The sequence below is a fragment of the Caproicibacter fermentans genome (genome assembly GCF_009746625.1).
GTDB lineage: Bacteria > Bacillota > Clostridia > Oscillospirales > Acutalibacteraceae > Caproicibacter > Caproicibacter fermentans.
This window is the reverse complement of sequence record NZ_VWXL01000110.1, coordinates 1-55,341: the sequence shown is the minus strand read 5'-3', so window position 1 is coordinate 55,341 and position 55,341 is coordinate 1. Positions and strand designations below refer to the sequence as shown.

57 protein-coding genes and 3 pseudogenes are annotated in these 55,341 nt (G+C 52.9%); 39 read left to right on the top strand and 21 right to left on the bottom strand.

Annotated elements, in window-relative coordinates:
* Positions 1-96: 96 nt before the first annotated feature.
* The 10 genes from CAFE_RS19480 to CAFE_RS19435 all read right to left on the bottom strand — a co-directional run bounded on the left by CAFE_RS19480 (position 97) and on the right by CAFE_RS19435 (position 8,503).
* Positions 97-495: a Gp15 family bacteriophage protein gene (locus CAFE_RS19480; RefSeq protein ID WP_156991513.1), complete on the bottom strand. Its 399-nt coding sequence runs from the start codon at positions 493-495 to the stop codon at positions 97-99.
* A complete protein-coding gene (locus CAFE_RS19475) occupies positions 443-793 on the bottom strand; it encodes a hypothetical protein (RefSeq protein ID WP_066645358.1) in 351 nt (116 codons plus the stop codon). The genes CAFE_RS19480 and CAFE_RS19475 overlap by 53 nt, the downstream gene beginning before the upstream one ends.
* 81 nt (positions 794-874) lie before the next feature.
* Positions 875-1,309 (bottom strand): phage tail tube protein, encoded by a 435-nt coding sequence (locus tag CAFE_RS19470; protein ID WP_156991512.1) that lies wholly within the window; start codon positions 1,307-1,309, stop codon positions 875-877.
* 392 nt (positions 1,310-1,701) lie between these two features.
* Positions 1,702-1,977: a hypothetical protein gene (locus tag CAFE_RS19465; RefSeq protein WP_156991511.1), complete on the bottom strand. Its 276-nt coding sequence runs from the start codon at positions 1,975-1,977 to the stop codon at positions 1,702-1,704.
* Positions 1,978-1,982: 5 nt separating this feature from the next.
* A complete protein-coding gene (locus CAFE_RS19460) occupies positions 1,983-2,951 on the bottom strand; it encodes an ABC transporter ATP-binding protein (protein WP_166525194.1) in 969 nt (322 codons plus the stop codon).
* A gap of 13 nt (positions 2,952-2,964) precedes the next feature.
* Entirely contained in the window at positions 2,965-3,939 is a 975-nt protein-coding gene (locus CAFE_RS19455; protein WP_066647144.1) for an ABC transporter ATP-binding protein, read from the bottom strand.
* A gap of 16 nt (positions 3,940-3,955) precedes the next feature.
* A complete protein-coding gene (opp4C, locus tag CAFE_RS19450; protein WP_066647146.1) occupies positions 3,956-4,867 on the bottom strand; it encodes an oligopeptide ABC transporter permease in 912 nt (303 codons plus the stop codon).
* A 10-nt stretch (positions 4,868-4,877) separates the two neighbouring features.
* A complete protein-coding gene (locus CAFE_RS19445; RefSeq protein WP_066647153.1) occupies positions 4,878-5,843 on the bottom strand; it encodes an ABC transporter permease in 966 nt (321 codons plus the stop codon).
* Between the two features lie 113 nt (positions 5,844-5,956).
* Positions 5,957-7,714 carry an ABC transporter substrate-binding protein gene (locus tag CAFE_RS19440; RefSeq protein ID WP_066647155.1) on the bottom strand — a complete coding sequence of 586 codons (1,758 nt, stop codon included), beginning with the start codon at positions 7,712-7,714 and terminating at the stop codon, positions 5,957-5,959.
* A 51-nt stretch (positions 7,715-7,765) separates the two neighbouring features.
* A complete protein-coding gene (locus CAFE_RS19435) occupies positions 7,766-8,503 on the bottom strand; it encodes a FadR/GntR family transcriptional regulator (RefSeq protein ID WP_083210155.1) in 738 nt (245 codons plus the stop codon).
* Between the two features lie 504 nt (positions 8,504-9,007).
* On the opposite strand from CAFE_RS19435, the gene CAFE_RS19430 reads away from it, so the two are divergent.
* From CAFE_RS19430 to CAFE_RS20755, 10 genes and pseudogenes are all read left to right on the top strand, one after another.
* A complete protein-coding gene (locus CAFE_RS19430; protein WP_156991509.1) occupies positions 9,008-10,006 on the top strand; it encodes an ROK family protein in 999 nt (332 codons plus the stop codon).
* A complete protein-coding gene (locus tag CAFE_RS19425) occupies positions 9,990-10,637 on the top strand; it encodes a D-sedoheptulose-7-phosphate isomerase (RefSeq protein ID WP_156991508.1) in 648 nt (215 codons plus the stop codon). Before CAFE_RS19430 ends, CAFE_RS19425 begins: the two co-directional genes overlap by 17 nt.
* 32 nt (positions 10,638-10,669) lie before the next feature.
* The gene (locus CAFE_RS19420; RefSeq protein WP_166525193.1) at positions 10,670-12,286 is read left to right on the top strand and encodes a response regulator; all 1,617 of its coding nucleotides are present in this window, start codon (positions 10,670-10,672) and stop codon (positions 12,284-12,286) included.
* A gap of 13 nt (positions 12,287-12,299) precedes the next feature.
* Positions 12,300-13,337, top strand: coding sequence for a sensor histidine kinase (locus CAFE_RS19415; protein WP_156991506.1), 1,038 nt, complete (start codon positions 12,300-12,302; stop codon positions 13,335-13,337).
* A complete protein-coding gene (locus CAFE_RS19410; protein WP_156991505.1) occupies positions 13,327-14,793 on the top strand; it encodes an ATP-binding cassette domain-containing protein in 1,467 nt (488 codons plus the stop codon). The genes CAFE_RS19415 and CAFE_RS19410 overlap by 11 nt, the downstream gene beginning before the upstream one ends.
* A 177-nt stretch (positions 14,794-14,970) precedes the next feature.
* Positions 14,971-16,488 (top strand): sugar ABC transporter ATP-binding protein, encoded by a 1,518-nt coding sequence (locus CAFE_RS19405; RefSeq protein WP_330594125.1) that lies wholly within the window; start codon positions 14,971-14,973, stop codon positions 16,486-16,488.
* A 31-nt stretch (positions 16,489-16,519) separates the two neighbouring features.
* Entirely contained in the window at positions 16,520-17,554 is a 1,035-nt protein-coding gene (locus CAFE_RS19400) for an ABC transporter permease (RefSeq protein ID WP_156991504.1), read from the top strand.
* A gap of 46 nt (positions 17,555-17,600) precedes the next feature.
* The gene (locus CAFE_RS19395) at positions 17,601-18,590 is read left to right on the top strand and encodes a substrate-binding domain-containing protein (protein ID WP_156991503.1); all 990 of its coding nucleotides are present in this window, start codon (positions 17,601-17,603) and stop codon (positions 18,588-18,590) included.
* 134 nt (positions 18,591-18,724) lie between these two features.
* A pseudogene (locus CAFE_RS20760) lies at positions 18,725-19,222 on the top strand (methylated-DNA--[protein]-cysteine S-methyltransferase); the annotation flags it as partial.
* On the top strand, positions 19,196-19,654 hold the full coding sequence (locus CAFE_RS20755) for an acyl-CoA thioesterase (protein WP_267901572.1): 459 nt from the start codon (positions 19,196-19,198) through the stop codon (positions 19,652-19,654). The pseudogene CAFE_RS20760 and the gene CAFE_RS20755, both read left to right, overlap by 27 nt.
* Here the strand turns inward: CAFE_RS20755 and CAFE_RS19380 are convergent.
* Together CAFE_RS19380 and CAFE_RS19375 are read right to left on the bottom strand one after the other, a co-directional pair.
* Positions 19,599-20,000 carry a sigma-70 family RNA polymerase sigma factor gene (locus CAFE_RS19380; protein ID WP_066647189.1) on the bottom strand — a complete coding sequence of 134 codons (402 nt, stop codon included), beginning with the start codon at positions 19,998-20,000 and terminating at the stop codon, positions 19,599-19,601. The genes CAFE_RS20755 and CAFE_RS19380 overlap by 56 nt on opposite strands.
* Positions 19,997-20,200, bottom strand: coding sequence for a hypothetical protein (locus tag CAFE_RS19375; protein ID WP_066647190.1), 204 nt, complete (start codon positions 20,198-20,200; stop codon positions 19,997-19,999). Before CAFE_RS19375 ends, CAFE_RS19380 begins: the two co-directional genes overlap by 4 nt.
* A gap of 248 nt (positions 20,201-20,448) precedes the next feature.
* Between CAFE_RS19375 and CAFE_RS19370 the strand changes: the two genes are divergently transcribed.
* From CAFE_RS19370 to CAFE_RS19360, 3 genes are all read left to right on the top strand, one after another.
* Positions 20,449-20,799, top strand: a complete 351-nt coding sequence (locus CAFE_RS19370) for a helix-turn-helix domain-containing protein (RefSeq protein WP_156991502.1) — start codon at positions 20,449-20,451, stop codon at positions 20,797-20,799.
* A 17-nt stretch (positions 20,800-20,816) separates the two neighbouring features.
* The gene (locus tag CAFE_RS19365) at positions 20,817-21,260 is read left to right on the top strand and encodes an ImmA/IrrE family metallo-endopeptidase (RefSeq protein WP_066647194.1); all 444 of its coding nucleotides are present in this window, start codon (positions 20,817-20,819) and stop codon (positions 21,258-21,260) included.
* Positions 21,261-21,347: 87 nt separating this feature from the next.
* Complete coding sequence (locus CAFE_RS19360; RefSeq protein WP_330594128.1) at positions 21,348-21,665, top strand: DUF5640 domain-containing protein; 318 nt, start codon at positions 21,348-21,350, stop codon at positions 21,663-21,665.
* 52 nt (positions 21,666-21,717) lie between these two features.
* Here CAFE_RS19360 and CAFE_RS19355 read toward each other — a convergent pair whose 3' ends face one another.
* Genes CAFE_RS19355 through CAFE_RS19340 form a run of 4 tightly spaced genes read right to left on the bottom strand, consistent with a single transcriptional unit; the run spans position 21,718 to position 24,331 of the window.
* Positions 21,718-22,287: a chromate transporter gene (locus CAFE_RS19355; protein WP_156991500.1), complete on the bottom strand. Its 570-nt coding sequence runs from the start codon at positions 22,285-22,287 to the stop codon at positions 21,718-21,720.
* A complete protein-coding gene (locus CAFE_RS19350; protein WP_066647199.1) occupies positions 22,284-22,820 on the bottom strand; it encodes a chromate transporter in 537 nt (178 codons plus the stop codon). Before CAFE_RS19350 ends, CAFE_RS19355 begins: the two co-directional genes overlap by 4 nt.
* Positions 22,821-22,855: 35 nt before the next feature.
* Positions 22,856-23,305, bottom strand: coding sequence for a tRNA adenosine(34) deaminase TadA (gene tadA / locus CAFE_RS19345; protein ID WP_066647201.1), 450 nt, complete (start codon positions 23,303-23,305; stop codon positions 22,856-22,858).
* A 3-nt stretch (positions 23,306-23,308) separates the two neighbouring features.
* Entirely contained in the window at positions 23,309-24,331 is a 1,023-nt protein-coding gene (locus tag CAFE_RS19340) for a CPBP family intramembrane glutamic endopeptidase (protein ID WP_083210157.1), read from the bottom strand.
* A gap of 205 nt (positions 24,332-24,536) precedes the next feature.
* On the opposite strand from CAFE_RS19340, the gene CAFE_RS19335 reads away from it, so the two are divergent.
* A complete protein-coding gene (locus tag CAFE_RS19335; RefSeq protein ID WP_156991499.1) occupies positions 24,537-24,710 on the top strand; it encodes a hypothetical protein in 174 nt (57 codons plus the stop codon).
* Between the two features lie 214 nt (positions 24,711-24,924).
* Here the strand turns inward: CAFE_RS19335 and CAFE_RS19330 are convergent, their stop codons facing one another.
* The 4 genes from CAFE_RS19330 to CAFE_RS19315 all read right to left on the bottom strand — a co-directional run bounded on the left by CAFE_RS19330 (position 24,925) and on the right by CAFE_RS19315 (position 30,619).
* Positions 24,925-25,173: a TIGR04076 family protein gene (locus CAFE_RS19330; protein ID WP_066647207.1), complete on the bottom strand. Its 249-nt coding sequence runs from the start codon at positions 25,171-25,173 to the stop codon at positions 24,925-24,927.
* A gap of 754 nt (positions 25,174-25,927) precedes the next feature.
* On the bottom strand, positions 25,928-27,751 hold the full coding sequence (locus CAFE_RS19325; RefSeq protein ID WP_156991498.1) for a UvrD-helicase domain-containing protein: 1,824 nt from the start codon (positions 27,749-27,751) through the stop codon (positions 25,928-25,930).
* Positions 27,744-29,495 carry an ATP-dependent nuclease gene (locus tag CAFE_RS19320; protein WP_156991497.1) on the bottom strand — a complete coding sequence of 584 codons (1,752 nt, stop codon included), beginning with the start codon at positions 29,493-29,495 and terminating at the stop codon, positions 27,744-27,746. The genes CAFE_RS19325 and CAFE_RS19320 overlap by 8 nt, the downstream gene beginning before the upstream one ends.
* Positions 29,496-29,629: 134 nt before the next feature.
* Entirely contained in the window at positions 29,630-30,619 is a 990-nt protein-coding gene (locus CAFE_RS19315) for a Fic family protein (RefSeq protein WP_156991496.1), read from the bottom strand.
* 229 nt (positions 30,620-30,848) lie between these two features.
* Here CAFE_RS19315 and CAFE_RS19310 point away from each other — a divergent pair, with 229 nt between their 5' ends.
* From CAFE_RS19310 to CAFE_RS19200, 23 genes and pseudogenes are all read left to right on the top strand, one after another.
* Positions 30,849-31,670 carry a ParA family protein gene (locus CAFE_RS19310; RefSeq protein WP_156991495.1) on the top strand — a complete coding sequence of 274 codons (822 nt, stop codon included), beginning with the start codon at positions 30,849-30,851 and terminating at the stop codon, positions 31,668-31,670.
* Positions 31,627-32,556 carry a ParB/RepB/Spo0J family partition protein gene (locus CAFE_RS19305; protein ID WP_156991494.1) on the top strand — a complete coding sequence of 310 codons (930 nt, stop codon included), beginning with the start codon at positions 31,627-31,629 and terminating at the stop codon, positions 32,554-32,556. Before CAFE_RS19310 ends, CAFE_RS19305 begins: the two co-directional genes overlap by 44 nt.
* Before the next feature lie 15 nt (positions 32,557-32,571).
* Positions 32,572-32,844 carry a DUF5720 family protein gene (locus CAFE_RS19300; RefSeq protein WP_156991493.1) on the top strand — a complete coding sequence of 91 codons (273 nt, stop codon included), beginning with the start codon at positions 32,572-32,574 and terminating at the stop codon, positions 32,842-32,844.
* Between the two features lie 66 nt (positions 32,845-32,910).
* Positions 32,911-33,786 carry a DUF6017 domain-containing protein gene (locus tag CAFE_RS19295; protein ID WP_156991492.1) on the top strand — a complete coding sequence of 292 codons (876 nt, stop codon included), beginning with the start codon at positions 32,911-32,913 and terminating at the stop codon, positions 33,784-33,786.
* A gap of 46 nt (positions 33,787-33,832) precedes the next feature.
* Complete coding sequence (locus CAFE_RS19290) at positions 33,833-34,195, top strand: DUF7768 domain-containing protein (RefSeq protein WP_154468194.1); 363 nt, start codon at positions 33,833-33,835, stop codon at positions 34,193-34,195.
* Positions 34,188-34,493: a DUF5720 family protein gene (locus CAFE_RS19285; RefSeq protein WP_156991491.1), complete on the top strand. Its 306-nt coding sequence runs from the start codon at positions 34,188-34,190 to the stop codon at positions 34,491-34,493. Before CAFE_RS19290 ends, CAFE_RS19285 begins: the two co-directional genes overlap by 8 nt.
* Before the next feature lie 100 nt (positions 34,494-34,593).
* Positions 34,594-35,076, top strand: a complete 483-nt coding sequence (locus tag CAFE_RS19280; protein ID WP_057572693.1) for a PcfB family protein — start codon at positions 34,594-34,596, stop codon at positions 35,074-35,076.
* On the top strand, positions 35,073-36,866 hold the full coding sequence (locus tag CAFE_RS19275; RefSeq protein WP_156991490.1) for a VirD4-like conjugal transfer protein, CD1115 family: 1,794 nt from the start codon (positions 35,073-35,075) through the stop codon (positions 36,864-36,866). Before CAFE_RS19280 ends, CAFE_RS19275 begins: the two co-directional genes overlap by 4 nt.
* A gap of 67 nt (positions 36,867-36,933) precedes the next feature.
* Positions 36,934-37,149: a Maff2 family mobile element protein gene (locus CAFE_RS19270; RefSeq protein ID WP_021633195.1), complete on the top strand. Its 216-nt coding sequence runs from the start codon at positions 36,934-36,936 to the stop codon at positions 37,147-37,149.
* Between the two features lie 51 nt (positions 37,150-37,200).
* Positions 37,201-37,449, top strand: a complete 249-nt coding sequence (locus CAFE_RS19265) for a Maff2 family mobile element protein (RefSeq protein ID WP_156991489.1) — start codon at positions 37,201-37,203, stop codon at positions 37,447-37,449.
* 123 nt (positions 37,450-37,572) lie between these two features.
* Entirely contained in the window at positions 37,573-38,382 is an 810-nt protein-coding gene (locus tag CAFE_RS19260) for a VirB6/TrbL-like conjugal transfer protein, CD1112 family (protein ID WP_413814451.1), read from the top strand.
* Positions 38,383-38,405: 23 nt separating this feature from the next.
* Positions 38,406-38,849, top strand: coding sequence for a PrgI family protein (locus CAFE_RS19255; protein ID WP_156991487.1), 444 nt, complete (start codon positions 38,406-38,408; stop codon positions 38,847-38,849).
* On the top strand, positions 38,758-41,157 hold the full coding sequence (locus CAFE_RS19250; RefSeq protein ID WP_156991486.1) for a VirB4-like conjugal transfer ATPase, CD1110 family: 2,400 nt from the start codon (positions 38,758-38,760) through the stop codon (positions 41,155-41,157). Before CAFE_RS19255 ends, CAFE_RS19250 begins: the two co-directional genes overlap by 92 nt.
* A gap of 4 nt (positions 41,158-41,161) precedes the next feature.
* Entirely contained in the window at positions 41,162-41,500 is a 339-nt protein-coding gene (locus tag CAFE_RS19245; protein WP_057572687.1) for a DUF3851 family protein, read from the top strand.
* Positions 41,481-43,205 carry a C40 family peptidase gene (locus tag CAFE_RS19240; protein WP_233452887.1) on the top strand — a complete coding sequence of 575 codons (1,725 nt, stop codon included), beginning with the start codon at positions 41,481-41,483 and terminating at the stop codon, positions 43,203-43,205. Before CAFE_RS19245 ends, CAFE_RS19240 begins: the two co-directional genes overlap by 20 nt.
* A 15-nt stretch (positions 43,206-43,220) precedes the next feature.
* The gene (locus CAFE_RS19235) at positions 43,221-43,469 is read left to right on the top strand and encodes a DUF4315 family protein (RefSeq protein ID WP_156991483.1); all 249 of its coding nucleotides are present in this window, start codon (positions 43,221-43,223) and stop codon (positions 43,467-43,469) included.
* Positions 43,456-44,213, top strand: a pseudogene (locus tag CAFE_RS20750) (DUF4366 domain-containing protein). Before CAFE_RS19235 ends, CAFE_RS20750 begins: the two are co-directional and overlap by 14 nt.
* Positions 44,210-44,407 carry a hypothetical protein gene (locus CAFE_RS19225; RefSeq protein ID WP_156991482.1) on the top strand — a complete coding sequence of 66 codons (198 nt, stop codon included), beginning with the start codon at positions 44,210-44,212 and terminating at the stop codon, positions 44,405-44,407. Before CAFE_RS20750 ends, CAFE_RS19225 begins: the two are co-directional and overlap by 4 nt.
* Positions 44,404-46,506, top strand: a complete 2,103-nt coding sequence (locus tag CAFE_RS19220) for a DNA topoisomerase 3 (protein WP_156991481.1) — start codon at positions 44,404-44,406, stop codon at positions 46,504-46,506. Before CAFE_RS19225 ends, CAFE_RS19220 begins: the two co-directional genes overlap by 4 nt.
* A 6-nt stretch (positions 46,507-46,512) precedes the next feature.
* Positions 46,513-46,788: an immunoglobulin gene (locus CAFE_RS19215; protein ID WP_156991480.1), complete on the top strand. Its 276-nt coding sequence runs from the start codon at positions 46,513-46,515 to the stop codon at positions 46,786-46,788.
* A gap of 61 nt (positions 46,789-46,849) precedes the next feature.
* The gene (locus CAFE_RS19210; protein ID WP_156991479.1) at positions 46,850-47,686 is read left to right on the top strand and encodes a hypothetical protein; all 837 of its coding nucleotides are present in this window, start codon (positions 46,850-46,852) and stop codon (positions 47,684-47,686) included.
* 87 nt (positions 47,687-47,773) lie between these two features.
* Positions 47,774-49,969, top strand: a complete 2,196-nt coding sequence (locus CAFE_RS19205) for a YodL domain-containing protein (RefSeq protein ID WP_156991478.1) — start codon at positions 47,774-47,776, stop codon at positions 49,967-49,969.
* A 1-nt stretch (position 49,970) separates the two neighbouring features.
* Positions 49,971-50,207 carry a transposon-transfer assisting family protein gene (locus CAFE_RS19200; RefSeq protein ID WP_156991477.1) on the top strand — a complete coding sequence of 79 codons (237 nt, stop codon included), beginning with the start codon at positions 49,971-49,973 and terminating at the stop codon, positions 50,205-50,207.
* A gap of 448 nt (positions 50,208-50,655) precedes the next feature.
* On the opposite strand, the gene CAFE_RS20245 is transcribed toward CAFE_RS19200, so the two are convergent.
* On the bottom strand, positions 50,656-50,817 hold the full coding sequence (locus tag CAFE_RS20245) for a hypothetical protein (protein ID WP_166525192.1): 162 nt from the start codon (positions 50,815-50,817) through the stop codon (positions 50,656-50,658).
* Positions 50,818-50,959: 142 nt separating this feature from the next.
* On the opposite strand from CAFE_RS20245, the gene CAFE_RS20240 reads away from it, so the two are divergent.
* Together CAFE_RS20240 and CAFE_RS19195 are read left to right on the top strand one after the other, a co-directional pair.
* Positions 50,960-51,316, top strand: coding sequence for a TnpV protein (locus tag CAFE_RS20240; protein WP_166525191.1), 357 nt, complete (start codon positions 50,960-50,962; stop codon positions 51,314-51,316).
* A gap of 361 nt (positions 51,317-51,677) precedes the next feature.
* A pseudogene (locus CAFE_RS19195) lies at positions 51,678-55,214 on the top strand (SNF2-related protein); the annotation flags it as partial.
* Positions 55,215-55,341 lie beyond the last annotated feature (127 nt).

Genomic DNA, 55,341 nt, shown 5'->3' with positions numbered 1-55,341 from the left:
ACGTAATTTCCTCGGAATAGCCGATGCGGCGTTCAACTGGACGCCTGCTTTGCTATACTCTTTCTGGACCATCTGTTTTTTACCACCATCCTCATTTCAGGCTTGACTTTTAATAGTTAATCTTTCATAAAACATTGATTTCAAGGTATTTTGCAGTTGTCCGCCGTTCTCTGCCTTTTCAGCGGTTGTTGTGCGCTTGTTCAGCCAGGCATACCAATCGTCACGCAGAGTTTTCTGTGGCGCCGAAAGCCTATTCAATTCTTCTCCTTCCGCAGTACGTATCGCGATGACACGTGCAAGCTGGCTTTCCGCCGGAAGGTTTGTCAGCAGCACGCTGAATTCTTTCCAGCTCATGCGAATTTCAGGAAGTCTGAGACGAAGACCGTAAGCTGCGGCGAACGACGCACAGATTAAGTCATAATCGTATTCCGGATCAAATCCGTTATTTCTTGCCGCGGCTGCCGGTGCGAAAGGAGGGCTTTTTCTCTGTGTCAAGCTGTCCCTCCAATTCTTCCGGCTTTTTTCCGGTCATTGCCGCCATTACGGCAATTTCAAGCTTTTGAAGAACAGAAAACGGCATGGAGTGCGATAAGATTTCATCCGCGGCCGTTTCTCCTCCGATCAGCGAAAAGGCGAGAAATTGATGAATGGAGTCCGCGTCTCCTTTTAAATCAGAGGCAAAACGCTGCATGCTCAGGACCTTTTTAAAATCGCTGTCCACTTCGTAGGATTTTCCGAAAATGGTAACGCAGGGACGCATTTCATCCAGGTATTCATCGAGGTTGATGTTCATTCAGGTTCATCCTTTCATCAGTTGTCCGGGCTGTCAAAAGCCCGGACGGTCTTCGGCACAATTTGTTCCTGCCGCGCTGCGTTACGCCTGCGCAGCTTCCTGATACTCCGGTTTTCCGTCGACGGTATAAGTCCATTCCATCGAATCCATATCGGTGGAAGCGCCGCCGAACGAAGATGTGATGTCAACCAGCCCGTCGCAGACAAGCGCATCGCCGTTGGGAAACGTGATTTTTAGAACAGCCGCGCAGTCGCTTCCGGTGGAAAGCAGCTTGTTTGCAACAAAGTCGTTGCCGGCATCGCCGTAGCAGCGTTTTCCCTTAAAAGTCAGTGAGAGCGTTTTCCCTGTTACCATGTTGCGGGCCCAGCCCTTTAGCTCCATCGGGCTCCATGCTTTTGTCGTTCCTTTCAGCTTCATTTCCATACTTTCCACATTGGAGATCGTGCTGAACTGCGGTTCCCCCGTCTTTACGGACGCGCCGATTTCAATTTTGTAGTCGCTGACTGAATAAACCATCTTTTTTCCTGCCTTTCAAATTTTTAGTTGCAGAAAGCGACTGCGATATCATTGATCTGCGTATGCTGCGCGGGTTGTGATCCGCAGCGCCTCCCTGCAACTACCCCTTCCGTCTGTTGAAAATTTGTCCCATTAAGGCTAAAATTCAAAAATTAATTTTATTTTCGTTCATAGGTAACCCCTGAAAAATCAAAATTGTTTTGGCGTATAAACAAAAGAAAATCGCCCAGCCGACAAGAAGTCCGCTGGGCGATTATTTTTATTCGGGTTCACCCCGTATTTTACATACGGGGATAAAATGGGGTCCGTATTTGAAAAGCGGAACGCCTAAAATCAGGCGTTCCGCTTTTCATTCCGGAATCTCCGGCCTGCCGTAACACGACACGGCCATTTTATATTCTGGTGATTAAAAACATCAACAGGAAATACGCCAAAATTCCGACCGCGATCCATGGTAGAATCAGCTGGAACATCGCGATAATCATGGCAAGAATATCCTTGCCTTCAAAATCGGGCCTGTTTTCTCCCGTTCCCTTTCCGGCGGACTTCTCCGCCGGCTCGCTTCGGTTCTGCTGCTCCTTTTGCCCGGCTTTGCGCTTTTCTTCCTGCCTGAGCTCCTCTTCCAGAAGGTCGGGCCTCGGGCCCTGCCCAAGCTTTAAAAAGTTCACAGGTTTCATTTCGCGAAATGGCAGGCGACATAGTGTTCCTTGCCCAAATCGATAAAAGGCGGAACTTCTTTTTCGCATTTTTCGCAGGCCATCGGGCAGCGCGTGCGGAATTTGCACCCGGACGGCGGATTGGCCGGGGAGGGAATGTCTCCCTTCAAAATAATCCGCTCGCGTTTTCTGGTCGGGTCCGGCAGCGGAATCGCGGATAAAAGCGCCTGCGTGTAAGGATGGGAAGGGTGCGCGTAAAGGTCTTCCTTCGCCGCCGTTTCCACAATATTTCCAAGGTACATGACCGCAATCCGGTCGCTGATATACTCGACGACCGACAGATCATGGGAAATGAAAATATACGAGAGCTTTTTTTCCTTTTGCAGCTCGCAAAGCAAATTGATGATCTGCGACTGAATGGAAACATCCAGCGCGGAAACCGGCTCGTCACAGATGATGAAGGACGGATCCAGCGCAAGGCTGCGCGCGATGCCGATTCTCTGGCGCTGCCCTCCGGAAAATTCGTGAGGATAGCGGTTGATATAATAGGACGGCAAACCACACAGATCCATCGTCTCTTTCACTTTCTGCCGCATGCCGCTGCGGTTTGTGATATGGTGATCCATCAGAGCTTCTCCGATGATCTCTCCCACCGTCATGCGCGGGTCAAGCGAAGAATAGGGATCCTGGAACACTATCTGCATCCGGAGGCGCTGCTTGCGAAGCTGCCTTCTGGAATACTTCCCGAAGTCCTTTCCCTCAAACAGCACCTGCCCGCTTGTCATCTGATACAGGCGCATAATGCTGCGCCCCAGCGTCGACTTTCCGCACCCGGATTCGCCGACGACTCCCAGCGTTTCGCCGCGTTTCACCTTGAACGTAACGCCGTCGACCGCCTTTACCCATCCGACTGTCTTTTGAAGCACTCCGCCGCGGATTGGGAAATACTGTTTCAGGTCCTTTACTTCCAATATGTAATCTTCCATCGTCATTTCCCTTTCATTGTTCGGGTTTTACCCAGCATGCCACGGAGTGTCCGGGTTCGATCTCACGAAGAACGGGCATCTCCTCTTTACACTGCTTTGTGCAGAATTCACACCGCTCGTTAAAATAGCAGTTTTCCGGCATATCGACGGGGTTCGGTACCTGGCCGGGAATCGAATACAAACGCTTATTGTGCTCTGTTTGTCCGATGACCGGCTTGGATTTCAGCAGTCCGACGGTGTAAGGGTGGGTCGGATGGGCAAAAATATCCGCAACATTTCCTTTTTCAATGACTTTTCCGGCGTACATGACAACAACATAATCCGCCATTTCCGCCACCACGCCCAAATCGTGCGTAATCAGCAGGATGGACATGTTTAACTCGTCTTTCAGCTTGCGCATCAGGTCCAGAATCTGTGCCTGAATCGTCACATCCAGAGCCGTTGTCGGTTCGTCCGCAATCAACAAACGGGGATTGCAGATTAAGGCCATCGCAATCATGATTCTCTGGCGCATTCCTCCGGAAAGCTCATGCGGGTAGCAGTCCACAATTTCCTCCGCGCGCGGAATATTGACCAGACGGATCATTTCGATCGCTTTTTCACGCGCTTCTTTTTTCCCGATGTTCGTGTGGAACAGCAGATTTTCCATAATTTGATACCCGACCGTGTAAACCGGGTTCAGGGACGTCATCGGTTCCTGAAAGATCATCGAAATTTTATTGCCGCTGATTTGCTGCATTTCCTTGTTGCTTTTTTTCAAAAGGTCTTCTCCGTCCATCAGGATTTCGCCTTCCACAATTTTACCGGGCGGAGTCTGGACCAGATGCATGAGCGACAGCGCGGTAACGCTTTTGCCGCAGCCGGATTCGCCCACGACGCAGACGGTTTTGCCCTCCGGAATTTCAAAGCTGACGCCGTTTACAGCCTTCACAATCCCGCTTTCGGTATAAAACCAGGTACTCAGATTCTTAAATTCTATAAAGGCCATTCTAAACTTCGTCCCCTCACTTATTCATTCTCGGGTCCAATGCATCGCGCAGGCCGTCACCAAGCAGATTAATGCACAAAACGGTGATCAGAATGCAAAATCCTGCCGGCATCCACATCCACGGGTGCAGCGTGAAGTCCACCATGTTGGAACCTTCACTGACGATGTTGCCCCAGCTGGCGTAAGGCGGCAGAACGCCGACGCCTAAGAATGACATGGTCGATTCCATCAGGATCGTGTCGCCGATGGCAAGCGTTGCGGTAACGATCACGAGCGGGAACACGTTTGGAATGATATGCTTGAAAATCTTTTTAATATCGCGGATACCCATGGATTCCGTCGCAAGCATGTACTCCATTTCCCGGATCGAGAGAACCTGCCCGCGGAAGTAGCGGCAGATGCCGGCCCACCCCAGCGCGGCCAGAATAAACATGAGCAGATATATTCTGATTTTCGTATCGACGTGCAGGTCCGAAAAAACAGCGCTGATCATAATCAGAATGGGCATGGTGGGGAGAGAGAGAATGATGTCGACGACGCGCATCATCACGGTGTCAATCCATCCCCTGTAATAGCCGGCAATGCATCCGAACAAAGTGCCGATGAAAATCTCAAGCACCGTAGCGACAGCGCCGACCGTCATGGAAACTCTGCCGCCGAACATCAGGCGCGACAGAATGTCGCGGCCGCTGCGGTCCGTTCCCAGCCAGTGCTGCGGGGAAGGCGGCTGTTTCGAGTGCGCCAGATCGACCATATTGACGTCGGGATAAGGAGAAAAATAGGGGCCGAGAAAACAAACCAGGAAAATCAGGACGAGTACGCCCAACCCGACTAGAGCGAGTTTGTTCTTTTTCAGTCTGTGAAAGGCAAGGCGCCAGGGCGTCTGCTGGGTTTCCTTCTGTTTTGCCGTCTTTTTTGCTGTTGTCATTTTACCGCCCTCACTTCAACCGTATTCTTGGATCAGCCACGCTGTAAAGGATATCGGCAAGCAGATTTCCAAGCATGGTCAGCAGGGCAACAAGCATGACATAGCCCATCATGAACAAATAGTCGCGCTTGGCGATCGACTCCAGAAATATCTTTCCGATCCCCGGCCATGCGAAGACTGTTTCCGTAATCAGCGCGCCGGAAAAAAGGCCCGGCAGGCTGTTGCCGATGTAGGTGATGATCGGAATCGCCGCGTTTTTCAGCGCGTGGCGGTAAATGACGATCCGCTCCGGCAGGCCCTTGCTGCGCGCGGTGCGGATATAGTCCTGATTGATGACATCCAGCATGGATGTGCGAACAAACCGCATAGCGCCCCCGACGCTGATGGTAGTCAGGCAAATCACCGGCAGAATCATATGGGAAAGGATATCCATCAGATAAGCTCCGCCGGCCAGCGTTACGCCGACCGTGTGCATCCCGTCCATGGGAAGCATCTTCCAGTCCACCGCAAAGCCCTTTTGCAGCAGAAGGGCAAGGAAAAAGGACGGAAGGGAAATTCCCGCGAACGCCAGCACGGTAAAGAGGTTGTCGAAGAAAGAATGAATCTTTGTGGCGGACAGCACCCCGACCGGAATCGCGATGAGCAGCTCCAGCACAAAGGAAACAATCGCGAGCAGGAAAGAATTCCAGATGAAATCGTGGATGACCGTCGCAACCGGCAGATTGTATTGGGTTGAAATCCCCAGGTTCCCATGAAGGGCGTTTTTCAGCCAGTTCAAATACCGGACGCCCACCGGCTGGTTCAGTCCGAGCAGCGCCTTCATTTCGGCAATTTTCTCCGCCGGCAGACGGGAAGCGCCGAATTTCGCGTCAATCGCATCACCGGGGATCGACGCAATCAGCAGAAAGACTATGATGGAAACGCCTATCAAAATAGGAATCAGAATCAGCAGGCGGCGGGTAACGTATGTTTTCATGTTTGTAACACCGGTTTCATTATTTGTCGTCTCCTTTTCTTTAGTAACAAAAACTGGGAAAAGGGCCCGAAGGCCCTTCTCCCGCTCCCCCTACGGAAAAAGAATGCGCAGAGTTACTGCAATTCGTATTTGTAGTACTGATTATAAATCAGATTGTACGGCGCGCACGCGAAATTCTTAATGCGCGTATTAAACGCCACGCAGTCACTGCGCTGATAAATAATGAAGTTCGGCAGGTCGTTGTTGATGATCTGATATACCTTTGCGTACTGCGCTTTTCTCTGGTTATCGTCCGTCAGGGTAAGCGCGGTCTTATAGGCTTTATCCAACTCCGGATTGGAATAGGCCAGGTAGTTTTCAGAGCCGCCGGTGCAGTAGACATAGGAGTCATCGGGATCCGGCGTCAGACCCCATGCCATGAAAGCCATGTCGTAAGTCTGTTTTTCGAATTTCTGCTGCAGGGTCGGCCAGTCGACGTACTCCGCCTGCATGTTAATCCCGAGCTGTTTGTAGGCGTCAATCATCATCGGCAGCATAACGTCCGTTACGGCGTTGCCCTTTGTCGCGGAGAATGTAAACTTAAACGGTTTGCCGTCTTTTGTCAGGCTGCCGTTCGCGTCCTTGGTCCAGCCGGCTTCCTGCAGAAGGCTGGCGGCTTTTTTCAGGTCGTAATCATAGGTGTTGATGCCGTCTTCCGTGTACAGCCAGCTCTGCGCGGTCTGGTTGATGTTCTGAACATGCGCGTACTGCCCGTATACCGAGTTGACAAGGCTCTTGCGGTCCAGAGCATACAGCAGTGCCTGGCGAACCTTCTGGTCCTTGAACAAATCGTTCTTATGGTTCAGGCCAACCCAGCCGTAGCCGAGCGTAGGCTGAACCCACATGTTGACAAAACCGGCCTGCTGACCGATGGCGACCTGGTCGTCGTTGCAGGTAACCTCGTCGTCGATATCGACGTTTCCGGTCGTAACCGCCTGCATTTCCTCGCCCTCGGCGACCACCTTCACGATAATGTTCGGGATTTTCGGCGCGCCCTTGTAATAGTTCGGGTTGGCCTTCATGGTCGCGCTTTGGCCGGCCTTGTAGTCGGTCAGAGTGTAGGAGCCGTTGGTGACATAATTAATCATGGACAAATTCTTGATGCCGCTGACATCGCCCTGTTTAATCAGGCTGCCGTACTTCGCCGTGGAAATCGGGATGATAGTGCCAAGCTGATAAATCGCGCTGGCGTTCGGCGCGCTCAGTTTGAATTCAATTTTGTTGCCGTCCACTTTAATGCCGGAAATATCTTTTGCCTTGCCGTCATGATAATCCTGCGCGCCGACAAGATTATAGTTGTAAAGCGGGCTCAGCGGGCCGTCATAGCTCTTGTCGCAGATTACCTTTACGGAATTGACATAGTCCTCCGCCTTGACCGGGGACCCGTCGGAGTATTTGTCTCCGTCTTTGAGCGTAAAGGTATAGGTCAGGCCGTCGTCGGAAACCTTGTATGTAGCGGTGCCGGGAATCATTTCGCCTTTATCGTCGTTATCGAGAAGCTGCGCGCCCGAAATCGGAACGGAAACATGCCAGTCGTCCGCACTCGAGGCGTAAAGCTGATTGAAGATTCCGCTTAAATCGGCGCAGCCGACAACCAGCGTGTCTTTGCGGCCGGAAGCCGCCGCCGGAAGCTTGGACGGGTCCGTCGCGGCAATCATTTTTTCTTCGCTGTCCGCCTGGGTACCTGCCGCGCTGGAAGCATCGCTGCTTGCCGATGACGCGGGAGCGCTGTTCGCGGCTTTGCTCGCCGTGCTTCCCCCATTGCACGAAGACAGCAGCAGGCATGCAGCAAGCGCGAAGCTTGCAAACCCGGTAATTTTTCTTTTTTTCATAATTCACCCTTCTTCAAAATGTAATCTATTTTTATGAGCTTATGCTCACGGTCAAACTTTTTCCGGCTTTTTGCGCGGAGGATCGTTCTTTCTTTGCAGCTGCATCGCGGCGCGGATCTTTGCGACCTCGCCGAAATGCTGCTCCATCAAAGAGCAGCAGACCTTTTCATCCCGGTTTTTTATGGCAAGGTAAATATCGCGGTGTTCCTGCAAACATTTTGCAAGCCTTCCCGGATAAGCCAATGTCCTGACCCGCATTTCCTTCATGGTGGTCCCCAGGGAGCGGACCATTCCCGCAATCACCTGGTTTTTCGTTGCCATCGCGATGCACTGGTGAAATAAAATATCGGAATCAATTCCGGAGTCATTGTGGTCGACGCTTTCCTGCATCAGGCACAGGGTTCTTTCAATTTTCATCAGATCCAGCTCATCCGCCCGCCGGCAGGCCAGCTCCGCCACTTTGATTTCCAGAAGCTCACGCGCTTCGTAAAGGTCTTCAAACATTTCAATGTCCGGTTTTCGCGGGATATCGATCGCCTTCAGAATTGTTTCCAGGCAAAACCTGCAAAGAAACGTTCCTCCGTTTTTATGTCTTTCCACAATGCCTTTCGACTCCATCACGGACAGGGCTTCACGCACCGACGCCCTGCTGACGCCGAACTGTTTGGACAGGTCCGTCTCATTCGGCAGCCTTTGTCCTTCCGTCAGCTTTCCTTCTACAATCTGGCACTGGATCTGAGAGACAATTTGATCGCTGACGCGCATGGTTCGAATACTCTGAAACAACATATCCCCCCCGGCTCGCCTCTGCTTCTAAAAAGCAAGGCGGCTTTGATCCGATTCTGCTGAAAGAATTGCTATTGTCCGTTTGTCTTACCTACCAAATCCCGGCTTTGGCTCCTTGCCTTTCGACAGGGCTTTCAGAATCTTGCATTGAAATTTTAATGCAATTCAAGTAATTAAATTAAATAATAATTTTTAATAGTTATTATAATCCATCATTTCTTTTTTTGCAATTGCTTTTTTACTTGATTCACATTTTATTTTCTATAAATAACCAGTGCTGCCTGTTTCTTATGCCCGCTTACAAAAAAACGGAACGTCATACCACTGAGGGATTATTTTTAAGCAGCCCGCGCGCATCAGGCCCTTCCCATGGGCTTTTCCATGCCCCGTATTTCGCCGATTGCCCTGAAAAATCAGAATTGTATTGACTATCTTTGTATTACTAGATAAAATAATCTTAAATTAATTTAAACAATTTGTATACAATCATGTAGAAGGGATGTTCTTATGCTGGAAATCGGCGTTGATCTCGGCGGAACCAAATGCGCCGTCTGCCTTGGCGAAATCGTGGACGACAATGTAAAAATTCTGCATAAATGTGCCGTCCGACCAACAAAATCCGTGCCTGCGGAAAAAATGCTGAAACTTTTGTCGGACGATATCCGGTTCTGCGCACAGCGGGCGGGAGGAATCGGCGGGGTTTGCGGAATCGGCGTCAGCTGCGGCGGCCCGCTGGACAGCCGCGCGGGACTGATTCTTTCCCCGCCGAATCTGCCCGGGTGGGACCGTGTGCCGGTCACGGATTATTTCACGGAAAAAACCGGCCTGCGCGCCTGGCTCTGCAACGACGCGGACGCGTGCGCTCTGGCGGAATGGAAGCTGGGCGCCGGAAAGGGCTGTTCGAACATGATTTTTCTCACGTTCGGAACCGGCCTTGGCGCCGGCCTGATTTTAAACGGACGCCTCTACAAGGGCTCGTGTGACATGGCCGGCGAGGTCGGGCATATCCGTCTGGAAAACTGGGGTCCGTGCGGTTACGGAAAGGCAGGGTCCTTTGAGGGGTTCTGCAGCGGCGGAGGAATCGCCCAGCTTGCAAAGCTGATGATTCTGGAGCAGCTGCAGTCCGGAAAGCAGCCCGCCCTGTGCCGGGGGGAAAACGGGATGGAAGGCGTCACGGCGGCCCGTGTGGGTGAATTTGCAAAGACGGGCGACCCGCTGGCAAGAGAAATTCTGCGCAGGGTCGGCGTTCAGCTCGGCAAAGGGCTGTCCATTCTGATGGATGTGCTCAATCCGGAGCGGATCGTCATCGGCAGTATCTTCGCCCGATGTTACGACGAAATCTACCCCTTTGCAGAACAGGTGATCGAGCGCGAAGCGCTGCCCGCCGTCCGTAAAAACTGCCGGGTCGTGCCCAGCACGCTTTTGGAAAACGTCGGGGACGCGGCCGCGCTGATGACCGCCAAATACAATTATGAAACGGAGCTAGAGCATGAAGGAATCCAGTAAAAAAATTATGGAGCAGCTTTACCTGCGAAGACCCGACCTGCTGCCGGTACGCGAAAGCATCGACAGGGCATGCGCCGCTGTTCTGGACGTTTACCGCGGCGGAGGAAAGCTGCTGGTGTGCGGAAACGGCGGCAGCTGCGCCGACGGCGGGCATATTGTCGGGGAGCTGATGAAGGGCTTCCTGCTGAAACGGCCGCTGGAACAGCAAACGAAAGACCGGCTAAAGCAGGAATTTGGAAATGACGGTGAGTTTCTGGCTGAAAAACTTCAGCGCGGTTTGCCGGCGATTTCCCTGAACGCCCACGCCGCGCTGATTTCCGCTTTCGCCAACGACGCGGACCCAGCTCTGGGTTACGCTCAGCAGGTTCTGGGTTACGCACGACCGGGCGACGCCGTGCTCGGCATCAGCACCTCCGGCAACGCGGCCAACGTGGTTTACGCCCTGATGGCCGCAAAGACCGCCGGAGCGGTTGCGATCGCCCTGACCGGAAAAACGGGGGGGCGGCTCGCGAAGCTCGCCGACTGCTGCGTCGTCGCCCCGCACAAGGAAACCTATCAGATTCAGGAGGACCATCTGTCCGTTTATCATATGATCTGCGCATTTGTCGAATCCGAACTGTTCGACGAATGATTCGGCCTTCTCAAAGCAAACAAGGAGAAAAAATGATCAAGGTAATTATTGCAGACGATGAAGACAAGGTGTGCCAGCTGATCCGGAATCTGGTCGACTGGCGCGAGCTGGATATGGAAATCGCGGGAATCGCGCACAACGGGGTGGAAGCCCTCGACATGGTCCGAGAGCTTTCCCCGGACCTGATGATCACGGATATCCGCATGCCCGGCTACGACGGCATCGAAATGATCCGCCGGGCCAGGGGGCTCAGCGAGAACCTGAGCTTTATTATCATCAGCGGATACCAGCATTTTGAGTACGCGCAGGACGCGATCAAGTACGGCGTGGGCGATTATCTTCTCAAGCCGATCAAAAAGGAAGACCTGATGGCATCCCTGAACCGAATTCGCCAGAAGCACCTGCGGCGCAGCGAACGGATCAGCAAGGAAAAGATGCTTTACGACCAGCTGAAATGCGGTACGGAAAAGCTGCGCCAGAATCTGTTTGCCGATCTTCTGCCGGGGAAAGCGGTTTTGCCGGACGGAGCCGGCCCGGACGAGGTGAACCGGACCTATCGCTATTCGTTCCGCCCCGGCCTGTTTCAGGTGTGCGCGGTAAAGATCGACTGCGGATGGGAGAACGAGTACGACAGCGCCATCCGGATTTTGGAAGACAAGGCCGTCCAGATTATCAGCCGCACGCTGAAAGGCATCTGTTTCGACCTGGAAACCAGCTTTATGGACAGTACGACATGGTGCGTGCTGAATTACGCCCCCGAACAAAAAAAGGATCTGCGAAAAAGTATGAAATCCCTCCTGGATGAACTGATGCTTCAAAAGGCCGCCTTTGAAAAGTTTTCGTTCACCCTGGGAATCGGCGAGGCGGAGCCGGAGGTTGGAAAGCTCCCCCGCAGCTTTCAGTCCGCGAAATACGCGGTGGAACAGAGGCTTGTCCTGGGCTGCGACCGGCTCATCGAGCCCGCGGCTCCGCCTGTTTCGGCGGGCTGTGCGGACGGCCTGCTTTCGGACTTTGACAAAAAGCTTTCTCTGTTTCTGGAAATTCTGGACCGGGATGCCGTACAGGCGTGCATTCTGCAGCTGGGGAAAAAAATCGAAGAGGAAAAGGAGCTGAGCGGCGGGGAAATTTTTTATGTCGCTTCCCAGGCGTTCGACCTGTACCTGACGCATCTGCGCGGCCTGAAAATTCCCGTTGGGAGCAGCGGGGAACGGCGGGATGATTTCCTGACCCGGGCAAACCGCTGCGGCAGCGTTTCGCAGCTTTTCGCTTATCTTTGCTCGCGGGTCACCGGCTCCCTGGACCGGATCGCCGAAGAGAAAAGGCAAACGGACACCCGTCCCATCCGGCAGGCGAAGCAGTACATCCGGCAGAATTTCCGCGGCGCGCTGACGCTGGAGGAGGTCAGCGGCACGGTGGGATTCAGCCCGACCTATTTCAGCACGCTGTTCAAAAAAGAAACCGGCAGCAATTTTGTCGACTATCTTTCGGAAGTGCGGATGGAAGAGGCAAAGCGGCTTCTTCGGGAAACGAACCTGAATGTTGCCGCGGTTTGTGAGCAGGTGGGGTACAGCGACCAAAAGCACTTTACGAAAAGTTTCAGAAAATTCACGGGGCTCAAGCCGAACGAATACCGTAAATTGTATGCTTAGGGCGTGAAAGGGCATGAAACGGAAAAAATTCAAATACCTCTCAAGCCGGGTCACATGGCTGATCGCGGCCTGCGCGGCGTGTTTTCTTCTGTACCTGGCGGCGTGGACCGCCGTGGCCGTCCGGGAAGAGCGCCACATGGCGCTCGTGCTCGCGGGCTTCTTCCTTTTTGCCGCGGCGGCGGCCGTCTTCTGGCGGTGGATCCGCCGGCCTTATCTTGAAAACTCCAGGGCGCTGCGCCTGTTTTGCACAGGCTACACCATGAACGGCCTGTTCAGCCAGCGCACCGCGCTCAGCCCGGAAATGGAAGACGCCGTACGGAAAATCCAGGAGATCATGAACACGGACAAGCTGATCAGCGCGACAAAGAAGCAGGCGCAGTACCTTGCCCTGCAAAACCAGATCAACCCCCATTTTCTGTATAACGCGCTGGAAGGAATCCGGGGCGAGACGCTCAGCGCCGGTCTTGAAAGCGTGGCAAAGATGACGGAAGCGCTGTCCACGTTTTTCCGCTACACGATTTCAGGCTCCGAAAATCTGGTCACCCTGGAGGACGAGCTGGCGAACATCCGGAATTATTATATTATCCAACGGTATCGGTTTGGGGAAAAGCTGAACCTCAGCGTGGAATACGACGCGGACCACGAATCGGAAATCATGTCCTACTGTCTGCCCAAGCTGACGCTTCAGCCCATTGTGGAAAACGCGATTTACCACGGAATTGAACGGATCATCGGAGAAGGCCGGCTGCGGATCAAAATCGAAGTGACCACCCGCCGCCTGATCATCACCGTCTCCGACAACGGGATCGGGATGACGGAGGAACGCCTCCGCGAAATCAACAGCCGGCTGGGCGACATGACGCTCGATTATATCAATCCGGAAAAAGAGTCCCACGGCGGAATCGCGGTGGTGAACGTCAACAACCGGATCAAGCTCCTGTTCGGGGAAGAGTACGGAATCTGCATGTACAGCACGCAGAACGTGGGCACCGACGTGGAGATTACTCTCCCGCTGATTCAAAAGGACGGCAGAGGCACCTATGAAAAATGAGATACTGAGGATGGACCAGGTCACTACCTTTCAGGACGGACTGACCATGCTGGATCATTTTAATCTTCATATTTTCAAAGGCGAAATCATGGGTCTTGTCTGCCTCAATGAAAACGGAAAAGAGTCCCTGATCCGTCTGATCCGCCAAAACGCGCCCATTCATTACGGGCGCGTTTACTTTGACGAAACGCTGGTCAACAACTACCAGCACAGTCCCATGACGCCGAACCGGGTCGCCGTCATTGAGCAAAAAAGCCGCCTGGTGGAAGACCTGACCGTCTCCGATAATATTTTCGTACTGCGCCGGGGCGTAAAAAAATTCGTCATCTCCCGCCGGGTTCTGAACGAGCAGCTTCGGCTTTTCACAAGCCGGCTGGGGATCGCGGTCAGCGGCGGCGATCTGGTCGCGAACCTGTCCCGTTACGAAAAATGCATTGTCGAGCTGCTGCGCGCGCTGATGATGGGGGAAAAGCTCGTCGTTGTCAGGGACATCAGCAACTCCGTCAGCGCGGCGGATCTGATCAATCTTCACTGCCTGCTTCGGCTTTTCTGCCTAAACGGCCTGTCCGTTCTGTATATTTGCAGCCACCATGAAGAGGCGTTTAAAATCTGCGACCGCATTTCCCTGATGAGAGACGGCAAAATTCTGAAAGTACTCGACCGCGGGGAGTTTCTTCCGGAAAACATGCTTCCGTTTTACAGCAAGAGCTTCGACAATCTGCCAAAAAAAGAACCGGTTTCCCGCACGGGAGAAGAATTTCTTTCGTTCCGCGATGTCCGGACCGAAACGATGGACGGCATGTCCTTTTCCGTCGCGAAAGGAGAATGCACCGTTCTGCTGGACATCGACAACACGGTTTTGCGGGATATTATGGCTTTAATGAACGGGAGCCTGAAACCGGAAAGCGGAGAAATCATTTTCTGCGGGGCGTCCTACACGCAGCGCATGGCCCGGCGCGCCGCGGCGAACGGGGTCGCGTTCATCGACGAAAATCCCGCAAAAAGCATGATTTTTAAGGATATGAGCTACCTTGAAAACCTCTGTTTTTTGATTGGTGAAAAGCAAAACCGCCTGCCCGTCGGCAAACGGATGAAAAGACATATTGAAAAGGAGTACGCAGCGCTGGTAGGCAACGATATTTACGAGCCGAACGTCAAGGGACTGAGTCTTCCCTCCCTGTACGATCTGGTCTATTACCGGACGGTGCTCGGAAACCCGAAGATCGTATTCTGCATGCAGCCCTTTGCGGGCGCGGACATGTATCTGCGCAGGCACCTGATCGACCTGATCGGCCTGATGAAACGGAAAGGAATTACCGTCGTGATGCCGTCGGTGAATCTTGCGGATTCCATGGTCATCGCCGACCGGCTGATCCTGCTGAAAAAGGGGCGGTTCAGTCAGGAGTATGACCGGGACGAATTCTACCTGTTCCGTTCCGAAGGAATCATTTTATGATTCGTGGTTAATTTGTCTATATTTTTTATCATCAGTTCAATAATTATGTTTGGAAACATCAAAAATACCGAAAAATACCCCCCTTAAATCGAAAGGCGCTCCCCTTACCGCGAAAAGGTAATCCTGCTATACTGAAAACGGTTAAGACGGACGCAATGGAAAAGGAGAGTGAGCTTCGTGGGGGAGTACCTGGTTGAGATGGACCGCATCTGCAAAAGCTTCCCCGGCGTAAAGGCGCTGGACGACGTGTCGTTCCGGCTGAAGTCCGGGGAAGTTTTAGCTCTGCTTGGCGAAAACGGGGCCGGCAAATCAACCCTGATGAATGTTTTAAGCGGCGTCTATCAAAAGGATGAGGGCGAAATCAGGCTGTTCGGCAAAACCGTCGAAGACCTGAATCCAAAGAAAGCGCAGGAGCTGGGCATCGCGATTATTCATCAGGAGATGAACCTGTGCAGGCATCTTTCCGTGGCGGAAAACATCTTTCTCGGCCGGGAAGAGTCCCGCTGCGGCGTTCTTCAGCGAAAGGACATGAACCGGCGCGCCGCGGAAATTCTCGCCCGGCTGAATCTGGATATCGACCCCGCCGAAGCAGTGGGAAATCTGGCGGTCTCCAAACAGCAGATGGTTGAAATTGCAAAGGCCCTGTCGACGGACGCCCGGATCCTGATTATGGATGAGCCGACCAGCGCGCTCACCATGAGCGAAATCGACGAGCTGTTCCAGATCATTCGCAGGCTGAAAGGCGACGGGTGCGGCATTGTCTATATCTCGCACCGGCTGGAAGAACTGCAGAATATCGCCGACCGTGTGCAGATTATGCGGGACGGCCGCTACATCGCCTCCATGAATTTCGCGGATACCACCATGGACGAAATCATCGCCAATATGGTCGGCCGTGAAATCACGGAAAAATTCCCGCGGATTTCCTGCCCGCGCGGAGAAAAAATCCTGGAAGTCAGAAACCTGAACGCCGGAAAAATGGTGCGGGACATCAACTTTGATCTGTTCGCGGGCGAAATCGTCGGCATTGCGGGGCTTCTCGGAGCAGGCAGAACGGAAACCACCCGCGCGATCTTTGGGGCGGACCCGAAGGACTCGGGGCAGATTCTTCTGGACGGACGGGAAGTTGTCATCCGCCGCCCCATCGACGCAATCCGCGGGGGTATTATGCTGGTCCCGGAGGACCGCCGAAAAGACGGCCTCTGCATCAAGCTCAGCGTACAGAGCAATATTTCTCTGCCGAACCTTGACATGCTCAGCAACCGGTTCGGCGTCATCGACCGGAAAAAAGAAAAAAAGCTGTCGGAAAAATCCATTCAGGACCTCAATATCAAGCTTCCGTCCTCCACCGTGAATGTGGCGACGCTCTCCGGCGGCAACCAGCAGAAGGTGGTTGTGGCGAAATGGCTCGCCCGGAACTCCAGAGTCGTGATGTTCGACGAGCCGACCAGGGGAATCGACGTGGCGGCCAAGGTAGAGATTTATAATTTGATGAACGAATTGAAAAAGCAGGGCATCGGGGTGTTGTTCGTTTCCTCCGAAATGCCGGAGATTCTCGGAATCAGCGACCGGATTCTCGTCATGTGCGACGGAAAAATCACCGGAGAAATGGAGATTGGCGAAGCCTCCCAGGATCTAATCCTGAAATACGCAACCACGTTTGACACGAAATCCGGTCTTCCGGAAGCAATCTGACTGCAAACTATTGATACGGGGGCATTAGAATATGGAAACAAAAGACAGGCAAAACGCCTGGAAACGGTTTATGTCCATTCGGGGGGTCGGTCAGGTCGTCACCGTAACCGCCGGCCTGATCGTTCTCTGCATCGTCTTCAGCATGCTGAGCTCTTCCTTTTATTCCGAGCGCAACGTCGGCAACCTGCTCCGGCAGATCGCCCCGATTCTGATTATCGGCATCGGGCAGGCCTATGTGCTGATTACGGGAAACATCGACCTTTCCATCGGTTCGGTGGTCGGCATGAGCTGCATGATCTCCGCAACGCTGATGACAAAAGGGGTTGCTCCCTTTGCCGCGACGATGATTACCATCCTGATCTGTCTGGGAGTCGGGGTTTTAAACGGCACTCTGGTCGCAAAGTGCAAGGTACCGCCGTTCATTGCAACGCTGGGCACCATGACCATCGCGAGAGGGGTCGCCCAGATTGTCAACAACAATTATAACACGGACGCGATCGGCGACTCGGCGCAGGGATTCCGGAACCTGTTTTACTACGGAAAGACCCTGGGGCTGTACAACACCATCTGGATTGCGGTGATTCTGTTTCTTGCCTTTGACTTTCTCCTTGGTAAAACCAGAACCGGCCGTCATATTTACGCCATCGGCAGCAATATGGAAGCCGCAAAGCTCTCCGGCGTCAATTCGGTGAATACAACCGTCATTGTTTACGTTGTCAGCGCCTTCTGCGCGTGCGTGGTCGGCCTGATCACCTGTGCCATCGCGGGGATGGGAACCATGGACGCCGGCAACATGTATGAAATGTACGCAGTCGCGGCCGCGGCCATCGGCGGGATTTCCACCTTCGGCGGCGAGGGTCTGCTGGTCGGCACCGTGGTCGGCGCTTCCATCTGGGGCGTGCTTCAGAACGGACTCCAGTTTGCCGGCGCGCCCGTCGCAATCCGCAACATTGTCATCGGCACAATCGTCGTAATCTCCGTCCTGCTCGACGTGGTCATCCGCAAAAACAAGCCCCGCAAAAAGGCAAAGCGCGTTTTACCCGTTCAGGTCGGTTCGGCCAAATAATTTAAAGCAACCGCTTTAAATCATAAAAACAGGGAGGTTTTATTGTATGAAAAAGAAACTGTTGGCAGCTTTCTTATCCTCAGTCATGATTCTCGGCGCTGCAGCCGGCTGCAGCCAGGGGTCGCAGTCCGCTTCTGCCGCGGGCGGCGAATCGGGTTCTTCCGCGGGGGCCGCATCAAGCCAGGCCGCGGGTGAAAAAAACCACAAAGTAATTCTGATCACCATGGACAGCATCGACCAGCACTGGGTTTCGGTCGATAAGGGGTGCAAAAAAGCAGTCGCGGAGCTCAACAATGTCGACTACAAGTGGCTGGCTCCCGACAAAAAGGACGACGCACAGCAGATTGAACGCGTCAACACCGCGATTGCCGACAACGCCGACGCAATCCTGATTGCGGCCAACGGCCCGGATGCCATCACCTCCGCTCTGGAGGACGCAAAATCCAAGGGAATCAAAATCATCTACGTAGATTCCGCCGCGAAGACAGAGGGCGAAGCCACCTTTGCGACGAACAATGAGGCGGCAGGCAAACAGGCCGGCGAGCAAATGCTTGAAGCACTTCAGAAAGCCGGTAAAACGAGCGGCAAAATCGGTGTTGTGAACGTAAACTCCGCCACCGCTTCCACCGTCGCGCGTGAAAAAGGATTCCGTTCCGCCTTTGACGGCAAAGGGTATGAGCTTCTCGCAACCCAGTACAGCGAGGGCGACGCGGCGAAATCGCAGGACATCGCGGACAACTACATCACGCAGGGCGCGGTCGGGCTCTTCGGCGCCAACGAAGGCTGCACCGTCGGCGTAGGCAACGCGATCAAAGGCTCCGGCAAAAGCGACCTGGTCGGCGTTGGATTTGATAAATCCGACTCCATTTATTCGCTGATCAAGGATGGTTCCCTGCTCTGCACCATGGCGCAGAATCCGGAAGTCATGGGTTATGAAGGCATGAAAGCGGCGGTGTCCATTCTTTCCGGCCAGACGATTGAAAACAAAGATGTGGATACCGGCGTTTCCGTTCTGACAAAAGATAAAATCAGCTAAAAGGTTTCTCCCCATTTGGTTCGGGGCCGCTGCTTTCGCAGCGGCCCCGCTTTTGCACGCCGCGGCGGTTTCCAATCGTCCTGTTTTCTGCTATACTGGGGAAAAGATAAATTTTTCAGGGAGAGGTGACAAAAATGCCGGAAAGTGAAAAAAAGAAGGCCGCGCCGGTCGAATCGGGGAAAGCCTGCTGTATTTACGAGACACAGATCGGAAAAATCACCGTCGCGTCCGACGGAGACGCGATTACCACGGTCCATTTCGGCGCGTTGGATCCCGCGGAGCTTCGCCGCTCGGAGCTGACCGACCGAGCCGCCGAGGAAATCGGAGAATATCTCTCCGGAAAAAGGACCGCGTTCGACCTGCCCGTCGCGCCGGAGGGAACCGCCTTTCAAAAACGCGTCTGGGACGCCCTGCAAACCATCCCTTACGGGGAAACCCGCAGTTACCGTCAAATCGCGGAGCAGATCGGGAGCCCGAAAGCATCCCGCGCCGTGGGTATGGCAAACAATAAAAATCCGATCGCAATCCTGATTCCGTGCCATCGCGTGGTCGGGGCGGACGGCTCCCTCGTCGGCTACGCCGCGGGACTGGAAATCAAAAAGCGCCTGCTGACCCTTGAGAAAACAGATTCGCTGCCCGCCCCCGCGACCTACCTGCGCAAAGCGAATTATTACGAAACGGACAAAATGGGAATCATCCACCATTCCAATACTATCCGGTGGATGGAGGAAGCCCGCATCGATTTTCTGGAACAGATCGGCTGGGGCTACAAAAAGCTGGAGGACGACGGCCTGATGATCCCCGTGACGGAGGTCTCCTGCCGGTATAAAAGCCCGGTGCGATTCGGCGATACGGTTCGCATTTCCGTCCGGGTCTCCGCCTATCAGGGAGTCCGGATGACCATCGACTACCGCATCACGGACCTTTCAACCGGGAGTCTCCGCGCGACCGGCAGAAGCGGACACTGTTTCTGCAACCGGGAAGGAAGGCCGATCCGGCTGAAAAAATTCAGCGAAGATTTCGACCGCCTTCTGTCCGGGCTTGCGCGCGCGGAGGCTGACTGACCGCCGTTTTCCGCCCGTTTTGGGCTTTTGGCGCGGACGGGCGGTCTCCTTTCAGCGAAGGATAGCAGTACTGCAGGATTTTTTTCAGGCGAAGGCGCGCCTTCTTCAGGTGGCGGGACACCGTGGAGGGAGAAAGCTCCAATTCTTCCGCAATTTCACTCACGCCTTTCCCCTCCTCGTAACACAGGCGCACGCACTCCATCTGCCGGGCGGTCAATTCCCCCTGCGCCGCAAGCATCATGGTGCGGAGCATCCGCTTGTGCCGGCCGCCGTCGTCAGAGCCCTTTTGGCTCAAATCCAGCCTGTCCCCAAACAAATCAAGGCTTAAATTGGAACCTCGCTTCATTCTCCGTCTCCCCTTTCCAGAAGATCCCTGCCCGTGCGCCAAAGCTCCAGGTACATCTCATTGAGCATTGAAACGCGCCGGCAGAGCAGAACATAGTCCTCCCCGGAGGTGTTTTTCAGCCGCCTGCGCAAGGGCTTTAAATGTTCTTTCAGCTTCTGCGCCTGCCGCAGATACTCCATCCCCCATTTGCAATAGTCCATATACTTCCTTTCTCTACACGTTTCGTGTAGCTGCTTTGTACAGAGCTGCACCGAACGAAAACCGTTTCGGCCCGCTGCTTACTTTAGAATAGCATCTTACCAGAATCATTTCAAGACTTTTTAGAACACATGTTCTTATTTTAAAAGTTAAGGGTCAAATTTGGGACTCATCCTTTTGGTGGCAAAAGATCTCTTGAAACAACACGATATGTGTGATAAAATGAAGAAAACCGCAGAGGGTGTTTGAAATGCTGAACGATAAAATCAGACAGCTGCGCTGTGAGCGCGGGATGACGCAGAAAGAGCTTGCCGCTCGCCTGGGTGTCTCTCCGTCGGCCGTCGGCATGTATGAACAGGGGCGGCGCGTGCCGGACAGCACGGCGCTGGCGCGCCTTGCGTCCGTACTGGAATGCAGCACGGACGAGCTGTTGGAAACGGAGCGCCCCAGCGACGTTGGGGATGTCATCGACAGTTTCGCGCGCACGCTGGAACACCAGCCGGGGCTGATGTTCAACGGTGCGCCGATCAGCCCCGGCGACCGCGAAAAGCTGGCGAACGCCATCCGGGTCGCCGCCGCCCTGTCTTCTCCGAAGAAATAGGGTTCCGGGAGGTAAAGATGAACGAAATCGAGAAGCTGGCGCACCGGATTACCGCGCGTTTTCAGAGCAATTCTCCGTTTTGCCTGTGCGACCGCATGGGGGTCCAGGTTCAGAGGCTGGACCTGCCGGAGCAGGTCCGTGGTTTTTGTTTTCGCACCGAATCCGGAAAACCGATTATTGTACTAAAAGAGACTCTCTCCAAAACGGAAAGCGGCTACTGCTGCGCCCACGAGCTGGGGCATCTGCTTCTTCATCCGGGGCTGAACGCGCAGGTCATCGCCGACCTGACCAATCTGTGCGCGCCCCGCTATGAAAGGGAAGCGGACTTTTTCGCCGCCTGCCTGCTCATCGACCCGAATTTTGAAGAATGGAGCCTGACTTACAACCCCCTGACGCAGGAGCAGATCGCACTGCTTTCCGGCCTGCCCCGCCGGGTGGTCGGCCTGCGCTTTGAAAAATAAGTGAAACGACGGAAAATGACAGGTTCCACGCAAAAGGGAATGCTACCATTTTCCTGAATAACGGGGAGAGTGATCCTTTTGAAGCGAGTGATTTCAGCGATTTTGCTGACGGTATTTTTTTTAACCTTGGCCGGATGCAAGCCCGCCCCGCCCTCGGAGCCGGACAACCTCACGGGCCGCTGGAAAGATTCGTACGGTCTGACGGAATACCGCTTCAATTCCGACGGGACGATGAAAATCGAGGCGCTGAACCTCGGCTCCTTTCAGGGAACTTACAGCGTAGAGGGTTCACAGATCACCATTCAGTATAAAGTCGTGATCAAAACCGTGAAAGAAACCTATGATTTCCGGGTCGACGGGAATACCCTTTACCTGGATGACCAGGAGTTTACGCGAAAAGAATAAGAAACGGCCCCGGACAAATTGTCCGGGGCCGTTTCTTATTCTTTCGGACGGCTCAGCTTCCGAAATGGAACACAATCCCGATCACGGCGGAAATCGCGATAAACGCCGCGGGATGCCATTTGATTTTTTTCATGGCGAAAAACAGAGCGACCGCGAGCACAAGTGCTTTCCAGTTTACCAGATTCAGCAGATTCCCCGTCTGCGAATAATCGCTCAGCGTCAGAATCGAGATGCTTACAACGCCCATCCCCGCCGCGGCGATCAACCCGGTCGAAGCCGGGCGCAAAGCGTAAAACGCGTTCTGCACATAACGGTTCTGCTGGAACCGCTTCAGCATATGGGCGATGACCAGGATCACCGCGATGGAAGGGGTTACCAGCCCCAGCGTCGCAACCGCCGCGCCGGGCAAAGAAGCCACGTGAAAGCCGACATAGGTCGCCATGTTGACGCCGATCGCCCCGGGCGTCGATTCCGAAATCGCGAGCATGTTCGCAAGGTCCGCCGGAGTAAACCAGCCCGTGCTGTTCCCAAGATCCGTTAAGAACGGCAGGGTCGCGAGACCGCCGCCGACGGAGAAAAGACCGATCTTCGCAAACTCGTAAAACAGTTTCAGATAAATCATGCGCGGCGCCCGCCTTTCACAAGGATTCCGGCCGCGGCGGCAAGCACAACCCAGAGAATCGGGGAGTAATTCGTGAAAAAGGAGAGCAGAAAAACGCAGAGAAAGATGATCAGCGTGACCGTATCCTTCACGGAGCTTTTGCCCAGTTTGATCACGGCGTTGAGAATCAAAACGCAGACGCAGACGCGCACGGCCGCAAAAGCGTCTTTGACCGGCTGAAGGTCGGCAAAATTGCGAAGGAACGCCGCAATGACCGTGATGATGATCAGAGCGGGAAACACCAGCCCCAGCGTCGCGACAATGCCGCCCGCGACTCCTTTTCGCTTGCATCCGATAAACGTCGCCGTGTTAACCGCGATAATTCCGGGCGTACACTGCCCGATTGCAAAGTAATCCGCCAATTCGCTGTCCTCGGCCCACTTTTTGTCTTCAACAATCTCCCTCTGCAGAATCGGAAGCATGGCGTACCCCCCGCCGAAGGTCAGCACGCCGATTCTGGAAAAGGTGAAAAATAAATCAACCAGCTCAGTCATGGAACAGATTCCTTTCCCATCCAATTTGCCCGGATCTATTTTCTAAGCCGCCGAAAAAAATCACTAAGAAGAGCGGAGCATTCCTCCCTGAGAACACCCTCCGTCAGCTCCGGCTTGTGGTTATACGGCAGCTCGAACAGGTTGACCACAGACCCGCAGGAACCCGCCTTGGGGTCGCGCGCGCCGAACACGACGCGGCGAAGACGGGAATTGATGATCGCCCCGGCGCACATGGGGCACGGTTCCAGCGTGACGAACAGCTCGCACTGCCACAGCCGCCATCCGCCCAGCGCCCGGCAGGCTCCGTCGATCGCTTCCATCTCGGCGTGGCAAAGGGCGTTTTTGCCGTTTTCCCTCCGGTTCCTGCCGCGGGCGATCACCTCGCCGCCGCGCGCCACGACTGCCCCGACCGGAACCTCTCCCTCTGCTCCGGCCTCCCGCGCCAAACGGATGGCCTCGCGCATAAAATCCTCATCGGTCCTCATGGCTCAAGTCCCCGTTAACACATAGACGGAAGCGGCCGCCGCGTAAATCGTCAGCATGATCACGCCCGGATTTGAAAACAGAGCGCCGATCTTCTGGGAAAAACGGAGCGGAGAGACGGAAGCTCCCGTGCGGAAAAAGTTTCTGTCCCGAATTAACAGATAAATCAGGGACAGCAGCCCAAGCACAAGCAGGGCGCCCGCCCTGTAATTGCCGACCGTCACCGCGGCCCCGGTTCCCCGGTACCGTTCGACAAATTCAAGGACGACCGCCGCCAGATTGTTGAGCGCGTGAATGAGGATGGACGGAAGGAGCGAATTGGTCCGAATGACGACAAAGCCCAGAACCAGACCGCAAAGAAACGCAAAAACAGACTGTGCCAGGTTGCCGTGGTACAGGCCGAACAGCGCCGCGGAAGCAAAAACCGCGAACCCGTTCCCGAAACGGCGCAATCCCTGAAGAATCATGCCGCGGAACATCATTTCCTCCACAATCGGGGGGATCACCACAACGCTCAGAACATACAGGGCCAGTACGGCGGGGTTGTCGTTCAGCGGCATGTCCGGAATATTCCCGCTGAACCCGAAGGCCTGTTCCAGATTGACGATTATGCTGGCGGGAAAATTTGCCAAAAGGCAGCCGGCGCTGCCCAGGAGCACACAGGCAAGGGTCTTGAGGACTCCCGCCTTTTCAAACGGGATTCCCGCTGAAAGAGGAATCCGGCGCAGCGCAAAATAGATCATCACGGGGGCGGACAGCCCCAGCACGTAGCCCAGCGCGTTGATCAGATAAAACATCACCGGGTTTACTCCGCCGAATTCCTGTATCCCGGGCTGGTACGGCTGCAGCATGCGAAAATACAGCACGCCGATTAGCGGGATTACAGCCAGCAGAAAGATGCCGGAAAACGCGGTCCAGCCAAGGCGGTTGGACTCGCGGCGGATCTGCTTTTTTTCTTCCTGCACGGCCATATAATAACGCGGGTCTCCATATGGTCCGAAAGGACCGTACGGTGAATCGTATCTCATAGAAAATCTCCCAAAGAAAAGAATTTAAATGTCTGCATCTGATTTTTCATTATATCACAAAGCGTCGTTAATATCACTACCGGCACCGCATCTTTTCCCAAACTCTCATAATACTTTCCGGAGAATCATTTCATTGCGATATTGCGACAAATGCACATGATCGCGGTATAATAGAGTCATCTGCTAAAGTAGGGAGGTTCCAGTTTTGACAGTCGAGGAAATGAAAAGAATGGACAGGCGTATTTTGACAGTTCAGGACCCGTTCGGAAGCGGTCTTCCCGTCGTTCGGAGAATATTTGAGGAGGTCGCCGTTAAAAAGCAGGTCGCCGTAACGGATGTCGTGCGGCAGTACATGAATTGGAAATGGAGTAAATCGTAACAAAGCCCTTGCCGAATCATAATCGAACAGAAAGAGGCTTGCAAAATGGCCTCGTCGTAAAAATGCACAAAAAATGCGCTTTGACTGGGCTTCTAAAGCCGTCTCAAGGCGCATTTTCTCGCTTTCAGGGCTATTGGTTTGTACAGTTGCCATCGCAAATTCATTTTGCAACAGCTCCTTAGCCTGTATTTTTTCATCCCCATGGATTCATGTTTCAGGCGCAAACTTCTCCGTGAACGCACACTCTTCCGCCGTCCGGACATTTTGCGTCGAAACATTTCTGTCTGTTCTCGCCGATTTCCAGCTCCGCCCCGTTCAGCAGCGCGTAAACGGACGGATATATATTATTCCACAGCTCATGGCAAATCGGCGGGCAAAGGTCCTGCACCAGGAAGGTCTCGCCCGCCCGATGAATGCCGCACCGGCAGTTTGACTCCGTAATTGTAAGCTTTACCTTTGCCATTGCACACCTCAAGCAAATTTTTAGACCAGTGTAGCACACAAAGCGAGAAAAAGCAATAGTAACCCCCCGGCACAGCCGGGGGGTCTTTCTATACGGGCAAAGCCCTGTTTTACCGGCTGCGTCTCAAGGCCGCTCAGGGGTTTCTTAGACTTGCAACGGCGATTCTCTCCCCCTGCCCCTCCCGCACACAGGACAAAACGAAATCAAAAGCATTTGGGTGCGGAAGGGGACCAATACTCCCCGCACAGCCGCGAGTTTTCGCATTACAAAAAATGAGCGCCGTAAAAATACGGCGCTGTGGCGTCCCCGAGGCGATTTGAACGCCTGGCCTTCCGCTTAGGAGTTTGGAAAATTCAATATCCCAGGGTGCATCACAATGTCATGTCATGCTAAAAAGTACCGTAAAATCAAGGGAATTGAACAATCCGAGTATCCTGGAATTTCTCGTAAGGACACCCCGTATTACTTCAAAAAACCTGCGCTCTTAGCACGGTTATTAGCGTTAGCAGTCGGGGAACGCTCTGCGTTCGCATGAGCTGGTGAGCTTGACGCTGGATTTGAGGCAAGATCACAACTGAATATTTGACTCAGTAAGGACACTCCGCATAATGTGAGGTGTCCTTATTTTATACGGATAATGAACGCACAGAATCTACTATCGCTCGGATTGCCCAAATTAACTGAGGGAGCAGCGAGAGCAGAATCGCAACCGTTTTGCTACATCTATAAATGAAACAAAGAGTAAGAAAGAACTTCAATCACCGCTTTTATTGGGCGCTGCGTTAATTAGCCTTACACCATTAACTAAAGCAAAGCAACAAATCTTTCCTCCAGTAAATTGCCGACCACGGGCATTATAGCGTTCTCCGCTGGCAGAAATGAATACTTGCTTTTTTGCTCTTGTTAGTGCTACATAGAACACGCATAGATCATCCAGCAGCGGTTCAACCATCTGGGTTGGGATATTTTGCGGTAGTCGACAACGAGCACTGCCTTGAGTCGATTTACTGGGGCAGTCCCTGCAAATAAATGTAAACGCCCATTGCTCAACATCACAAACGATTACATAATCCCACTCCAGACCTTTCGCACCATGAACGGTGGAGAGAATCACTCGTGAGTCGACATATTCCATTGCTTGTTTTAGCTGACGGTTTTCAAAAATGTCCAGTAACAGGGTATACTTATCTTCAGGAACAAGGTCTGCATAATCGATGGAAACTTTCTCCACAAGGGCATCAAGCAACTTCAGCAGAGAATCTACTGTCTTACCTGTTGATGCTGCATATGCTGTCCTTACACTATCGGAGAACGCCGCCAAAGCCTTTTTATTTATGGCCTTTGACTTACCAAATCGCCTGATAAACATTTCTTGGCATTTGTTATGGAACTCAACATAATCCGAATCTTCGTCAGTAAACATTCCATAGAAGTATTGAATGCCATTCCTCGCAAGTTCAGCTTCTACGATTTCTGCATTTTTACTTCGATTTCGGAATAGAATTGCGATTTTTACATTCTCTTCTGCCAATAGATCTTGGACTTTGGCAACGACCTGCTCTGCTTCATCTTGTTGAGTTGTACCCCAAAATGCAGGAAGTTTTGCTACATCATCAGCTGCAATAGTTGGTGTAAAGCAAGATGCTGCATTGGCCCGGATGTTTTTATCTAACTTTAGCATATCAGGATTATTTTGGAAGCGATAGTTTTTTGAAAGTTCAACTTTTGTCATTCCATATTCGTCAACGACTTTTGACATAATGTCTGGAAGTGCACCTATGAACCCATATATCCGCTGCAATGAATCACCAAGAAAGAGTAATTGCGTCTGTTCAGAAATAACCGATTCAAGCAGTTTCCATGCTATACAGTTTGTGTCCTGAAATTCATCTACAACAATAAGCGGGTAGTAGCTCTGATAAAACTTTTTAACCTCCGTGTAATTTGTAAAAATCTCGAGCACAAATAAAATGATGGCATTGTGCGTGATGTAGTCAAGTGGAAGCAGCTTCTTAATAACAATGTCATTATATGCGTGGATCGTCTGAGCATCAGGAACACGAGCCTCTTTCACGTCAGTTTCTACAGCTTTGAGACTCTGAAGCTCTGCAGGAGTAAGTGTGGTTTTAAGGTTCGTCTGATTTTCAATATCGCTATCGCCGACTGCTCGAAAAAGATTAACATCCTTACGTAAAGCATCCGCAATAAGATATCCGTATTTTTTCAGTATGCCCTTACAGAAACCATGATAATTTGTGATTGTAACCTTTTCTCCGATTGACACGGGACTATTTTGCAAGCCAAGTAATGAGGGCAGTTTTCCTGCAACTTCTCGTTTAACTTTCAGAGCAGCATTGACACTAAAAGTAAGACCGAGAATTCGCTTTGGATTTGGAATTTGGCCAGACGCAAACAAGTAGGCAATCCGACTTATCATCGTAGTCGTCTTCCCATATCCAGCAGGCGCTTCAACTATTAGGCGCGGACTATCCGAGAAGATTACATCGAGTTGCCGTTCGTCACCTCCGTGTTGGGCAGTTATTTTTTCTTTGATTTCCACAAGATTAGCATCAGACATTTGCAGCTACCTCCTGTGCTTTCTGTATCGCGTTGCTGTAGCAGGCAGGGATGTTTTCCGCGGGAGTTGCATCGCCGATGATCCTGCCAAGAAGAACTCCTTTCTTTGCCATAAACCATGCTGAGAACATTCGGCAAAAATCCTCTTCATCATCATCGCTTACATCGCTCAGCTTTTTGGGAGTATAACCTGTTATATCAATGCCCATTTTCCTGAAGTGATTCCGGACAAAATCTGTGTCTAAAGAAACGGAACATGCGTTGCTATCCATATCAAGCGCGATTTTTCTAACCAGCTCGGTTTTACCGGCAGCAAAAAGTGTTTTTACTATCTCTATCTCAAAGCACAGTTCTGTTGTAAAAAACTCATCAGGAGCAGCAGCGTGGCCGTCCTTAACATCACCGTCGTAAATAGCCACACTTGGAATTGCAAAAAATGTAAACAACTGGCGTAGAGGCTTTATTGAGTTTTGACCCCTTGCATTAATGACACAGATTCCGTAATCATCCAGCGAAATGCCTAACTTTTCAGCAAATTTGTGAATGCAGCCGTATTCCGTCTCACCTTCAATCAAGAGCGCACACTTAGCATAGAATGCTTCTTTAATCTCAGGGAAGTGCATAATGAGATGTTTTTCAGTTTCAGCTTTAATTCGCCCATCGTTGTTAGTTCCTGCAATTGGGCGGAGTGCATAGCCGCTAATAACTGCTGTTTTATCTTGATTTTTATAGAATCGAATAAGGTTACGGTAATCCCCAATCAGAGCGTCTGTTGAATGTGTAACGATTATTAATTGACCACTAATTCCATCCACATTAAACAGCATTTTTAAAAGATCCACAAACTCTGCGTCTTTGTTACAAAGGATTCGCTTGTAGTAGCCGATCAGCGACCGCTGAAGATATGGATGAAGATGAACTTCTGGTTCGTCAATCGATAAGATAAGCGGTAGCAGTTTCTTCCCGTCAGAATCGGTATACAAGAGATCTTCAAACAAAACAGATTTACTCTTATACAACTCCATTATCTGGCACAGAATATTCATGGATGCCATTGCAATATACTGAACACCGCTTCCGGTGGATTCAATTTTTCTGGTTCCGTCCGATAAGTAAAAAAGTCTGGTCAGCATTTCAGTGGAATCTGGAGACACAGTCGCTTTTATTGAGTAGTCTCGAAAACTTCGGATTTTCTCAAGGTATCCGTTAATGAACTCCATTAGTCTGTCTACCTGTGTAGTGTCCAAAAAAGCATGTGCCGCACCATCATCGAACCGTTCAATTATTGTGCTTATCAATAGCCCGGCACCTTTTTGAGTGTCTAGACGCAACTCTTTGCTTGGGACAGAGGTAGTCTCGTATTTGAGAAAGTTGAGTTTACGCAATTGTCGGGGAGGAATACTCTCGTTAGAGTCTGCACTAACAATGGTCGGATATGCGTCCCTGACTGTTTGATGATACCGTATTTTCAGCAAAGAAGCATCCTCAGGCGAAAAGTTGTCGCCAAAAAAGCCTTGCTCATTTGGAAGAAGTTTGATGTCAAGTTCGACCTCGATTGGCTTTTCTGGGTCGGCAAAATCTTTTTCGTCAAAGCCCTTACCGTTGCAAACCGTAGCTAACAGCGATAAGAAGTTGCTTTTGCCAAGGTTGTTTTCCCCGATGATATAGTTACACTCAGGATTAAAAGTAACTTCAATTCCATCAATATTCCTGTAGTTGTTCACTTTCACACAGGATATTCTCATAGGTTCCTCCTCGGAGTGTATAACTCCCAACTGTTACCAACGGGTCCAAGATTAAGCCTTGCCTTAATTAATGGATCACTGTTGATTAGTGAATTTTATTACGATTAGGTGGACTCGGCAATATAGGAAAGCGCCTATTGTTCTAATAGCTTATATCCCCAATGCCCACCTTCACGGTATTTCACGAGTTTACTCTCTGCGACTAAACTCGCAAGAATCCGATTAGCTGTAGCCGCTGAAACGCCGCACAGCGCACGGACATCTGCGTTCATAATATACGGATGTGTTTCCAGGAACTTCTCAATCTGCTTCCACCGCATCGTTGCCTTATCCATCGCTCCATCGCTCACATCATCTCTCGCATTGATAGCGTCAATGAGCGATGCTTTGATTGCTGATAGCATAAACTCAATAAACACCGTGGATTCTCCGGCATCATTGGAAGCATTGATGGCTGCATAATACTCCTGCTGGCGGTCATGGATGATGGATTCCACCGGTAGCCAAGCAAAAGCCGGGTTCCATTTGGAAAGCAGCAACGTATGCCACAGACGGCCCACACGGCCGTTTCCATCCGCAAAGGGGTGGATCAGTTCAAACTCATAATGGAACACACAACTGCGGATTAGTATATGCACATCGCTGTTTTTCACCCAGTCCAGCAGCTCCATGACCAAATCCGGGACATACTGCGGCAACGTTCCAAAATGCAGGACACGCCCTTCCTGATCTACAACACCCACAGGCCGGGTACGGAACATTCCTGACTCATCCACCAATTCTCGTGTCATGATGCCGTGAGCGGTCAGCAGATCATCTACGGAGTAGGGGTCCAGCTCGTCCAGCCGCTCGTAAATCTCATAGGCATTCTTGACCTCTGCAATATCCTTGGGTGGAGCCAAGACATGCTTACCGTTGAGGACTGCAGTTACCTGTTCCAAGCTGAGCGTATTCTGTTCAATGGCAAGGGAGCCGTGGATGGTGCGAATACGATTGCTCCGGCACAAAGTCGGGTTGCTGGAAAGCTGGTTGGTTGATGTGAGCCTGCCTACCAGCTCGGCAATTTCCGCAACAGAATCAATGATCGTATTCGTGATTTCATAGGGCGGTTTTTTGTTTTTCATAACATCCTCGCATATCCGTAAACTATCATTATTGTACCAATAAATGGCTCAAAAATCAATACATCGCTCATTTCATCAATCAAAAGATAAAGCTAAATTTAACCGATTGTTTCGGAAACCTTAAGTGAATTTCCAAGATCAACAAAACAACTGTCTACAACTGAATCAGAAATCTGTAAGGACATTTCGCATGGTGTGAAGTGTCCTTATTTTTATGGAGGTAATAACGATGAATACACAGATCATCGCCATCGCCAACCAAAAGGGCGGCGTTGGCAAGACAACGACCTGCGCCAATCTCGGCATTGGACTGGCACAGGAAGGAAAGAAGGTGCTGCTGATTGACGGCGATCCCCAGGGCAGCCTGTCTATCAGCCTGGGCTATTCCCGTCCGGACACGCTGCCGGTCACGCTCTCCGATATGATGGGCAAGGTGCTGACCGATACGCCCATCCAGCCCGGCGAGGGTATTCTGCACCATGCGGAGGGTGTTGACCTGATGCCTGCGGATATTCAGCTCTCCGGCATGGAGGTGTCCCTAGTAAACGCTATGAGCCGGGAAACCATTCTGCGGCAGTATCTGGACACAGTGAAACGGGACTATAACCATATTTTAATTGACTGCCAGCCCTCCCTGGGTATGCTCACAGTCAATGCACTGGCAGCCGCCAACAGGGTATTGATTCCCGTCCAAGCGGAGTATCTGCCCGCCAAAGGACTGGAACAGCTTTTGCAGACCATCAACAAGGTTCGGCGGCAAATCAATCCCAAGCTGCAAATTGACGGTATTATGCTGACCATGGTAGACAGCCGCACCAACTTTGCCAAAGAGATCAGCGCCCTGCTGCGGGAAACCTACGGTTCCAAAATCAAAGTATTCGGTTCTGAGATTCCACACTCCGTCCGGGCCAAGGAAATCAGCGCCGAGGGTAAGAGTATTTACGCCCACGACCCGGAGGGCAAGGTGGCCGCCGCTTACAAAAATCTGACGAAGGAGGTGCTGAAAATTGAAAAGCAGCGCGAAAAATGTAAAGCTGGCATCGGTAGATGATCTGTTTTCCACCGAGGAAAGCCGCGCCGACGCCAGCCGCGAAAAAGTAGTGGAAATCCCGCTGTCTGAACTGCATCCGTTTAAGGACCATCCCTTTAAGGTCAAGGATGACGAGGCCATGATGGAAACGGCGGACAGTATTCGGCAGTACGGCGTTTTGGTTCCTGCCATCGTGCGTCCCGATGCGGATGGAGGCTATGAGCTGGTTGCGGGACACCGGCGACACCATGCCAGTGAACTGGCCGGGAAAGAAACTTTGCCTTGTATTGTCCGTGATCTGGACGATGACGCTGCCACTATTATTATGGTTGACAGCAACCTCCAGCGTGAAAGCCTGCTCCCCAGTGAGCGGGCTTTTGCTTATAAGATGAAATTGGAGGCCGTTAAGCACCAAGGAGCCAGAACGGACCTCACTTCTGTTCAAGTTGAACAGAAGTTGAGCGCCCGTGATAGGGTGGCGCAAGAGGCCGGTGAAAAAAGTGGTATTCAAGTTATGCGTTATATCCGCCTGACCGAGCTGATTCCCCCTCTGTTGGATATGGTAGATGAAAAGAAAATCGCCCTTAGTCCGGCCTACGAGCTGTCCTTTCTCAAACCGGAGGAACAGGCACGGCTTGTTGAGACAATGGACTATGAACAGGCTACCCCTTCTCTTTCGCAGGCCCAGCGCATGAAGAAGTTCAGCCAGGAAGGGCGTTTGACCGAAGATGTGATGCTTGCCATTATGTCTGAGGAAAAGAAAAGCGAGCTGGACCGCGTAACGCTCACCTCTGACACCCTGCGGAAATACTTTCCCAAGAGCTACACCCCCAAGAAGATGGAGGAAACCATCATCAAGCTGCTGGAAGCATGGCAGCGCAAACGCCAGCAACAGCAGGAACGCTGAGAAAGGAGCCGGTGTATGAGTGATATTCCCATTCGGGAGATGAAAGGCCATGACATTCTGGCCGTGGAACGGTTCCGGGACAGCACCTGCCGGATGATTGAGTTTGTTGTCCGCAAGCAGGGCAACCCTTACGGCAGCCCCGGTGATGAAATGCGCCTGTTTCTGAGCGAGGCAGGCTATCGGAGGGCGTTAGAGAGCCAGAACCGCAGAGAAATCCGCATCAAGCGGACTGCCCACATCATTGAGGGCCATATCCTGTACGACAGGAAAAAGAGCAAGAAACACTGATTTGTCGCAGTTTGAAGTGACTGCGGCTTTTTTCATGCCAACCGGCGCAAGGAAGGAGTGAAGTCAATGGCTGTTTTTCGCGTCCAACGCACACGCGATTACACCGTAATGTCCAATTATCACTTGAGAGATCAGAACCTGACCCTGAAAGCCAAGGGCCTATTGTCTATGATGCTGTCTCTCCCGGATGAATGGAACTACACCACGCGGGGGCTGGCCGCCATCTGCAAAGAGGGCGTGGATGCTATCGGTTCTGCCCTGAAAGAGCTGGAAAACAACGGCTACATCGTCCGGCATCAGCTGCGTGGTGCCAATGGCAGGATCAGCGATACGGAGTACATCATTTACGAGCAGCCCCACAAAGCTGAAACCCCGGATACGGATTCACCAGATACGGAAAACCCGGATATGGTTTCCCCGGATATGGACACGCCATATCTGGAAAAGCCCGCAGAATTAAATATAGAAGAATTAAATACCCAAAAATCAATTACAGATGGATCAAATATCGATTCGATTCCTTTCCGTGGGTATGCGGCGGGAAGCCCGCCGGAACCGAAACGAAAGGAAGCGATGCCCATGAGCGAAATGGAAAGCTATCGGGAATTGATTTTGGAAAACATCGAGTACGACATTCTGCGGAAAGATGCAGGACCGTATGTGGAAGATCTGGACGAAATCGTTGAGATCATGGTAGAGACGGTCTGCGCCAAGCGAAAGTTCACACGGGTAGCTGGCAGCGACTTCTCCCATGAAGTCGTGAAGTCCCGGCTTCTGAAACTGAACTGCGATCACGTCCGCTTTGTGATGGACTGCATGAGGCAGAACACCACCAAAATCCGAAACATCAAGCAATACCTGCTGGCGGCGCTGTTCAATGCACCCACCACCATCGGGAACTATTACACGGCGCTGGTAAACCACGATATGTACGGCGGCTGATGGCCGCCTATTTTTATGCCCGGACATCCGGGAGAAAGGATATGCCATGAAGCGACCTTTGGCTTACATCACTGCCCCATGGGGCAGCAACGAATTTGAGAACACTGAAACCGCCGCCCGTTACTGCCGGGCCGTTTATGATGCCGGTTTTTCGCCGGTCTGTCCGCTTCTGTTCCTGCCTCTGTTTCTCAACGATGCCATCCCGCAGGAGCATAAGGACAGCATCGACATTGCCCGCGATTTTCTCCGGCGTGCTCATGTGCTGGTAGTCTGCGGCGATACCGTAGACGAGGCCATGAAAAATGATATTGCCATTGCGGAGCGGCTCCGGATCACCGCTACCACTCTGGACGGCCTGCTCACCGTCAAGGGCCAGGGACGGGAGAAAGGAGGAAATCAGCATGGGTAAAACCATTGGCGAGCTGATGGAGGAAATGCGTATCAAGGCCGGAGCGCAAAATTACAAGGGCCATGACTACCTGGATTTGGCCCGGTTCGATGAGAACACCCGCCACATGATTATCTTTGATGTGCTGACCCACGATTCGCCGGTTGGTTTCAAGGGAGACAGGATGAGGCTGTTTCTCGCTGACGCCGGTTATCAGAAAGCGTTGGAGAACCAGGAACGCGGGAATATCAAAATTCTGTCCCACGCCAGGGTCATTCGCGGAGATCTGTTCTATGACCGCAAAGACCAGGTACGGTAACGGAGGCTCCATAATGCTGAAATATCTGCTCCGGCGGTTGGTGGTGCCGCCTTAGTGAAAGTCGCCTCCCTGCAAATCTGACGGAAAGGAGTGATGAGAAATGCAGGAAGAAGTTGAAAACAGGACGCTCACTCTGGGCATCAATGCGACAAAGTTTTCCGGCCGGGTGTTAAAGGCTGCCCTGTGCAAGTACCTGGCTTACCGCAAGGAAAAGAAATTGCAGGCCAGCCGGGACAGTCCTGACGTAAAGTCCTTCGGCAAGGTCAGCATGGAGGAGTTGCAGCAGGAGCATGGCGATATGCGCCAGCTCGATGTGCAGGACAAGAGCCTACGGGATTTTGACCGTATTGCCAGAGAACACGGCGTCCGCTATACCGTCTTTGAGACGGAAAAGGGCCATTTTCAGATTTTCTTCAAGGCTCCCAACGAGGCAAATATGAATGCCGCCTTTGAGAAGTACGCAGCCACGAAGCTCAAAAAAGCGGAGCGGCGCGAATCTGTGCTGGGCAAGCTGGAGAAATTCAAGGCTCTGGTGAAAAACGCCGTGGTGGACCGAACCAAGCGAAAGGAGCTGGAACGATGAAACAGATCAACATCAAGAAGCTCCTGCTGCTGAACCTGCCCTATCTGCTGATTGGCCTCTTTGCCACCAAGCTGGGACAGGCATGGCGGCTGGCCGCCGGTGTGGATGCTTCCACGAAGCTGCTGCATCTGCCGGAGGGCTTCGCCGCCGCATTTCAGTCCTTCTTACCCAGCTTTCACCCGCAGGATTTGCTCATCGGCCTGCTCTGCGGTGCAGCCCTGTGGCTGGCAGTCTATGTGAAAGGCAAGAACGCCAAGAAATACCGCAAGGACATTGAGTACGGTTCCGCCCGCTGGGGGACGGCAGAGGACATCAAGCCCTTTGTCGATCCGGTGTTTGAAAACAACATCATACTCACACAGACGGAAAGCCTGATGATGAGCAACCGGCCAAAGAATCCCAAGTACGCCCGGAATAAGAATGTGCTGATCATCGGCGGTTCCGGTTCCGGCAAAACCCGCTTCTGGCTCAAGCCCAACCTGATGCAATGCACCTCCAAGTCGTATCCCACCAGCTTTGTGGTCACAGACCCCAAGGGCAGTATCGTGGTCGAGTGCGGAAAGCTCCTGCAGCGCAACGGCTACCGCATCAAGATCATGAACACCATCAATTTCAAGAAGTCCATGCACTACAACCCCTTCTCCTATATTCACAGCGAAAAGGACATCTTGAAGCTGGTCACGACCCTGATTGCCAACACCAAAGGTGAAGGCAAGGGCGGGGACGATTTCTGGCTCAAAGCGGAGACGCTGCTTTACACGGCGCTGATCGGCTACATCCATTATGAGGCCCCGGAGGAGGAGCAGAACTTTTCCACCCTGATTGAGTTCCTGAACGCGATGGAGACACGGGAGGACGATGAGGATTTTCAGAACCCCGTTGACCTGATGTTTGAGGATTTGGAAAAGCGTAAGCCCAACCATTTTGCGGTACGCCAGTACAAAAAATACAAGCTGGCTGCCGGAAAAACAGCCAAGTCGATTCTGATTAGCTGCGGTGCGCGTCTGGCCCCCTTTGACATTCAGGAGCTGCGGGAGCTGACCGCTTATGATGAGTTGGAGCTGGACACCTTGGGCGACCGGAAAACGGCTCTGTTCTTCATTATGAGCGATACCGATGACACCTTTAACTTTTTGATCTCTATGGCCTACACCCAGCTTTTCAATCTGCTGTGTGAAAAGGCCGATGATGTGTATGGAGGCCGTCTGCCGGTTCATGTGCGTTGCCTCATTGATGAGGCGGCCAACATCGGGCAGATTCCCCGTCTGGAAAAGCTGGTGGCAACGATCCGCTCCCGCGAAATTTCGTGTTGTCTGGTCCTTCAGGCACAGTCTCAGCTCAAAGCCTTGTATAAGGACAACTGTGACACCATCATCGGCAACATGGATGCCCGTATCTTCCTGGGCGGCTCGGAGCCTACGACATTAAAGGAACTGAGTGCCGCACTGGGCAAGGAAACCATTGATATGTATAACACCAGCGTCACCAAGGGTACGCAGGAAAGCCACGGGCAGAACTTTCAGAAGCTGGGCAAGGAGCTGGCTTCCGTGGATGAGCTGGCCGTTCTGGACGGCAGTAAGTGCATCCTCCAGCTTCGCGGTGTGCGGCCGTTTTTGTCGGACAAGTACGACATTACCAAGCACCCGAACTACAAATACCTATCCGATTTTGATAAGAAAAACGCCTTCAACATAGAGCGTTTTCTTTCCACCAGGCTTAAACCGAAGCCGGGCGAACGGTTTGAAGCCTTTGATATTACCCTGCCCGATGGGGAGGCTGCCCCCGCTTAACGCAGCCTGATCTTGGAACGAGGAAAGCGTGCCTTCCAAACAATAAAATATTTGGAGGTACTTTATTATGGCATTTTTCAATTCTGCAGTTGGTGTTCTTCAGACCCTCGTTGTGGCGCTCGGTGCCGGTCTCGGCATCTGGGGTGCGATCAATCTTCTGGAGGGCTATGGCAATGACAATCCCGGTGCAAAGAGTCAGGGCATGAAGCAGCTCATGGCAGGCGGCGGCGTGGCTCTCATCGGCATCACCCTGGTTCCCCTGCTGTCCGGCCTGTTCGGTTAATCCCGAACCCCTGCAACCCGTTCACCAACCATTCACTGTAAGGAGGCTTTTATGAAACCGAACGATCTTTCCAAGCCGGAATATACGGTACAGGAAATCATGCAAATCCTTGTCATTTCCATTGGCGCTGGCCTGGGTATCTGGGGTGCTATCACCTTGTTGGAGGGCTACGAAAACGAGGACGAAAGCCTGAAGCGGCGCGGCCTGGATATGGTGCTGGCTGGCGGCAATATTGCGGCGCTGGCACCGGAATGTCTTTGGATTGAACTTCCGGCCCCGGACGGTTCGGACAATCATTGAGCCTCAAGAAATCCTCTGCCCCTTCCGCTTCATGCGGGAGGGGCAAGAAAGGAGGTCAAGCGTTTGGATTTCTTATGGGATTCCATCACAGAATGGCTCAAAGAACTGCTGGTCAGCGGCATTATGAGCAACCTGTCCGGGATGTTCGACCATGTAAACCAAAAGGTTGGGGAAATCTCCACCCAGGTGGGAACCACTCCGCAGGTATGGAACAGCGGCGTGTTTTCGATGGTGCAGAACCTTTCGGAAACAGTCATTGTCCCGATTGCCGGTGCCATCCTGGCCTTTGTGATGACGCTGGAGCTGATCCAGTTGATTACGGACAAAAACAATCTCCACGATGTGGATACCTGGATGTTCTTCAAGTGGATTTTCAAGACGGCCTGCGCCATTCTCATCGTCACCAACACCTGGAATATTGTCATGGGCGTATTTGATGTGGCTCAGAGCGTGGTCAATAACGCAGCGGGCGTCATCATCTCGGATGCCTCCATTGATATTTCCAGTGTGGTCACGGACATGGAGGCTCGATTGATGGAGATGGATTTGGGGCCGCTGTTCGGTCTCTGGTTCCAGAGCCTTTTTGTGGGCATTACCATGTGGGCGCTGACGATCTGTATTTTCATCATCGTGTATGGCCGTATGGTGGAGATCTATCTGGTGACTTCCGTGGCCCCGATCCCGATGGCGACCATGCTCAATCGGGAATGGGGACAGATGGGCCAGAATTATCTCCGCTCCCTGTTTGCCCTGGGCTTTCAGGCATTTCTCATTATCATCTGCGTGGGCATCTATGCCGTTCTGGTGCAGAACATCGCGCTGGAGAGCGACATCAGCGCGGCAATCTGGACCTGCATGGGTTATACGGTGCTGCTGTGCTTCACCCTCTTTAAGACCGGCAGCCTTGCCAAGAGCGTGTTTAATGCCCACTAACCCATGAAAGGAGGCTTTCCTCTATGGCCTATGTCAACGTGCCAAAGGATTTGAGCAAGGTAAAAACCAAGGTGATGTTCAACCTCACCAAGAGACAGCTCATCTGTTTCGGCAGCGGCGCACTGGTCGGCGTTCCGCTGTTTTTCCTGCTCAAATCTTATATCAGTACCAGCACCGCCTCGCTGTGTATGGTGCTTGTGATGCTGCCGTTCTTTCTGTTCGCCATGTATGAAAAGAACGGCCAGCCCTTTGAAAAAGTGATTCACAACTATGTGCAGGTGCGGTTCGTCCGCCCCAAGCACCGGCCTTATCAGACCGACAATTTCTATGCCGTGTTAGACCGGCAGTATCATTTGGACAAGGAGGTACAACGCATTGTCTGTAAAAACGACACAAAAAAGAAAGCTGACCCGCGCCGAGCGCCGGGAGATCGCGGCCGCCATCGAACGGGCGAAGCGGACGGATAAGAAACAGCAGTCGGTCCAGCAGTCCATTCCCTATGAGCGGATGTGGCCGGACGGTGTATGCCGCGTGATCGGCAATTTCTACACCAAGACCATCCAGTTTCAGGACATCAACTATCAGCTTTCTCAGAACGAGGACAAGAGCGCCATTTTTGATGCCTGGTGTGATTTCCTCAACTACTTTGACAGCTCCATCCGATTTCAGTTTTCGTTCCTGAACCTTACCGCCAGTATGGAGAGCTTTGAACAGAGCATTTTTATCCCGCCCCAGAATGATGCTTTTGATAGTATCCGGGCCGAGTATGCTGAAATGCTCCAGAATCAGCTTGCCAAGGGCAACAACGGCCTGACCAAGACCAAGTTTCTGACCTTTGGTATCGAGGCTGACAGCATCAAGACGGCAAAGCCCCGGCTGGAGCGCATCGAAAACGATATTCTCAACAACTTCAAGCGGCTGGGTGTATCTGCTGCCACCTTAAACGGACTGGAACGCCTGCGCCTGATGCACGACATCTTCCACATGGACGATCAGAGCCGGTTTCAGTTCTCCTGGGATTGGCTGGCAGCCAGCGGGCTGTCCACCAAGGACTTTATCGCACCCTCCTCCTTTGAGTTCAAGGAAGGGCGCACCTTCCGTATGGGCAAGAAGTTTGGTGCGGTGTCCTTCCTGCAAATCCTGGCACCGGAGCTGAATGACCGGATGCTGGCAGACTTTCTGGATATGGAGAGCAGCCTGATCGCCACAATGCACATTCAGTCTGTGGACCAGGTAGCTGCCATCAAGACAGTCAAGCGCAAGATCACCGATCTGGACAAGATGAAGATCGAGGAGCAGAAAAAAGCGGTTCGGGCCGGATACGATATGGACATCATTCCCTCCGACCTTGCCACCTACGGCACCGAGGCGAAGAATCTTCTGAAGGAGCTGCAAAGCCGCAACGAGCGAATGTTCCTGATGACGTTTCTGCTGGTGAATACCGCCGACACCAAGCAGCAGCTTGACAACAACGTGTTCCAGGCGTCCAGCATCGCGCAGAAGTACAACTGCCAGCTTGTGCGCCTGGACTACCTGCAGGAGGAGGGGCTGATGAGCAGCCTGCCGCTGGGCTTCAATCAGGTGGAGATTCAGCGCAGTCTTACCACCTCCAGCACCGCAATCTTTATCCCGTTTACCACCCAGGAGCTTTTCCAATCCGGCGGCGAGGCTCTGTATTACGGCCTGAACGCCCTGTCCAGCAACCTCATCATGGTGGACCGGAAAAAGCTCAAAAATCCTAACGGCCTGATTCTCGGTACGCCGGGCAGCGGCAAGTCCTTCTCCGCCAAGCGCGAGATCACCAATGCGTTCCTCATCACCGGGGACGATATTGCCATCTGTGACCCGGAGGGAGAGTACTTCCCGCTGGTGCAGCGGCTGGGCGGTCAGGTCATTCGTATTTCTCCGACCAGCTCCGACTACATCAACCCTATGGACATCAACTTAAACTATTCTGACGATGAAAACCCGCTTTCTCTGAAGGCGGATTTTATTTTGTCCTTGTGTGAGTTGGTGGTGGGCAGCCGGGACGGATTGCAGCCTGTGGAAAAAACCGTCATTGACCGTTGTGTGCGCCTGATTTATCAGCCGTACCTCAATGCCCCCTGCCCGGAGAACATCCCAATTCTGGGTGATCTATATGAGGCTCTTTTGAAGCAGGACGAGAAAGAAGCCCACCACATTGCCACCGCGCTGGAAATCTATGTGTCCGGCTCCCTCAACGTGTTTAACCACCGCACGAATGTGGATGTCAACAATCGCATCGTCTGCTACGACATCAAGGAGCTGGGCAAGCAGTTAAAAAAACTGGGGATGCTCATTGTCCAGGATCAGGTATGGGGCCGCGTCACCGCCAATCGCGCCGCAGGCAAGTCCACCCGATACTACATGGACGAGTTCCATTTGCTGCTTAAAGAGGAACAGACTGCCGCATACAGTGTGGAGATTTGGAAGCGGTTCAGAAAGTGGGGCGGTATTCCAACCGGCATCACCCAGAATGTCAAGGACCTGCTTTCCTCCCGTGAGGTAGAGAACATCTTTGAGAACAGCGACTTTGTGTATATGCTCAACCAGGCTGGCGGTGACCGGCAGATTCTGGCCAAGCAGCTCAATATCAGCCCCCATCAGCTCTCCTATGTGACCCATTCCGGCGAGGGTGAGGGGCTTTTGTTTTACGGAAATGTCATTCTGCCGTTCATTGACCGGTTCCCGAAGGATACCGAGCTGTACGCCGTAATGACCACCAAACCCAATGAAATCAAAAAGGAGGCGTAAATTTATGGATACTTCTATCTTCAAACAGGACGCACTGGCAAAGAAAAAAGTGTCGGTGCTGGCAGATACCACACTGGCTCTGTCCACCTTTGTTCAGGCCCAGCGCGTGGGCGCAAGGCTCAATGAGCGCGGTCTGGCCGGTATTCTGCGTCTGGCCGAGCTGCAATCCCAGCTTGTCCCGGATTGGGACAAGGACCACTTCGACGGAAAGGCACTGTTCATTCTCTGCTCCCTTCTGACGGAGCTGATGCTGAATGTGTCCAGCGTTCCCGGCGATCTGGCTGTCTATGGCGAACTGGAGTCCATGCTGGAAGAAATCGCAGATGGTGAGTGGTTTGAGTAAGCAGAACAATCCCCGTCTCCAGTTTACCGACGCCGAGCGTGAGGATTCCCGGCTGAAAGAACATATCCGCAAGGCAGATAAGGCCGCTGACAAAGCGGAGGAGGCGCGGGCCAAAATTCCCAAGAAAAAGAAGAAAGTCAAAAAGCGCACTGTTGACCCGGCCACCGGGAAGAAAACGGTGCGCCTTCGTTTTGAGGAAGTGGATCAGCCTGCACCGGCCTCCAAACTGGCCCATGCTGTCACAACGGCTCCCGGTCAGGCGATTGCCGTTCAGATGCACCGAAAAATCGGAGAGACCGAGGAGGACAATGTGGGCGTGGAAAGCGCCCACCGTCTGGAGGAAACTGCCGAGGGCGGCGCACATCTGGCCGCTTCTGCCCACCGCTCCCAAAAGCTGCGGCCCTACCGGGCTGCGGCAAGGGCGGAGAAAAAGCTGGAAAAGGCCACTGTCAATGCCTTGTATCAGAAAACCATGCAGGACAATCCGTCCAGCTTCAGCAACCCCCTTTCCCGTTGGCAGCAAAAGCAGGCTATCAAAAAGCAGTATGCCGCCGCCAAGCGCACCGGACAGACTGCCGGTACTGCGGCAAAGGCTGCGGACAATACGGCCAAGGCCGCTAAAAAGACTGCCGAGGAGACGAAAAAGGCAGGCAGCTTTGTCTGGCGGCACCGGCGCGGATTCGGCATTGCCATCGCGCTGTTTCTCATTCTGTGTTTTTTCCTGAACAGCCTTTCCTCCTGTTCGGTTCTGCTGGAGGGTGGAATGTCCGGCCTCGCCGGTTCCACCTATCCCTCCCGTGATGAGGATATGCTGGGTGCGGAGGCTGCTTACGCACAGATGGAGGCTGACCTTCAGTATGAGATCGACCATTATGAGAGCCTGCACAGCGGATATGACGAGTATCACTATGACCTGGATGAGATCAAGCACGACCCCTATGTGCTGATTTCCATTCTCACCGCCTACCATCAGGGAGAATGGACGCTTTCTGAGGTACAGGGAACGCTTGCCATGCTCTTTGACCGTCAGTACACGCTCACTGAGAATGTGGTGGTGGAAACCCGCTACCGCACCGAAACCTCCACGGACCCGGAAACCGGAGAAGAAACCAGCGAAGAAGTCCCTTATGATTATTACATCTGCTATGTAACCCTGGAAAACTTCGACCTGTCCCATCTGCCGGTCTATATCATGGGCGAGGAACAGGTCAGTATGTATGCCGTGTATATGGCGACCCTGGGCAACCGGCCGGACCTGTTCGCAGGCAATCCCAATGCCTCCACCAGAGAGGACTATCTGGATTACGATGTGCCGCCGGAGGCGCTGGAAGATGAAGTCTTTGCCGCCATGCTGAAGGAAGCAGAAAAATACCTGGGCTACCCCTATGTGTGGGGCGGTTCCACCCCCAGCACTTCCTTTGACTGCTCCGGCTTTGTAAGCTGGGTCATCAACCACTCCGGCTGGAATGTGGGCAGGCTGGGCGCACAGGGGCTTTGCGACATCTGTACCCCGGTGTCCTCCGCCAACGCGCGTCCCGGTGATCTGATTTTCTTCAAGGGGACCTATGACACGCCGGGCGTCAGCCATGTGGGTATCTATGTGGGCGATGGGATGATGATCCACTGCGGAAATCCCATCTCTTACGCCAGCATCAATACATCGTACTGGCAGCAACACTTTTACACCTTTGGCCGTTTGCCGTAAAGGAGGGATTTTACCATGAACGCCAAGATCAACAAGCTCCGCAGTGAGCTGGATAAAAACAAGAACAAAATCTCCGAGCTTCAGAGCCGCAACCGGGAAATTGAGCGGCAGATTACAGAGCTGGAGAACAACGACATTCTGGAGCTGATTCACGCGCACAGCCTGGATATTACCCAGCTTGCCGTGCTGATCCAGACCATGAAAACCGACCCCGCCGCTGTCATGCGGGGAGAAATGGAGGAATCTGACCATGAAGAAATCTAAGCTGCGCTTCCTGACCTGTCTGGCTGTATGTGTTCTCTGCATGAGCGCCTTTTCTGTCACGGCATTTGCGGGCGGCGGCCCGGAATTTGAGGAAACGGAACCCATCGAAACGGTGTCGGAGCCGAAATCCGGCGAACCGCTGTCTGAGGAAACGGACATCGTGACTCGTGACCTGCTTTATGACAAGGCCACCAATAAGCAGTTCATCACCATTGAGGACCGGGACGGCAATATCTTCTATCTGGTGATCGACTATGATGCGCCGGTAAATGAGGACGAGGAACAGTTCAAGACCTATTTCCTGAATCCGGTGGATACGGACGATTTGTCGGCGCTGGCCGAGGAAGAAGAAACAGCGCCCGTGGTCTGCACCTGCTCAGAAAAATGTGTGGCAGGCGCAGTCAATACGAACGCCCCGTCTGTGCCACCAATATGACCGAGTGCGCCGGTAAGGAAACCAAGCCTGCTGAACCGGAGCCGGAACCCACTACGGAACCGGAGCCAGAACCGGAAAAGAGCAATTCGGCTGCCGGTCTGCTGGTACTGCTGCTGATTGCAGCCCTGGGTGGCGGCGGTGCCTTTGCCTACATCAAGTTCATCAAAAACAAGCCGAAAACCAAGACATCCCCCGATTTGGATGATTATGACTTTGAGGACGAGAATGACGAGGAAGATGCGGAAATGCCGGAGGATGAGCTGGACGAGGAAGATGATGAGGACGGCACGGGAAGTGAGGGTAAATGACCTACTTCACCAACAGTCCCTTTGAACGCATGATGCAGCAGAAGCCGATGGGCGGGCGGGAAACCTGCCTTTCGGCGCTGCCGAAAAGTCACCGCTGCTATGGCTGCTCCAGCTATGGACGGGCTTGTTTCGGCCTGTGTCATCGTGACCTTATCATCAAGCCCAAACCCAAGGAAGGAGGAACCACGAAATGAAGCTGGTCATTGCGGAAAAGCCCTCTGTGGCAAAATCCATCGCTGCAGTTCTCGGCGCGAATAGCCGGAAGGACGGTTATCTGGAGGGCAACGGTTTTCTTGTCTCCTGGTGCGTGGGCCATCTGGTGGAATTGGCCGATGCCTCCGCCTACGGAGAAAACTACGCCAAATGGGCGCTGGCCGACCTGCCGATTCTGCCGGAGCATTGGGCCTACACCATTCTCCCGGACAGCAGAAAACAGTTTGATACCCTGAAAAAGCTCATGGAACGGCCGGATGTGGCCTCTCTGGTCTGCGCCACTGATGCCGGGCGCGAAGGTGAGCTGATCTTCCGCCTGGTCTATGAACAGGCGAATTGTAAAAAGCCGGTGGAACGTCTCTGGATTTCTTCAATGGAGGATAGTGCCATTCGGGACGGTTTTGCCCACTTGAAACCCTCGGTGGACTATGACCGGCTTTATGAGGCGGCCCTGTGTCGGGTGCAGGCAGACTGGCTGGTGGGCATCAACGCCACCCGGCTTTTTTCCATCCTTTATCACCGCACCCTGAACATTGGACGAGTGATGACCCCGACCCTTGCGCTGATCGTCCAGCGGGAAGCGGCCATTGACGCTTTCAAGCCGACCCCGTTTTATACAGTGACAGTGGCGTTCTCTGATTTCACAGTTGCATCGGAGCGGATCACGGACAAGCCCCAGGCAGAGGCCCTTCAAGCAGCCTGCCTCACGGCAGCTCATGCCACGGTCAAATCCGTGGAGCGCAAAGAAAAGGCAGAAAAGCCGCCTGCCCTCTATGATTTGACAACCCTCCAGCGAGAGGCCAACCGGCTGTTGGGATTCACCGCCCAGCAGACGCTGGACTATTTGCAGAGCCTCTATGAAAAGAAACTGGCAACCTACCCTCGTACCGACAGCCGGTATCTGACTTCGGACATGGCCGGAAGCCTGCCGCTGCTGGTCAATACCACCGCCAAAGCCATGCCGTTTGCGGAGAAGCTGACCATTCGCTGTAATCCCGCCCAGGTCATTGACGATTCCAAGGTCAGCGACCATCACGCAATCATTCCCACACAGAGTATTCGGGAAACGGACCTCTCGGCCCTGCCTGCCGGGGAGCTGGCCCTTTTACAGCTCATTTGCGCCCAGCTGCTGTGTGCTGTGGGCCAGCCCTATGCCTATGCAGAAACTTCTGTTGTGGTAGAGTGTGCCGGTCAGGAGTTTAAGGCTAAAGGTCGTGTTATCTTAAATCCCGGATGGCGGGAACTGGGTGGGCGTTACAAAGACACTCTGAAAAACAAGCCGGAGCCGGAAAAGGAGGCCTGGGCTTTGCCGATTCTTTCTGAAGGCGACAACCTCTCTGTGGTAACTGCCGCCGTGAAAGAGGGAAAGACTTCTCCGCCGGCCCATTTTACGGAGGATACGCTGCTTTCTGCGATGGAGACTGCCGGTGCCGGAGAAATGCCGGAGGATGCGGAGCGAAAAGGACTGGGAACCCCGGCCACCCGTGCCGGGATTCTGGAAAAGCTCATCAAGGTGGGCTTTGTAGAGCGAAAAAAGGTCAAAAAGGCTACCCATCTGATGCCTACCCATGAGGGCGTGGCCCTGATCACGGTACTGCCGGACCAGATACAGTCACCCTCCATGACTGCCGAATGGGAGCATCGCCTGAAAGAGATCGAACGTGGCGGTGCGGAGCCTGATGCGTTTCTTTCCGAGATCGCGGCTATGCTCACAGAATTAACCGGCCGCTATGAGGCGGTAAAAGATGCTGCTGCACTGTTTCCCAGCGATAAAGAGAGTCTGGGTAAATGTCCCCGCTGCGGGGCCTCCGTGGTGGAGATCAGCAAGGGATTCGTCTGTGAAAACCGGGACTGCGGCTTTGCTATCTGGAAAGAAAACAAGTTTTTCACGGCCAAGAAAAAGAAGCCGACCAAGGCGCTGGTGACGGAGTTGCTGTCCACCGGACGGGCAAGGCTCACCGGCTGCTACTCTGAAAAAACCGGAAAGACCTATGACGCTACGGTGGTGCTGGATGATACCGGTGGTAAATATGTGGGGTTCAAGCTGGAGTTTGACGTAGCCAGTCCGAAGCGGAGGTAACAGCCTATGAAGCTATCCAAATACGAGAAGGAAACCATTATTCTCTATAACCAGGCAGAGCCGACTGCCAGCGTTTATACCCAAGACCCCAAGCTGCTGGTGAAGCTGGCCCGACTGTCTGAGAAATATCCGCAGCAGATCCAGCCGGACGGCCCGAACCGCTATGTTGTCCCCAAGGGCTGTGTGCTAGTCCGGGAGCCGTACAGCGAAGAACGCCGCAAAGCAGCTAGTGCGCGTGCTAAAATGGCTGGATATGCACCGCCAAGAAACTTCAAAAAATAAAAAACATTCTATCTGATTATGACAATTTATGCTATAATATGCCATGAATGGAGGGGTGCTTGTGAGTCAACAAGAAAATAAAGATAATGAGTCAGGTTGCGGTAAAAAATACACGGTTAAGGATATCGTGAAAATTATTATATCCGTCACAATTGCGCTTGTTTCTATCATTTTTACCGTTCTCATCTGTTTTTCAATTTATCGTACAGGCTTTACTGTAGATAGCATACTCTCAACGTTACTTGCGTTTTTTTCAATTTTTATCTCTATCTTTTTCTACTTTAAGGCAGATGAGACAAGCAGCAAGTTCTATGACAGTTCATATGATTTTATGAAAGATCAGTCTGTTCTACTGGGACGAATTGAAGAACGCTTTGGTGAAAAATTTGAAAATCTTTTTTCTCGTATAGATCATTTAGATTCTGGACAGGCAGAAAAAGAGACTGAACTTCATGGGAAAACAGATGAAATTTCTAATATTATAGAAAATTTAATTAAAACTCTTGACGCGCACGAGAAGTCAGGGCAAACGGAAGAGTTGTTAGAGGAGCTGCGAAAATATCATTCTGAATTGACTGAGAAAAGTTTGGAGTATAATCTCCTTGTCGAAAACCTTCAAGAAATGCGCCAAGAGGCACAAGAAACATCGCACTATATTAAAGCAATCCAGACGTTATTGCCCAACAGTTTCTCAGATCAAATGTTAAGTTTCTTTGCAAACCTTGACGAAAGGGACATGGACTACTTATTAAGATGTGGTGGTCGCATTCAAAGTTCGCACAAAACATACCGCTTAGCCAGATCCTATGGGCTATGTGACGAAAAAGGGCGGATTTCTTCTGAATTACAAAAAGCTTTAGATAGCGTTCGATTTAATCATCAAAGATATTATTATTAATATAAGTTGTAAAACACTCAAAGGAGCAACCGGAAGCGGTTGCTCCTTTTTTGCCTAAAACTTGATTCAGGAAGGAGCTGACTAACTATGCCAGAGCAGAAAGTTACCAATAAAGAACGATTACGGGAAATCACCGAGGGCATTGAGCAGGGCATCAAAGACCTGTTTCAGAGCGACAAATATATGCAATACCTCCGCGTCATGTCCCGGTTCCACCATTACTCCGTCAACAACGTAATGCTCATTCATATGCAAAAACCGGACGCCACCCAGGTTGCCGGTTTCAACAAGTGGCGCGATCAGTTTGGCCGACATGTGAAACGCGGTGAAAAGGGTATCAAGATTATTGCGCCCACGCCCTATAAGAAAAAGGTGGAGGAAATCAAGCGCGACCCTGACACCAAGGCTCCGATTCTGGACAAGGACGGCAAGGCCATTGTGGAGGAAAAAGAAGTCCAGATACCCATGTTCAAGGTGGTATCTGTATTCGATGTGAGCCAGACCGAAGGAAAACCGCTGCCTCAGCTTGCCAGCGACCTGACCGGAGATGTGCAGCACTATGAGATTTTCATGGAGTCTCTGCGCCGTTCTTCCCCGGTTCCCATGGAATTGGAGCCGATGGCCGCCAATATGGACGGCTACTTTGATACGGAAAACCAGCGCATTGCCATCCGCACAGGTATGAGCCAGGTTCAGACAATCTCAGCTGCGATCCATGAGATCACCCATGCCAAGCTCCACAACCCGGAGAAAACAGAGGCTGTTCCATCATGGAAAGTAGTTATGGTGAGTGAGGGCGGCACTCGGCACGATTACAGCCAGGGCTTTGAAACGGAAGCCGCTGCGGAGGCTTTTGCGGCTGATGCCGGTTGGCGGTATGTGGATGAAAACCAGTTTGAATGGCGGCTTGAGGTTGAGGAAGATACCTCTGCGGTACAGGCTGCAATCAAAAGCCGAAATACCGAGGAAGTGGAGGCCGAAAGCGTCTCCTACGCTGTCTGCCAGTATTATGGAATCCAGACCGGTGAGAACAGCTTCGGCTATATTGCCTCCTGGAGTAAGGGCAAGGAACTGTCGGAACTCCGGGCCAGTCTGGAAAGCATCAATAAGACGGCCGATGGCCTGATTACGGACATTGATCGCCATTTTGCGGAGATTTGCAAAGAGTGCGGCGTTGACCTGACGGCGGAGGCTACCGAGCTGCAGCCTGCCAGCCAGCAGATGCAAAGCGAGGTGGTCCAGTGGGAGGACGATCATGTGCAGGATATTTCTGCATCCGTACAGACGGTTAAAGCTCCTGTTGAGCAGGAAACACTCTCCCCGGAAAGCCAGGTGCCGCCTGCCTCCATGCTGCCGGATGCACCGGAGCAGGCGCTGGACGAATATCCCATGCCGGATGAAGTCCTGCAAGCGGCCGATCTGGAAGCCTGCGGCTACATGGACGGCGATATGCTGCCACTCTCTAAAGAAAGAGCCTTGGAGCTGTACGATATGGATTTAACTGTCTATGCCATAGTGAGCGGGGGCAGCGCAGAAATGCTCTTTGACCAAGAGGAATTTGAAGCCCAGGCCCCCGGCACCGTTTTTGGCATTTCCCGCGAGGAATGGGAGCAAAGCCCCATGTTCCATGAAAAAATCATGGAGCGTCAGCAGCACCAGGAAGAACGGGAAGCCGCTTTCTTGGCCCACGCGGGAGATTGTTTCGCCATTTATCAGGTAAGCCGTGAGGACCCGAACAACGTGCGCTTTATGAATATGGACTGGATGCAGTCTCACGGTTTGGCCATTGAGCGCGGTAATTACGATCTGATCTATACCGGACAGCTGGCGGGAAAAGGAACTACCGAACAAAAGCTGGAAATGCTTTATGAGGCATTTAATCTCCATCATCCGGCAGACTATCACAGTCCCTCTCTCAGCGTCAGCGACATCGTTGCCGTCAAGCAAAACGGCGTGGTATCTTGTCACTACTGCGACAGCGTTGGATTTCAGGAGCTTCCCGACTTTCTGTCCCCAGATAATCCGCTAAAAAATGCCGAGATGTCTGTGGAGGACGATTACGGCATGATTGATGGTATCATCAATAACGGCCCCCGGCAGACCGTGGCCGAGCTGGAACAACAGGTCCATTCCGAGCAGCCTATTTCACTGATGGATTTGGCCGAGGCTGTCCACCGGGAGGAACGGGAAAAGAAAAAATCCGTGATGGAGCAGCTTCACAGCCAGCCGAAACAGGATCACAAAAAGACAGCGCCCAAAAAGAGCGCGGAAAGGGAGATTTGATATGGGAAACTTTACTTTTGACGAGATCAATCTGATGTGCATTTACAACACCGGTACGCGTCAGGGCCTGATGGACGCCTTAAAGGAGATGCGGGAATACCTGGAACCGGACGAAACGGAGCTGATGGCTATCACCGATTCCGCGCTGGAAAAGCTCTCGGCCATGACAGATGCGGACTTTGCGGCACTGGAGCTGTACCCGGACTTCGATGACAAGGAGGACGCGGATGCCGAATAAACTGCAAAGCTATACACAGATGGCCGAACAGGTAGCCGCCGGGCTGACCGGCAACTACCAGCGGTGGACGGCCTTTCTTACCACCGCCGCCCGGTTGTATAAGTACCCTTTCCCGGAGCAGATGATGATTTTCGCTCAGAGGCCCGATGCTACCGCCTGTGCGGAATATGACCTCTGGAACAATACAATGGGCCGATATGTGCAGCGCGGTTCCAAGGGAATTGCTCTCCTGGATGACAGCGGCGACCGACCGAAACTGCGCTATGTGTTTGATGTTTCCGATACCGGCGGGCGTGAAAACGCCCGTCAACTTTATCTCTGGCAGTACCGCCCGGAACATGAAGCCCCGGTGACGGAGGCGTTGGAAAAAGCCTATGATATTTCAGCAGAACACGGCCTTGCCGACCAACTGGAAAAGGTGGCTGCCCGGCTTGCCGATGAATATTGGTCAGAGAACCAGCGCGACATTTTCCACATCGTTGACGGTTCCTTTCTGGAGGAATATGATGATTTCAACATCGGAGTAGCCTTCCGAAGCGCCGCCACCGTCAGTATCACTTACGCGCTGATGTCCCGCTGCGGACTGGAGCCGGAAGCCTATTTCGAGCATGAGGATTTCCTGGGTATTTTCGATTTCAATACTCCCGCTGTGGTCACAGCTCTGGGTACAGCGGTCAGCCAGTCCAGCCAGGAAGTGCTACGGCAGATTGGCGCAACCATCAAGCACTACGAATATGAAAGGAGCCAGGCAAATGAGCGAACTGCATTATATCCAGAACGGGGATTATCAGATTCCCGCCCTGATCTTGGAGGAACAGCCCCCGCAGAAGCCCCTGGGCAAGTACGGCAGGATGCGGAAAACCTATCTGAAGGAACATCGGACGGCGCTTTACAACAACCTTCTTCTGACCGGAAAGCTGACAGCGCACCTGCAGGAGATCGACGAGGCAGCGAACGGCCGTCTGGAGCAGATGATCCCAGAACTGGCGAAAGCGGCGGGCGCGACGGAAGCCCTGAAAGCCAGAGACCCGATGCGGTGGGTGGGCCTGATGAACAACTGCAAGGCCCAGGCGGAGGAGATTATCCTGACGGAGCTTATCAACAACTGACATTAAACCAGTTCCTGTCTGAGCAGGAGCAAATCCAGAATATATCCAGCAAGCGGAGAGCCGACAGCCCTCCGCTTTTTCTATGCCCCAACCGGAGCCTTCAAAAACGGCCCCGGAACCGGCGCGGCCCGTGGATACCCAGGCCGCTATTGATGCAGCACTTCAGGAATGGAATGGCGACATTCAGAGCAAACACGCAGTAGTCCGCTACATGAAAGACCATGCCCGCGACAAAGGCACAGCGGCATGGCTGAAACAGGAATACGGCGATGATCTCCCGGCGTTCCCGGTTCCGGGGGCTGGCACAGATCTTTCCTGGCAGAAGGTACAGCGCCGGATTGCCCAGCTCATTAAGGAGGATCGGTTTTTCACAGAAGAAGAACAGGACCGCTTTGATAATATTGACCCTATTGCTATCCGGGAGGCCCTGGAACAGCGTGGTATTGTTGGTGGTCAGGTGGTTGACCCGGAAAAGCTGGACAACGACCCGTTTATCCGGCAAGTAATGAGCGATGTGGAGCGGATTGCCCAAGAGGAACAACCATCTGCCCCGGAGCAGCCGGATTTGTCCGGTCAGCCTGTGACCCGTGAAGGAGATACTATCACCATTGGGGACGGAGCAGCCACCCATGAGGTAGATGTTACTGTCACGGATGAAGAATGGCAGCGGATTCAGGAGGCTATCCCTGACACAACGCCCCCGGCTCGTGACCCGCTGGCCCCGGCCTATCAGGTGGGCGATACGGTCTATCCGGGGGAGAAAAATGGCCTGCCCTATGATATTGTGGTGGAACGGCTGCATATGGAGGAACCGGAGCCTACCCCGCCTGCCGCAGAAAATTTCCACATTACGGACGAGCATCTGGGCGAGGGTGGCCCGAAACAGAAATTCTGCGCCAATATCATGGCGATCCAGCTCTTGAAAAAATGCGAGGAAGAACACCGTCCGGCCACACCGGAGGAGCAAAAAATCCTATCCGGGTATGTTGGCTGGGGCGGCCTTGCGGATGCGTTTGACGATAGCAAGGCTTCCTGGGCAACGGAGTATCTTGAACTGAAAACCGTGCTGACACCGGCGGAATATGAAGCGGCCAGGGCCTCCACCCTGAACGCCCACTACACAAGCCCCACGGTTATTCGGGCGATCTATGAAGCAGTCGGCAACATGGGCTTTACTGCCGGGAACATTCTGGAACCGGCCTGCGGCGTCGGCAACTTCTTCGGGATGCTGCCGGAGGAAATGTCCGGCTCCCGGCTGTACGGCGTGGAGCTGGATTCCATCAGCGGACGCATTGCCAAGCAGCTCTATCCCAAAGCGGATATTACCGTGGCAGGCTTTGAGACCACGGACCGGCGTGACTTTTATGATCTGGCAATCGGCAACGTGCCGTTTGGCCAGTATCAGGTCAATGACCGGGCCTATAACAAGCTGGGATTCAGCATCCACAACTATTTCTTCGCCAAAGCGCTGGACCAGGTGCGGCCGGGCGGCGTGGTGGCCTTTGTCACCAGCCGGTACACCATGGACGCCAAAAGCCCGGAAGTACGGAAATACCTGGCCCAACGGGCGGATCTCCTGGGGGCAATCCGCCTGCCAAACAACGCTTTCCGCGCCAACGCCGGTACGGATGTAGTCTCCGATATTATCTTTTTACAAAAACGTGACCGGCCCATTGACATTGAACCGGACTGGGTACACCTGGGCCAGAACGAGGATGGCTTTGCCATCAACAGCTATTTTGTGGACCACCCGGAGATGATTCTGGGCAGGCAGACCTCCGAAAGCACTCAATATGGCAGGCAGGATTTTACCGTGGAACCGATTGAGGGCTTGCAACTCTCCGATCAACTCCACGATGCGGTCAAATCCATTCGCGGCACCTATCAGGAAGCGGAACTGCCTGACCTGGGGGACGGAGAAGCCATCGACACCTCCCTCCCGGCTGATCCCAACGTAAAGAATTATTCCTACACCGTGGTGGATGGTGAAGTATATTTTCGGGAGAACAGCCGCATGATGCGCCCGGATTTGAACGCCACCGCCGAGGCCCGCGTCAAAGGCATGGTTGCTCTGCGGGACTGTGTGCATCAGCTCATTGACCTGCAAATGGACGAATACACGCCGGACGCCGCCATCCGGGAAAAGCAAGCAGAGCTGAACCGGCTCTACGACAGCTTTTCCGCCAAATATGGGCTTATCAATGACCGTGGCAACCGGCTGGCCTTTTCGGACGATTCCTCCTACTATCTCCTGTGTGCATTGGAGGTGCTGGATGAGGACGGAAAGCTGGAGCGCAAGGCGGATATGTTCACCAAACGGACCATCAAGCCCCATAAGGCGGTGACTACGGTGGACACCGCCAGTGAAGCATTGGCTGTCTCTATTGCGGAAAAAGCCAGGGTGGATATGGAGTATATGTCCCAGCTGACCGGCAAATCCACCGAAGAAATTGCCACCGATCTGACCGGCGTTATTTTCAAGGACCCGGCCTATGGCAGCGACCCGCTTTCCGGCTGGCAGACCGCCGACGAATATCTGTCCGGCAACGTCCGGCAGAAGCTCCGGGCGGCACAGCGGGCAGCGGAACGGGATTCTGCCTTTACGGTCAACGTGGAAGCGCTGCAAGCGGCTCAGCCCAAGGACCTGGACGCATCGGAAATCGAGGTGCGGCTGGGCGCGACCTGGATTGATAAGGAATACATCCGGCAATTTATGTACGAATCCTTTGATACGCCCCGGTATCTACGCGGCTCCATTGATGTAAACTATGCTGCTTACACCGCCGAGTGGCGGATCACCGGCAAGACCCAGATACCCTACAATAACATCGCGGCCTACACCACTTATGGCACGGACCGGGCCAACGCTTACCGCATCCTGGAGGATTCTCTGAATCTCCGGGATGTTCGCATTTATGACACCATCGAGGACCCGGACGGCAAAGAGCGCCGGGTATTGAACGCCAAGGAGACCACCCTGGCCGCACAGAAGCAGCAAGCCATCCGGGAAGCCTTCAAGGACTGGATTTGGAGAGACCCGGAACGGCGGCAGGCCCTGGTGCGCCAGTACAACGAAGAAATGAACAGCACCCGGCCCCGCGAGTATGACGGAAGCCATATCGTGTTTTCCGGCATGAACCCCGAAATTACGCTGCGGGAGCATCAGAAAAGCGCCATTGCCCATGTGCTGTACGGCGGGAATACGCTGCTGGCCCATGAGGTAGGCGCAGGCAAGACCTTTGAGATGGTGGCCGCCGCCATGGAAAGCAAGCGGTTGGGCCTGTGCCAGAAATCCATCTTTGTGGTGCCGAACCACCTGACGGAACAGTGGGCTTCCGAGTTCTTGCGGCTGTACCCTTCGGCCAACATTCTTGTGACCACTAAAAAGGACTTTGAGACCCACCGGCGCAAGAAGTTCTGCGCCCGTATCGCCACCGGCGACTATGACGCGATCATCATCGGACACTCCCAATTTGAGCGTATCCCTATCAGCAAGGAGCGGCAGGAACGGCTGCTGCAGGAGCAGATTTGGGAAATCACCGAGGGCATTTCCGAGGTGGAAGCCAGCGGCGGCGAACAGTTTACTGTCAAGCAGCTGGAACGCACCAAGCGGGGTTTGGAAGCGCGGCTGGAGAAATTGCAGGCCGACCACAGAAAAGATGACGTTATCACCTTTGAGCAGTTGGGCGTGGACCGGATGTTTGTGGACGAAGCGCACAGTTATAAGAATTTGTTCCTCTACACAAAAATGCGGAATGTGGCCGGCCTTTCCACCACGGACGCGCAGAAATCCTCCGATATGTTTGCCAAGTGCCGCTATCTGGATGAAGTGACCGGAAGCCGTGGCGTGGTCTTTGCCACCGGCACCCCGGTCTCCAACAGTATGACCGAGCTTTACGTGCGCCCGTAAGGGTATATATCAAAAACCGCCTTTAGCAAGCGGCAGGTAAAATATCAGGAAAGGACGGTGAAATTACACCTGTCATCCCACAACTTATCCGGATGGGGAAACCCGATGGGGAGTG

Excerpts from the sequence above, each read along its gene's own strand:
- CAFE_RS20245 (WP_166525192.1), bottom strand. The coding sequence starts at position 50,817 with ATGCTCGAAATAGGCTTCCGGCTCCAGTCCGCAGCGGGACATCAGCGC.
- CAFE_RS19400 (WP_156991504.1), top strand. The coding sequence starts at position 16,520 with ATGGAAACAAAAGACAGGCAAAACGCCTGGAAACGGTTTATGTCCATT.
- CAFE_RS19355 (WP_156991500.1), bottom strand. The coding sequence starts at position 22,287 with ATGATTTATCTGAAACTGTTTTACGAGTTTGCGAAGATCGGTCTTTTC.
- CAFE_RS19445 (WP_066647153.1), bottom strand. The coding sequence starts at position 5,843 with ATGAAAACATACGTTACCCGCCGCCTGCTGATTCTGATTCCTATTTTG.
- CAFE_RS19475 (WP_066645358.1), bottom strand. The coding sequence starts at position 793 with ATGAACATCAACCTCGATGAATACCTGGATGAAATGCGTCCCTGCGTT.
- CAFE_RS19365 (WP_066647194.1), top strand. The coding sequence starts at position 20,817 with ATGAACGAAATCGAGAAGCTGGCGCACCGGATTACCGCGCGTTTTCAG.
- CAFE_RS19310 (WP_156991495.1), top strand. The coding sequence starts at position 30,849 with ATGAATACACAGATCATCGCCATCGCCAACCAAAAGGGCGGCGTTGGC.
- CAFE_RS19395 (WP_156991503.1), top strand. The coding sequence starts at position 17,601 with ATGAAAAAGAAACTGTTGGCAGCTTTCTTATCCTCAGTCATGATTCTC.
- CAFE_RS19340 (WP_083210157.1), bottom strand. The coding sequence starts at position 24,331 with ATGAGATACGATTCACCGTACGGTCCTTTCGGACCATATGGAGACCCG.
- CAFE_RS19460 (WP_166525194.1), bottom strand. The coding sequence starts at position 2,951 with ATGGAAGATTACATATTGGAAGTAAAGGACCTGAAACAGTATTTCCCA.
- CAFE_RS19315 (WP_156991496.1), bottom strand. The coding sequence starts at position 30,619 with ATGAAAAACAAAAAACCGCCCTATGAAATCACGAATACGATCATTGAT.
- CAFE_RS19280 (WP_057572693.1), top strand. The coding sequence starts at position 34,594 with ATGCAGGAAGAAGTTGAAAACAGGACGCTCACTCTGGGCATCAATGCG.
- CAFE_RS19255 (WP_156991487.1), top strand. The coding sequence starts at position 38,406 with ATGGCCTATGTCAACGTGCCAAAGGATTTGAGCAAGGTAAAAACCAAG.
- CAFE_RS19425 (WP_156991508.1), top strand. The coding sequence starts at position 9,990 with ATGAAGGAATCCAGTAAAAAAATTATGGAGCAGCTTTACCTGCGAAGA.
- CAFE_RS19420 (WP_166525193.1), top strand. The coding sequence starts at position 10,670 with ATGATCAAGGTAATTATTGCAGACGATGAAGACAAGGTGTGCCAGCTG.
- CAFE_RS19470 (WP_156991512.1), bottom strand. The coding sequence starts at position 1,309 with ATGGTTTATTCAGTCAGCGACTACAAAATTGAAATCGGCGCGTCCGTA.
- CAFE_RS19270 (WP_021633195.1), top strand. The coding sequence starts at position 36,934 with ATGGCATTTTTCAATTCTGCAGTTGGTGTTCTTCAGACCCTCGTTGTG.
- CAFE_RS19205 (WP_156991478.1), top strand. The coding sequence starts at position 47,774 with ATGCCAGAGCAGAAAGTTACCAATAAAGAACGATTACGGGAAATCACC.
- CAFE_RS19370 (WP_156991502.1), top strand. The coding sequence starts at position 20,449 with ATGCTGAACGATAAAATCAGACAGCTGCGCTGTGAGCGCGGGATGACG.
- CAFE_RS19300 (WP_156991493.1), top strand. The coding sequence starts at position 32,572 with ATGAGTGATATTCCCATTCGGGAGATGAAAGGCCATGACATTCTGGCC.
- tadA (WP_066647201.1), bottom strand. The coding sequence starts at position 23,305 with ATGAGGACCGATGAGGATTTTATGCGCGAGGCCATCCGTTTGGCGCGG.
- CAFE_RS19290 (WP_154468194.1), top strand. The coding sequence starts at position 33,833 with ATGAAGCGACCTTTGGCTTACATCACTGCCCCATGGGGCAGCAACGAA.
- CAFE_RS19320 (WP_156991497.1), bottom strand. The coding sequence starts at position 29,495 with ATGAGAATATCCTGTGTGAAAGTGAACAACTACAGGAATATTGATGGA.
- CAFE_RS19375 (WP_066647190.1), bottom strand. The coding sequence starts at position 20,200 with ATGGACTATTGCAAATGGGGGATGGAGTATCTGCGGCAGGCGCAGAAG.
- CAFE_RS19415 (WP_156991506.1), top strand. The coding sequence starts at position 12,300 with ATGAAACGGAAAAAATTCAAATACCTCTCAAGCCGGGTCACATGGCTG.
- CAFE_RS19240 (WP_233452887.1), top strand. The coding sequence starts at position 41,481 with ATGGTGAGTGGTTTGAGTAAGCAGAACAATCCCCGTCTCCAGTTTACC.
- CAFE_RS19220 (WP_156991481.1), top strand. The coding sequence starts at position 44,404 with ATGAAGCTGGTCATTGCGGAAAAGCCCTCTGTGGCAAAATCCATCGCT.
- CAFE_RS19430 (WP_156991509.1), top strand. The coding sequence starts at position 9,008 with ATGCTGGAAATCGGCGTTGATCTCGGCGGAACCAAATGCGCCGTCTGC.
- CAFE_RS19380 (WP_066647189.1), bottom strand. The coding sequence starts at position 20,000 with ATGAAGCGAGGTTCCAATTTAAGCCTTGATTTGTTTGGGGACAGGCTG.
- CAFE_RS19265 (WP_156991489.1), top strand. The coding sequence starts at position 37,201 with ATGAAACCGAACGATCTTTCCAAGCCGGAATATACGGTACAGGAAATC.
- CAFE_RS19225 (WP_156991482.1), top strand. The coding sequence starts at position 44,210 with ATGACCTACTTCACCAACAGTCCCTTTGAACGCATGATGCAGCAGAAG.
- CAFE_RS19295 (WP_156991492.1), top strand. The coding sequence starts at position 32,911 with ATGGCTGTTTTTCGCGTCCAACGCACACGCGATTACACCGTAATGTCC.
- CAFE_RS19260 (WP_413814451.1), top strand. The coding sequence starts at position 37,573 with ATGAGCAACCTGTCCGGGATGTTCGACCATGTAAACCAAAAGGTTGGG.
- CAFE_RS19325 (WP_156991498.1), bottom strand. The coding sequence starts at position 27,751 with ATGTCTGATGCTAATCTTGTGGAAATCAAAGAAAAAATAACTGCCCAA.
- CAFE_RS19275 (WP_156991490.1), top strand. The coding sequence starts at position 35,073 with ATGAAACAGATCAACATCAAGAAGCTCCTGCTGCTGAACCTGCCCTAT.
- CAFE_RS19245 (WP_057572687.1), top strand. The coding sequence starts at position 41,162 with ATGGATACTTCTATCTTCAAACAGGACGCACTGGCAAAGAAAAAAGTG.
- CAFE_RS19330 (WP_066647207.1), bottom strand. The coding sequence starts at position 25,173 with ATGGCAAAGGTAAAGCTTACAATTACGGAGTCAAACTGCCGGTGCGGC.
- CAFE_RS19435 (WP_083210155.1), bottom strand. The coding sequence starts at position 8,503 with ATGTTGTTTCAGAGTATTCGAACCATGCGCGTCAGCGATCAAATTGTC.
- CAFE_RS19285 (WP_156991491.1), top strand. The coding sequence starts at position 34,188 with ATGGGTAAAACCATTGGCGAGCTGATGGAGGAAATGCGTATCAAGGCC.
- CAFE_RS19215 (WP_156991480.1), top strand. The coding sequence starts at position 46,513 with ATGAAGCTATCCAAATACGAGAAGGAAACCATTATTCTCTATAACCAG.
- opp4C (WP_066647146.1), bottom strand. The coding sequence starts at position 4,867 with ATGACAACAGCAAAAAAGACGGCAAAACAGAAGGAAACCCAGCAGACG.
- CAFE_RS19440 (WP_066647155.1), bottom strand. The coding sequence starts at position 7,714 with ATGAAAAAAAGAAAAATTACCGGGTTTGCAAGCTTCGCGCTTGCTGCA.
- CAFE_RS19350 (WP_066647199.1), bottom strand. The coding sequence starts at position 22,820 with ATGACTGAGCTGGTTGATTTATTTTTCACCTTTTCCAGAATCGGCGTG.
- CAFE_RS19455 (WP_066647144.1), bottom strand. The coding sequence starts at position 3,939 with ATGGCCTTTATAGAATTTAAGAATCTGAGTACCTGGTTTTATACCGAA.
- CAFE_RS19200 (WP_156991477.1), top strand. The coding sequence starts at position 49,971 with ATGGGAAACTTTACTTTTGACGAGATCAATCTGATGTGCATTTACAAC.
- CAFE_RS20240 (WP_166525191.1), top strand. The coding sequence starts at position 50,960 with ATGAGCGAACTGCATTATATCCAGAACGGGGATTATCAGATTCCCGCC.
- CAFE_RS19410 (WP_156991505.1), top strand. The coding sequence starts at position 13,327 with ATGAAAAATGAGATACTGAGGATGGACCAGGTCACTACCTTTCAGGAC.
- CAFE_RS19235 (WP_156991483.1), top strand. The coding sequence starts at position 43,221 with ATGAACGCCAAGATCAACAAGCTCCGCAGTGAGCTGGATAAAAACAAG.